The organism is Oceanobacter sp. 3_MG-2023 (assembly GCF_030688925.1).
Taxonomy (GTDB): Bacteria; Pseudomonadota; Gammaproteobacteria; order Pseudomonadales; family Oceanobacteraceae; genus Oceanobacter.
Genome location: NZ_JAUYVX010000007.1, coordinates 1 through 57,671 on the forward strand (window position 1 = coordinate 1; position 57,671 = coordinate 57,671).

The following is a 57,671-nucleotide window of genomic DNA, read 5'->3' on the forward strand; positions in this document are numbered from 1 at the left end:
ATGATCTCGACTCGGTGTCGCCGACGTTTGACTTGACCCGTCAGGCCTGCAAGTCGGCTTCGTGATTCGAAACCATCTGGTAGCCCAGAGTGAGCACCGGATTAAATAGATGCCCCCTATAGACTTTCTGCTCTATAGCTTGCTGTTCCTGGACGCCAGGAATCACATGTTTGTGACAAAAAATCACGATTACGATGACATTGAGCATTCTTGCCTTTGTTCCCTACACCACAAAAAGTCCCTTGGATGTGCTGTACGGAATACGACAAATAATCAGGTTGGAATATAAAAAACCAATAAAAACAAAGCGTTATATTTAGGCATTGGCATTGCAACGACTTGTTAGCAACCGGCCCACCCGGGTTATCAGAGATTCACCTGCCGCAGGCAGGTCATAATGAAGGAGCTGAGACCATGCAACTGACAGTGCTTGGACAAGACGAAAGCAAAGAGGAAACCGCAGCCACCAGTAGCTGTGCCTCTGGTTCGTGCGGCAGTGATAACGACCAGATGTCGGCGCTGCCGGATTCAATTCGTGACAAGGTCAAGAACCATCCTTGTTATTCCGAAGAAGCGCATCATTATTTTGCTCGTATGCACGTAGCGGTCGCCCCCGCTTGCAATATCCAGTGCCATTACTGTAATCGCAAGTACGACTGCTCCAACGAATCTCGCCCTGGTGTGGTATCTGAAGTATTAACGCCAGAAGAAGCGGTGATGAAAACCAAAGCCGTTGCGGCCAATATCCCGCAAATGACGGTACTGGGGATTGCCGGCCCGGGCGACCCGTTGGCCAACCCCGAACGCACGTTCGAAACCTTCCGTATGCTGAGTGAGCAAGCGCCGGATATCAAGCTCTGTGTATCGACCAATGGCTTGTCTTTACCAGACTCAGTGGAAGAGCTGGCCAAGCACAACATTGATCACGTCACCATCACCATCAACTGTGTCGATCCGGCGGTGGGGGCCAAAATCTATCCCTGGATTTACTGGAATAACAAACGTATCTACGGTGAAAAAGCCGCCAAGATCCTTATTGCCCAACAGCAAAAAGGCCTCGAGATGCTGGTTGAACGCGGCATTCTGGTGAAAGTCAATTCGGTGATGATTCCTGGGGTGAATGATGAGCACCTGAAAGAAGTCTCGCGCACCGTCAAATCCAAAGGCGCTTTCCTGCACAACGTGATGCCGCTGATCTCTGAAGCAGAACACGGCACCTTCTTCGGCATTATGGGGCAGCGCGGGCCTGAGCCGGAAGAGCTGCAAGATCTGCAGGATGCCTGCTCCGGTGATATGAACATGATGCGTCACTGCCGTCAGTGCCGTGCCGATGCCGTTGGCCTGTTGGGTGAAGATCGGGGCGAAGAATTCACCCTCGATAAAATTGCTGCCATGGATATCGATTACAACGCCGCCATGAAGACCCGTGCTGTGGTACACGCCGGTATTCTCGAAGAACTGGACGAAAAAGAAGCCAAGCGCAGCCGTCTGGCCGCGGTTTCTGTTCCGACTGTGGAAAATACCATCGCCAGCGATCTGCGCCCGGCACTGATGGCAGTTGCCACCAGTGGCGGCGGTCTGATCAACCAGCACTTTGGTCATGCGACCGAATTCCTGATCTACGAAGCCTCTCCAAAAGGCGTGCGTTTTATCAGCCATCGCAAGGTCGACCAGTTCTGTGTGGGTGACGACAGCTGTGGCGAAAAGGAAAGTGCCCTGGCCGGATCGATTCGTGCCCTGAGTGGTTGCGAAGCCGTGCTGTGCTCAAAGATTGGCTACGAGCCATGGTCGTTATTGGAAGAGGCCGGCATTGTGCCTAACGGCGAACACGCGATGGAACCCATCGAAGAAGCCGTGATGGAGGTTTATCAGGAAATGGCTGCCAGCGGCGTGCTTGATGAAGCGGCCGCAGAGACATCTTCCGCACAACGGGCTTCTGTCTGAGTCATCACCAGGCCGGGCATAACCCGGCCATTCACTGCACCTTCGGAGGTTAGCATGGCGTTATCTATTGTTGATTCTTGCGTGAACTGCTGGGCCTGTTACGACGTATGCCCGAGCGAAGCTATTTATGACAGCAAACCGCATTTCAAAATCAATGCGCGCAAATGTACAGAGTGTGAAGGGGATTATGCCCAGCCTCAATGCGCCAGTATTTGTCCGATTGAAGAGGCAATTCTGGATGCGTCTGGTGTGGCAATCAATCCACCGGGTTCCCTGACCGGTATTCCACCAGAAAAAATGGCTGAAGCCTTACAAGAAATCCAGGCTCGCTAACGCTGGTTAGTCATCGTTGCAAGAACCGTTTTATGGTCGAAACAGGAGGTTTTATCGTGCTGCATTTTTATGAAAAACCCGGTTGTATCAACAACACCCGACAGAAAAAAATTCTACGTGAAGCGGGTGTTGATGTGATCGAACATAACCTGCTCGATACGCCATGGCAGGCACAGCAGTTACGACGGTTTTTTGGCTCCTTGCCGGTCAACAAATGGTTCAACCGTTCGGCTCCGGCAGTCAAGGCTGGCCATATTGATCCTGACAACTGCACTCCGGAACAAGCGATGGTTGCCATGATTGCTGAACCCTTGCTGATTCGCCGGCCACTCATTCAGCTTGAGGGCTGGTATCACTGCGGCTTCGATTGGCCGCGTCTGCAGCAGCAACTGGGCCTGAGCACCCGTAGCCGGGAAGAACTGGATGTACCGGACGATATAGAAGGCTGTGCCAGCAAGCATACCCAGGGCAATGGTTGCCCAACACCGCTGGCAGGAGAAACGGTATGACTTTGGCTGTAACGGTAAAACCCACACTCTGGCGCCAGATTATGACCCAGCTATTACCCGCATCGACCAGCGAACGCGAATCCCTGCGTACCAACACCAGCCGTTGGTTGGGGCAGATACTGCGCAGCCAGCGGCAAGGACGGACGTGCCTGCCGTATTACCTGGGGCTGAAACCGGTTGATTATCGCTGGTTCTTGCACCGCTATCTGTATGGCCAGAATCGTTATCAGAGTTTGCCCTTTCCGCAGCAGCAAGACCGTGACAATCAACGTCATGGTGCCGACCTGCGTCAGCAACTGCTGGAAATGCGTGAAGATGAGTGGCTGGAAATCCGGCAGTTATTACTACAACACCGGGCTGGCAAGGATGATAGCGAGTTGTTGATGGCCGATATGGTTGCGGCCGGTTGCCTGGGCAAAGAGCATCTCTGGCGTGACCTCGGTTTGCTTAACCGCGGTGAACTCAGTGCCTTGTTGTCGCAGAATTTTCCTGCGCTGGTGGCCGCCAACGATCGCGACATGAAATGGAAACGCTTTTTTTACAAACAGCTGTGTGAAGCCGGTGGCGGTTATGTCTGTCGTGCTCCCAGCTGTGATGACTGTACGGCTTATGCTGAGTGCTTTGGCCCTGAAGACTGATTGCAAGTGCTGCAAGTACTGCAAATGACCCGTTAACAACCCACTTTTCTGGAAGAGGATCTCACCATGACCCAATGGCAAACCCTGTCTGTAACTGAAGCAGAAGCCATGCTGTATGACAGCCCTATGTTGCTGCTTGATATGCGTGATTTCCGTTCTTATCTGTCCGGGCATCATCCCGCGGCATTGCATCTGAACGACACCAATCTGCGCGCCTTGCTACGACATACCGCGCGTTCGGTCCCGGTGTTGATCTACTGCTATCACGGCCATGCCAGTCAGGATATGGCCCAGTTGTTCAGTGATTTTGGCTTTACCAGCTGTTATAGCCTGGATGGCGGTTACGAAGCCTGGTACCCGAGTATCAGCCGTCCGCTGGATGCCTTGAGTCATCCGCTGCGTGGCTGGCTGGTTGAGCACGGCTTTGATCCTTACAACCTGGATCAGCGGGGTGACAATCAGGACACCGCCCTGATGCAGGCCTGCCGTGATGGCAATCTGGATATTGCCCGTGAGTTGGTGATGGCAGGGGCAGGGATTGATCTGGTCAACAAGGATGGCAATAACGCCCTCTGGATGGCCTGTCTCAGTGAAAACAGCCGTGTCGTGCAATTACTGCTCGATAACGATATCGATATGGATCAGCAAAATGATCATGGTGCGACGGCACTGATCTATGCCGCATCCATTGGTCATGACGCGCTGGTGGCACAACTGCTGGAAGCCGGTGCCGACGCCTCCCCAACCACGAAAGATGATTTCTCGGTGCTTGACGTCGCTGCCAGAGCCAGCACCTTACGCTTGTTGCAACATCACATTCTGCCGGATACCCATCCGGTTCATCGCTTTGTCGCCTGAGGAAAACACCATGAGCACGACCGATATTATCCAGACCATCAATAAGCAAATCAGCAGCAATCCGGTTCTGATTTATATGAAAGGCACCCCGGAAGCACCGGAGTGCGGTTTTTCTGCTGCAGCAATCAAGTCACTGCAGGTAACCGGTGTTGATTTTGCCTACGTCAATATTCTGCAAGCTCCATCAATCCGGGAACGTTTGCCAATGGTTTCCAATTGGCCAACCTTTCCGCAGTTGTTCGTGAACGGAGAACTGGTCGGTGGCAGTGATATTGTCTGCAGCATGGCGGCGGATGGCTCGCTGAAAACACTGCTGCAAGAAGCCACTGCCAGCGCTGAATAACAGGACGACGTTATGGAAACCAGCGAAGTGCATCAGCGTATCCAGCAAGCACTGGACGACTCGGCAGCCAAGATCGAGATCCATGGTGCCGACTGCAATTTTACCGCCCGGGTTATCAGTAATGTCTTTGAGGGATTGCGACCGGTGCAGCGGCAGCAACGTATCCTGGCCGCTTTCAGTGAGCCATTGGCCAGTGGTGAATTACACGCCCTGACCGTGGAAGCCTTTACGGCAGCGGAATGGCAAGCCAAAGCCCAGGGTGGCCTGACTCAATTGATGTAATCGGAACCGGGTCTGACAACCGCAGACCTGGCAAGACACCTGCTCAGACTGCCCTGGTGGCCAGCGAGGAAAGGTGCCCAATAATGAGATGGAGATTAGCGATGAGTGAACTACCGCCTATCAGCCGTGAAGCGGCGCTTCGAATAGCCATGGCTGCCCGTATTTTGCCGGATACCAGTGTGGGCCAATTACTGGATATTCTGACTCGCCGGATCGAGGGTGAGTTATCAGAAGAATCCCTGGCGACCATTACGGTTACGGATTTGAAAACCGGCTTCGGCAGTGCCGACGGTGAAGAAGATGGTGAAGACATCAGCCTTGGCTTACCCGCCATCAAGGAAGCTGTGCGGATTCTCTGGGGTGAAAGCGAAGCAGAAGATCTGCCACAAGCAGTCGCCGATGCGGAGGCTCTGCCCAATTCCATTCGTGTGGCGGTGGCTTCCAACAGTGGGGAGTTACTGAATGGCCATTTTGGTTCTTGTTTGCGATTTCTGGTGTATGAACTGAGTGCCGAGAAGTACCAACTGGTTGATGTTCGCTCGGCACTGGAAGCTGATCTGTCAGATGATCGTAATGCGTTCCGTGCCCGACTGATTAATGATTGTCAGGTCGCCTATGTGCAATCCATTGGCGGTCCGGCGGCGGCCAAGGTGGTTCGTGCCGGTGTGTACCCGATCAAGCAAAAAGACGTCTGTGAAGCCAGCGAAGTCCTGTCGCGCTTACAAGGCGTGATGGAAAACTCACCACCACCCTGGTTGGCCAAGATTCTGGGTGTGGCTGCCGAAGACCGGGTGCGGTTTGCCAAAGAAGCCTGAGTTGTACACCTGCTCTGGACATCAGCGACTTCCGGTCGCTGATGTTTTTTTGTTTGCGGATACTGTTGCTTGTGCCCGATGGGGCAAGCCCAGCACAGATCTCGTGTCTGCTTTGTCGGATAGCGTCGGTAATGTTGTGTTGTAAATCCGACATTATCGCTCTGATGTGTTTTTAGTCCCTTGTAACATTTTGATATTAAAAGATTTTTTGTTAATGGCTGGAGAATTTTGACGGCAAGATTCTTGAAAGCAAAGAGCAGGCATTCATCACTATTAACAGGAAATTACCATATGCTGCTTACTACCTATAAAGAAACCGGGCGTCTGTTCTATTCCAACTTTCTGGAATCCACCCAAGAATCCGGTATGCAGGCCTATCGTGGCGATCTGGTGATTGTGGCCGGAGAAGTGGGCGACGATAAAGGCCATACCTTGCCACCTAAAGAACTGATGCGGGAAGCTGTTATTCTGGCGGATGACAAGATCCATATGTTGGTGGGAGCACTCGATAAAATGTCATCGATCACTGGCCTGGTCGATTATTACAAAGATGATTTTGCGGATGATATGAAAGCGGTCTTGTTTGTCGTGAACCTGACCAGTCCGGCCCAGGTCGATATCAATGGTATCAACTTCGTCCTGATTCCTATGGTGCAGGGGGTACCATGGAACGAATTGATGGAAGAACTGGCGCTGGAAAAAAGCGATTTCAAAGGCCAGAAACCTGCCGCCAAGCTGGAAACCATGTACTCCGAGCTGAAAGGCTACAAACCCAAACGTTACCCGCTGGTGTCGTTGGACGATGTAATGGCAATGACCAATACAGCAGTTCGTGAGATACACGGCGCGCTGTAATGTCTGTTTGATCGACCGGCGCATGATGGTTTCATGCGCCGGTCGAGCGTCTGGCTGCCTGATTGCTCAGGCAGCTTTCCTGCCTTAACGCCGCTTCTCTTCTTTTTTCTTTTTCTTCTTGCTGCTTGTTGATGTAGCCACGGTTGCTGTTGGTTGTTCTCCAATCGGTGTCAGTTTCCAGATTTCCTCGTTGTACTGACTGATGGTGCGATCAGTGGAAAACATGCCACTGCGAGCCGCGTTGATAATGCTCATGTCGGTCCAGTGCTCGACGTTACGGAAGGCATTGGCGGCATGTTGCTGGGCATCGACAAAGCTGCGGAAGTCGGCCAGTGTCACCCAAGGGTCATTGGCGGATTTCATGCCATTGATCAGGTCGTCGAACAGCCCTGGCTCAAAGTGATTGAAGTGACCGGATTCCAGCAACTCGAAGACAGTTTGCAGATCAGGGTCCTGATCGATATAGGTCTGTGGATGATAGTGGTGGCGCAGTTCGGCAACCTCGCTGGTCTTCAAGCCAAAGAGGAAGAAGTTGTCTTCACCAGCGGCCTCCAGAATCTCAACATTGGCTCCATCCAGAGTACCAATGGTGACAGCACCGTTCATCATGAACTTCATATTGCCGGTGCCCGATGCTTCCTTGCCTGCGGTGGAAATCTGTTCCGACAGGTCGGTGCCTGGTGCGATGATTTCCATCACCGATACCCGGTAGTTGGGGATAAAGGCCAGTTTCAGCTTGTCGCCGATTTCCGGGTCGTTGTTGATAATTTCGGCAACGTTGTTGATCAGCTTGATAATGGTCTTGGCCATAAAGTAGCCCGGTGCCGCTTTACCTCCGATCAGTACACAACGATTGGTCCAGTTGTGGGTATCGCCGCGCTTGATACGGGCATACAGATGGATCACATGTAATACGTTGAGCAGTTGGCGCTTGTACTCGTGAATCCGCTTGACCTGCACATCGAACATGGCATCCGGGTTGAACACCACGCCGGTATCCTGTTGTACCAGCTGTGCCAGACGTTTTTTGTTATCACGTTTGACGTCCCGCCAGGACTGACGGAAAGCCCGATCGTCAATATATTGCTCAATGGCGGCCAGTTCGTCGAGATGGGTGATCCAGTTGTCGCCAATGGTTTCTCCCAGCAGTTGGCGCAAGCCGGGGTTGGAGCTGGCAATCCAGCGCCGTTGGGTCACGCCATTGGTTTTGTTGTTGAATTTCTCTGGCCAGAGCTGGTAGAAATCGTTGAACAGTCCATCTTTTAATAACTGGGAATGCAGGGCGGCTACGCCATTGACGGAAAAACTGCCAACAATGGCGAGGTAGGCCATCCGCACATTGTCGTGTTCATCAATCAGGGACATCTGCCGTAAACGGTTGTTGTCACCAGGCCATTTCATCGCTACCTGCTTCAGGAAGCGGGTGTTGATTTCATAAATAATATCGAGCAGGCGCGGCAGCAGTTTCTGGAACAGTGATACCTGCCAGCGTTCCAGGGCTTCTGGCAGCAAGGTGTGGTTGGTATAGGCCATACAGCGGCTGGTGATGGCCCAGGCCTTGTCCCAGTCGAATTCCATATCATCGAGCAGAATACGCATCAGCTCTGCGACCGCCAGGCTGGGGTGGGTATCGTTCAGCTGGAAAACATTATGGTCGTCGAAATCGTCCATATTATGGCCGTGTTGTTCGATCCACTGGCTGACCACATCCTGCAGTGATGCCGAGACAAGGAAGTACTGCTGCTTCAGGCGCAGCTCCTTGCCGTTTTCGCTGGTGTCATTGGGGTACAACACCATGGTGATGTTTTCTGCTTCGGCTTTGGAAGATACGGCTTCGAAATAAGACCCCCGGTTGAATTCAGAAAAATCAAAGATTTCGGTGGCCTGGGCAGACCACAGGCGCAAGGTGTTGACGATGCCATTCTTGTAGCCCGGAATGGGGACGTCATACGGCACGGCCAGTACTTCTTCGGTATCTTCCCAGCGCACTTCCAGGCGATTGGTCTGGTGGTCGCGGTAAGGGCGCGAGACGCCACCAAAGCGGACCACGCGGGTATATTCCCGCCGCGGGAACTCCCAGGGGTAGTTGTCGTAACCGAGCCAATGGTCAGGGGCTTCGATCTGATGGCCATTCTGGATCAGCTGTTTGAACATGCCGTATTCATAACGCAGGCCGTAGCCCATCACCGGCAGGCTCAAGGTAGCGCAGGAGTCCATGAAGCAGGCGGCCAGACGGCCCAGGCCCCCGTTACCAAGACCGGCATCGGCTTCGGCATCTTCAACGTGTTCCAACAACAGGCCCAGTTTGTACAGGGCCTGATCAACCTTGTTCTCAATGCCGAGGTTGAGCATGTTGTTGCTTAACGAGCGGCCGATCAAAAACTCCATCGACAGGTAATAGGCTTTTTTGCTTTTTTCCTGATGGTAGCCAGCCCAGGTCTGCTTCCACAGTTTCATCAGGCGATCGCGCACGGCGTAGGCCAGCGCCTTGTAGTGATAATCCGGCTCCGAGGCCAGGTTGCGCCCCAGTGTGTTGTAGAGGTAGTCAACAAAGTCTTCTTCGATGTCGGTCACGTTCATGCCGACCTTCTTGAGCAAGTCTTCTATTAACTGGCGCTGTTCTTGCGGAGACAGGGCATTCGGGGTTGTCGCGGGAATGTGTGCCGACATAATAAAGCTCTCCTGCTGAATTACTGAATCAGGTTCAGATAGTGTTGGGCGCTGTTCTGCCAGCCAAAATGCTGTTGCATGCCTTGTTTTTGCAGCTTTTGCCAAGTCCGTTTTTTGCCAAACAGGTGCAGGGCATGCTGTAGGGTTGATTTCAGGGCATGCAGGCTGGGGTCGTAAAAAACAAAGCCGGTGGCGGTGCCGTCATCGAGGTGTTCCTTGGTGGCATTCACCACGGTATCGGCGAGGCCGCCGGTGCTGTGCACGATAGGTGGAGTACCGTACATCAGGCTGTAAATCTGGTTGAGGCCACACGGCTCAAAACGGGAGGGCATCAGGAACATATCGGACCCGGCTTCGACCAGGTGAGCCAGTGCTTCTGAATAGCCCAGATAAACCAGCACCCGGCGCGGATAATTGATGGCCAGTCGCTGCAGGGCTTCGTGGTGCTGGCGATCACCGCTGCCCAGTACCAGAAAGATGGCATTGTGCTGCTCAAGCATTTGTGGAATCAGATCCAGTACCAGATCCACGCCTTTCTGCCAGACCAGACGGCCGACCATTCCAATCACCGGGACCTTGAGATCGATTTCGGATTCATGCCAGCCAAAATGGTTAAGCAAGGCCTTCTTGTTATCGGCCTTGGCCGCTACCCGGCCTTTTTTGGCGCTGTAGGTACGGCTGATCAGACGGTCGGTCTCAGGGTTCCAGACATCCTCGTCAATGCCGTTAATAATGCCAACCAAACGGCCTTCGCGCTGTTTGCGGGCCATCACACCTTCCAGCCCGTAAGCAAATTCCGGCAGAGTGATTTCCTGGGCGTAGGTGGGGCTGACGGTAGTGACCCAGTCAGCCATCTCGATACCGGCTTTGAGCATCGACATCTGGCCATGGAATTCGATACCACCTTCGGCGTTCCACCAGTGCCAGGGCAGGTTGAGATAATTAAACAGGCTGTTGGGGAAATTGCCCTGATAAGCCATGTTGTGGATGGTAAAAATAGTGGCCGGAGGCTGGCTTTCTTCGGCGAGGTAAGCCGGCACCAGGCCGGTTTGCCAGTCGTTGGCCTGAACCAGGTCGGCGCGCCAGCCGATGCCGTGTTTGTCCATGGCCAGCTCGGCAACAATGCGGGAGAACACCCCGAAACGTTCGCCATTGTCCCACCAGTCCCGGCCATCATCGGCCAGGTAAGGATTCCCTGGACGGTCGAACAGTTCAGGAATATCGACAATCCATAGCGGAACATCGATGCCTTTGCAGCAGGCCTCTTTGATAATCACGGAGTGACTGTAAAAACTGGTGTGAATCTGGAACGCGGCAATTTTGCGAACCTGGGTCAGCTTTTCCCATACCGCGAGGTAACCCGGCAGTACAACACGTACCTGGTTGTCGAGACGGGAGTAAGCATTCGGCAAACCTCCCGATACATCCGCCAGACCGCCGGTCTTGATCACCGGATGAATTTCAGAGGTGGCAAACAATATATTCATGAAGGATGAGGACCCTTGTAATCCTGGTATGTCAGTACCACTGCGCCAAGTGGTGGTAATGTCACCAGCGCGGAACAGGGTTGACCCATAAGCGGTTGCTCTTGTGTATAAACGATGCCCTGATTACCGGCATTACTGCCGCCGTACAGTCCGGCATCGGTATTCAGGGTTTCTTGCCAGCTGCCGGCGTGTGGCATGCCAACCGGATAATGCTGGCGTGGTAGCGGTAAAAAGTTGAACAGACAGACCATGCATTCGTGGTCGCCTTTGCGGATAAAACTCAGCAGTGAGTGCTGGGAATCATTGCAGTCGATCCATTCGAATCCCTGTTGTTCAAACTCGTACTGATGCAACGCCGGTGCCTGGCGGTACAGGTGGTTGAGGTCACACACCAGCTGCTGGATCCCTTGATGATCCGGGTAGTTGAGCAGATGCCAATCGAGGGAAACGGCTTCGTTCCATTCAGTCCACTGGCCCAGTTCGCCCCCCATAAACAGCAGTTTTTTGCCGGGGTTCAGCCATTGCCAGGCCAGTAATAGCCGCAGGTTGGCCATTTTCTGCCAGTTATCCCCAGGCATTTTACCTGCCAGTGAATTTTTCAGATGCACTACTTCATCGTGGGACAACGGCAAGACGAAGTTTTCTGTGTAGGCGTACATCTGGCTAAACGTCAGCTGGTTATGGTGATGGCTGCGGTAAATAGGATCTTGTTTGAAATAGCTCAGCGTGTCGTTCATCCAGCCCATATTCCACTTCATGGAGAAGCCCAGCCCACCCATCCAGGTCGGGCGCGAAACCATCGGCCAGGAGGTGGACTCTTCTGCCATCATCAGGGCACCGGGGCATTGGGCGTGTACTTCGTGGTTGAGGGTCTTGATGAATTCAATCGCTTCCAGATTTTCGTTGCCGCCATAGCGATTGGGTAACCATTGGCCTTCTTCCCGGGCGTAGTCAAGGCACAGCATGGAGGCCACGGCATCAACCCGCAGGCCATCGAGGTGGAACTCCTGCAACCAGTAAAGGGCATTGGCAATGAGGAAATTACGTACCTCGTTACGGCCGTAGTTAAAAATATAGGTGCCCCATTCCAGATGCTCACCCTGACGCGGATCAGCGTGTTCGTACAGCGCGGTGCCATCGAAGCGGGCGAGAGCAAAGTCATCCCGTGGGAAGTGGGCTGGTACCCAGTCGAGGAAGACACCTATCTGGTGTTGGTGCAACAGGTCGATCAGAAAGCGCAGATCATCGGGATGACCAAAGCGACTGGTCGGAGCGTAATACCCGGAGGTCTGATAGCCCCAGGACTGGTCGAGAGGGTGTTCGGCAATGGGCAGTAGCTCAACATGGGTAAAGCCCGTGTGTTGCAAATAGCCCACCAGCCGCTGGGCCAGTTCACGGTAATTGAGAAAGTGGCCCTGATTATCCCGCGCCCAGGAACCAAGGTGCAGCTCATAAATACTGATGGGCTGGTGTTGCCAGTCGGCCGCAGCCCGCTGCGTCAGCCATTGCTTGTCTTGCCAGGCATATTGACTGCGACAAACGACGGAAGCGGTTTCCGGGCGCAGTTCCATCTGCCGGGCGTAAGGATCGGTCTTGATGCGCAGGGTATTGGTATGGCCACTGAGAATTTCAAATTTATAGAGATCACCGGGGTGCAGGCCGGGGATAAACAGTTCCCAGATGCCGGAACCATCACAAGGGCGCATCGGGTGGCGCAGGCCATGCCAGTTATTAAAGCTGCCAATCACCGAGACCCGTTTGGCTGCGGGTGCCCAAACAGCAAAATACACGCCGTCGATGCCATCAATACAGCGTGGGTGAGCACCTAACAGATTATAGATTTGCCAGTGGCGACCTTCGGCAAACAGATGCAGATCGAGGTCTCCCGCTTGGCGGGAAAAAGACCAGGGAGAAGTGATTTCATGGCGAATGGCGTCGTCTTCTTGCCAGGCAACGCGGTAATGTTCTGGTAGCTGCTGGTATTGGGCCTTATTGAGACGGGCAACAAAACAACCGCTATCCGACAGCGGTTGCAGTGGTTGCTGTTCCAGCCAGGCGTAACGGGCACCGGGCAACCAGACCCGGACAAGCCAGCCCTGGTCATCCTGATGCAAACCCAGAAAACGGAAAGGGTCCGGATGTTCGCCGTTTTCCAGCCATTGCAGGTGTTGTGACACGGCGGTTGTTTCAGTCATGAGGTTTCTGTTTCTCTTGCTCGGCAGGGTAACGTTCACAGCGATCGACCAGGGTGGCAATCCGTTGTGCCAGCGCCTCAGTCAGTTGTTGTGGTTGATAACGCCAGTGCCAATTATCGACGATGGTGCCGGGAGTGTTCATTCTGGACTGGTTATCCAGTCCGAGAAAGTCCTGTAGCGGCATAATGGCCATATAGGCAGGTGATTGAAGTGCGGCATCGATCAGTGGCCAGGGCATCTCACCGACATGGAGGTCGAGCTGTGACAGAATCCAGTGTTTCTGGCCGTCATCCTGTAGGGCTTGCCACCAGCCAAGGGTGGTTTCGTTATCGTGGGTACCCGTATAAACCACCGAATTTTCGACCTGTTCGGTCAGTGCGTGAGGGTTGTCGGGCAAGCCATTAAAACCGAATTGCAGTACCGACATACCGGGCAAACCAAAGGCCTCTTTCAGCGCCACCACTTCCGGGGTAATGATTCCGAGATCTTCGGCGATTACTGGCAGTGGGTCATGGGTGGCTTGTAGTGCCGAGAGCAGAGCGTGTCCGGGGGCTTTAACCCAGTTGCCTGTCATGGCGGTTGGCTCGCTGACGGCAATTTCCCAGCTGGCTTCCAGACCGCGGAAATGGTCAATACGCACCAGGTCAAACAGCTCCAGACTCCAGGCCATACGTTGTCGCCACCAATAAAAGCCGTTGGCTTCCATATGAGGCCAGTGGTAATGAGGGTTGCCCCAACGCTGGCCCGTGGCAGAAAAATAATCCGGTGGCACACCAGTGACAACGGTAGGGTTGAGGTTGTCGTCGAGCTTGAATTCGTCCGGATTGCTCCAGACATCGACGCTGTCGTAGGCAACAAAAATCGGCATATCCCCAAACAGTTGGATGCCTCGGGTATTGGCTGCGTGTTTCAGCTGCTGCCAGCACTGGATCAAGGCGAACTGTTGGCTGACAATGGCGTGCAGTTCGTCAGCATAGTGTTGATCCAGATCGGCCAGAGCCTGTGGGTCGCGGAATTTGTAGACATCGGGCCACTGGTTCCAGGCGCTGCCGTCATGCAGCTGTTTCAGTAATGTGAAACGGGCGTAAGGTTGCAGCCAGTGTGGTGGATTGGCGATAAATGCCGCCAGCGCCTGAGGGTCGATCTGGTTTTGCCAATGATCCGGCAACAGGGCAGGATTGAGGGCGAAGGCCGAGACACCCTGATAGGGTGACAGGCCGTCCAGAGGTTCCATCAAGGGCAACATTTGCCACACCGTCAAATGAGCGGCCTGCATCCAGTCGAGAAACAACCAGGCCGATTCATCCAGTTTGCCGGATGGCAACGAGGTTGGGTGCAGCAGCACTCCGGCACAGCGTGAGCGTGGATCCGGTTGTATCTTGGGCGCAGTGCTTGCGGTTGTATTAGCCATCATCATCCCTGTTCAGTTGCGAATCATGGTGCCTGAATGGTTGGAGTGACTGCCACCACCAGCCTGTAAGCGGTCAAGGTTGTCGGGTATCGGCTGCTTCAGCAGCTGATACAGTTTTTCCAGGTGGCGCTGATAAAGCAGGGTAAAGTCACGAACCGAGTCGGCCGGGTTGTAGTCACCAAACCACCAGAACCAGTCGGAGCCTTCACAGACCGCCAGCTGGTGGGTGGCAATGGTTTGTTCATCGTCACTGAGTTGCTGGCTGGCAACGACCTGATCAAACACCTGCTTGGCTTCTACCAGCAAGTCCCAGCCGATGTTTTTGTCCTTGTCGCCAATCCAGGTTGAGAAACTGCCATACACCCAGCTGCCAGCCTTGAGCACTGGTAAATCACGCACGCAGGCATTCTGGTCAAGGGCATCGGAGAAGGTTGTCATGGCGATACGCGGATGCTCGGTCAGGGTCTGGTAGAGGGTTTCGAGGAAGGTGTAGCCGTTGTCCGGGTAATATTCCCAGGGGTTCTCGCCATCCAGAATCACCGCAACCACATGCTGGTCGACCTGGTCACCAAGGTGGTTGGCGATGTTGTCGAGATTGTGGGCAAAGTTGTTGGCGGCGTCTTGCGGGTCCCAGCTTTTGTATTCAAAACCAATCAGGTCCGACATGCCGTCATCGCGGAAAAACAATGCACATTGTTGATCGTTGTGACGCATCGGTTGATAGAGTGCCCGTTTGGAGGAGATATCGTGGATATCCAGCTGGGAGGCTTCACAGGAATGCCGCCAGACGCCTTCACCGGAAGCGGTCCAGCGAATATCAAATTCATCGAGCAAGCCGACCGCGGCACTGGATACCGCCCCTTCGGACAACCAGACCCCGGAAGGTGCGCGCCCAAAGAAATGCCGGAATTGCTCAATACCGTGTTGCATATGCCAGCGGGCACGCTCGTAACCGCCGGGATAACCCGGATGCTCTGGCAAGGCGGCGTCCGGCATGGCATCACGGGTGGTATTAAAATCAATCAGCAGCGGCACAATCGGATGGCCGTATGGCGTCATGGATATTTCAATCTGGCCGCTATCCTGTAACTGGCGGTAACGGGGCACAATGTCTTCAAGGATGTCCGCCATGATGGACACCAGAGTGCGCTGGTCGTCGTGATTAAAGTGCTCTTCTGCCAGGCCCTTGTTGATCAGTTGTCCAACCCGTTCATCTCGCAGGCGCAGGGAATGTCCCATCCAGGCAAGGTGATACCAGACCAGCAGGTCGGTAAAAAAATCACGATTGAAATACGACAGGCTGTGCGCATCGTCGATCGTGGTGATTTGATCACCCTGGGCCATATCCAGCAGTTTGCGGAACGGTGGAAAGCGATCAATCATGGTTGGGGCAAAGGCCTTGCTGCACGATTGCAGAATATCCAGCCGGGCCGCGAGGTCATCGGTGACAGGGCTGGCGCCAGCGACCAGGTTCAGCAACAGGTCGCCGGTGGGTTGGGCACCGGCCAGCCATTGGCGCATCTGGATGGCATAGTCATCCAGCTGTTCCAGTAACACCGGGGCGAAGTTGACGACTACGCGGGCCGCCGGATTGTTTTCCAGATGGGCAGCCATATCGGAATAATCCTTGATGGCATGCAGGTAAACCCACGGCAGGCGATACTGGCCATCAAGCCCGTCACGATAGTGAGGCTGATGCATGTGCCAGCAAATAACCAGTTTGATCTTGTTTGGCTGCATATGAACGGTCCGTTATGGAAACAGGTTCCAGGGTGTTGTCGGTATGGGTCTGTCGTGAGGCTTTGGCCGTCAGTTTATCTACCGGATCAGCGGGTCATATGGATGCTTTGCCCCAACATATCGGGCGTGACCAGCACGATGCCGGATTCATCGACGTAAAAGCGCTGACGGTCGGCTTCGGGATCTTCACCAATAATGGTGCCTTCCGGTATTTCGCAATCCTTGTCAATCACCGCATTCTGGATGCGACAATAACGATGTACATTGACGTTTGGCAGCATGACGGTGTCTTTGACATGACAGTAGCTGTGAATCCGGCAGTCACTGGAAATGATCGAGCGCTTGATTCTGCCACCGGAAATAATGCAACCACCAGCGACCAGCGAGTCGATGGCCTCACCCCGGCGACCTTCGTCATCGAAGGTGAATTTGGCGGGAGGTAATTGTGGCTGATACGTCCAGACTGGCCAGTCGCGGTTATAGAGGTTCAGCTCCGGGGTGATGCTGCAGAGATCGATATTGGCCTTCCAGAACGCCTGCAAAGTGCCAACATCCCGCCAGTAAGCCGGTTTACCGCTGGCTTCATCCGTAAATGGGAAGGCCTGGACATTATGCCGTGATATTACGCCGGGAATAATGTCCTTGCCGAAATCGCGGGAGGAATCCGGGTTGTCGTTATCGTCAATCAGGGTGCGGTAAAGAAAATCACTGGAGAAGACATAAATGCCCATGGAGGCCAGCGCTGATTCTGGTTTGCCGGGAATACATTCCGGGTTGGCGGGCTTTTCGCTGAAACGGGTGACTTTCATGTTTTCGTCGATCGACATCACCCCGAAGTCGGAGGCTTCTTCAAGGGGAACTTCGACACAACCGACCGTGACATCGGCACCGGATTGCTGGTGGGCGGCCAACATGCGGGTGTAGTCCATGGAATAAATATGGTCACCACCAAGTATCAGCACATAGTTGGGGGTGTGATGGCGCAGGATGTCGAGATTCTGATAAATGGCATCGGCGGTACCTTTGTACCAGCCTTTATCGATACGTTGCTGGGCGGGCATCAGTTCAACAAACTCACCCACTTCATAACGCATGAAAGACCAGGCCCGCTGGACGTGACGAATCAGCGAGTGGGATTTGTACTGGGTAACCACACTGATTTTGCGAATACCTGAGTTAACACAGTTCGACAATACAAAATCGATAATGCGGTATTTGCCACCAAAAGGAACCGCCGGTTTGGCCCGCCAGCGAGTGAGCTGTTTTAATCGGCTGCCTTCACCACCGGCCAGAACCAGGGCCAGGGTTTTACGAGAGAGGTCGGTTGTTAATGGTGCATCATCGTAGCTCTTGAGCATATGGTTATCCTTTTGCCGAGGTGCTGGCACCGGCCGGTAAGGCGTCCGGGCCTTGATTCCTTGTCCCTGAGCCCTGATGGAAGACAGGTGCTCCAAGGGATGTCGGGTTACTTACAATGATCGCGCAAAGAGGCTGGTTTGATGAGCTGGACACCCGCTGCCAGCGTTTGCCTTGTTATTAGCATCCGCTTTCCTGATGACCGCTTCAAGTGTTTGCTTATGTAGTTATACCTGTCAACGGCAAGGCTCCAAGCTGTTTTTGAACAGGATTACCCACTATGTCAAGGTATAGTCTTTTTGTATGACAAAACAAGGCAAGTTGGATAAGGCAAGAGGGGCGTGCTGAAAGGTCTTATGGTGTGTTATCTATGGTAGAAGCACGGAAGACTATATGGGGGAGAAGGCCCGGGGCCGGGTCAGTAATACGACAACAGAGAGGATGGTGAGAACAGAAATGAGGAGTCAATATCAGCCCTCTCACCCACCACGATTAGGCTGAGAGGGCTGAAGCCCATTGGTACGGGTCCAATAAGGGCAACAGGTATCAAGCTATCAACAAGGTATCAAGCCGTCAGTGCTTGTGCTTCAGCCATCAGTTCACTGAAATCGGCTTCAACAATCACCAGGTTCTTTTTGTCGCAGAAGCGACGTTCTTTATCATTGGGTTCGGGCATCAAGACCCAGCCCGCCGGTTCGCCAGCGCTGTACATAATGTCGCTCAACACCATGCGTTCGGTGTCCCGTTGCATCCGCATACCAGCAAACAGGTATTGTTTGCCCTGACGGTATTGTTTGAGGAAACCAGGAATGGCGAAACCTCCCATCAGTTCAGTGATGTAGTCAACATAGTCGGCGTCAGAAGCGATATAACAAGGCTCGGGGACCGGAGTACCCATGGGCTTGAACAGGATCGGCAATTGGCTGTCGACGCTGTCTTGGTCTATTTCGCTGTAGTCACTGCCATCGGACTGGAAAATCCGGAAACGATAGTCGGTGCCAGCGATACGAGAGATACCTACGATCAGGGTATGGGGGCGGCCCTGATAGGCATTCTGCAGCTGGGTGTCGCGATTGATATCAACAATGTAAGGCAGTTCCATATCCGCCAGCCACTGGTGGAAGGGGGACTGGGTCCATTGGCGTTCGCCATACTGGGTGGTCAGAAAGCGCTCGATAAATTTGCGGCCCTTTTTGTTTTCCAGGTTCATCGCCGCACGGGGGAATTCATACATCAGTCGCGGGGCCATGGGTTTACCGCCATTCATTGCCAGTATCAGACTGTCACTGTCGGCAGGAATCGCTTCGCCAGTGGTGGTTTCTACGACACCGTTTAATGTTTCCGCACCCAGGTACGGAATGATCTGCCCTGTACGCAGACCGTTGGTCAGTGTTTGCAGAAGCTCCGAGCTTGCCATGTGGGATTCCTCTCTGTCGTCATATTGGATAAATCGCTTGAGCGTTACCGTGACTGCTTCAATATTCAGGCCAGATTGATGGCGGGCCAGTCTGCTCCGCCAGATCGGCTGTCTGAGCCCTGTGGCCGCTGAATTTCTCTCCTCCCGGCCTTGTTTTTTTGTGTAGCAAAGCAACCGTACGGCTGTTTTTTGGCGTAAAGACGACATTCAGATATAGCTACTTATATAGACTTTTTATCCCCGGATATGGCGATCGATATATGACAATAATCTGACATCAATAGAATCGTCAAAACCCGACAAATTGTTTGTTGGGTGTAGTACATCGTCACTGTTGTTGTCGTGATACATACTGATAATAAATCCTTAACAAAAATAAAAATAACTTAAAAAACAATGACTTATATATTTTATTCGGAATGGCATGAGGTCTGCAGTATTGGACTGGTGAACAGGCAGCACAGGCTTTCGGTAAATGCCGGAAGCGACTGATTTGTTATCAGTAGTGCCAACGAAGCACGGTTGCCTGCCTCCCCGAACCCTTAAGGGTAAAGGTCCTCGCTCGGAAATTTACAGGAGATACAGACTATGGCTATGCGTCAATGCGCCATTTATGGCAAAGGCGGTATCGGTAAGTCCACTACCACTCAGAATCTGGTGGCTGCTCTGGCAGAAGCTGGCAAAAAAGTAATGATTGTTGGCTGCGATCCAAAAGCAGACTCCACTCGTTTGATCCTTCACTCCAAAGCTCAGAACACCATTATGGAAATGGCTGCTGAAGCAGGCACCGTGGAAGATCTGGAACTGGAAGACGTACTGAAAGCCGGCTACGGCGATATCCGTTGCGTTGAATCCGGTGGTCCAGAGCCAGGTGTTGGTTGTGCCGGTCGCGGTGTTATCACGGCCATTAACTTCCTGGAAGAAGAAGGCGCTTACGAAGACGATCTGGATTTCGTTTTCTATGACGTACTGGGTGACGTGGTGTGTGGTGGTTTCGCCATGCCAATTCGTGAAAACAAAGCGCAAGAAATCTACATCGTATGCTCTGGCGAGATGATGGCTATGTATGCAGCCAACAACATCTCCAAAGGCATCGTGAAATATGCCAACTCCGGCGGTGTTCGTCTGGCTGGCCTGATCTGTAACTCTCGTAACACTGACCGTGAAGATGAGCTGATCGAAGCACTGGCTGCCAAAATCGGCACTCAGATGATCCACTTCATCCCACGTGACAACGTAGTACAGCGTGCAGAAATCCGTCGTATGACTGTGATTGAGTACGATCCAACCGCTAAACAAGCGGATGAATATCGTGCCCTGGCCAACAAAATCATCGACAACAAAAAACTGGTTATTCCACAGCCTGTGACTATGGATGAGCTGGAAGAGTTGTTGATGGAATTCGGCATCATGGAAGAAGAAGACGCTTCTGTCGTCGGTAAAACTGCTGCTGAGCTCGCTGCCGAAGCTTAAGCGGTCGGGCTGAGCTGACTCTCCTGAGTTGGCTGCCCATGCTCGGGATAGGACAGATTGGTCCTATCGGAACCCGTGTTGCGCAGGTACCCCCTCACTTGCGCAACCCGGTCTGTTACCCGTTATTAACTTGAAGGAGGCTCACCATGGCCATGTCCCGCGATGAAGTAGAATCGTTGATTCAGGAAGTGCTTGAGGTCTATCCAGAAAAAGCCAAAAAAGACCGCGCCAAGCACTTGACTCCAAACGACCCTGAACTCGAACAATCCAAGAAATGTATTACGTCCAACAAAAAATCCTTGCCCGGTGTAATGACCATTCGTGGTTGTGCCTATGCTGGTTCCAAGGGTGTGGTATGGGGTCCTATCAAGGACATGATCCATATCTCTCACGGCCCGGTTGGTTGTGGTCAATACAGCCGTGCAGGACGTCGTAACTACTACATCGGTACCACAGGGGTGAACACCTTTGTGACCATGAACTTTACCTCGGATTTTCAGGAAAAAGACATCGTCTTCGGTGGTGACAAAAAACTGTCCAAGCTGATCGATGAAATCGAAACCCTGTTCCCGCTGAACAAAGGGATTTCCATTCAATCCGAGTGCCCGATCGGTCTGATCGGTGACGATATTGAAGCGGTCTCCAAAAAGAAAACCGCCGAGCACGGCAAGACAGTTGTACCGGTTCGTTGTGAAGGATTCCGTGGCGTTTCCCAGTCCCTGGGTCACCACATTGCCAACGATGCCGTCCGTGACTGGGCACTGGGTGCCCGTGACGAAGACAACAGTTTTGAAACCACACCATACGACGTTGCCATTATCGGCGATTACAACATCGGTGGTGATGCCTGGTCTTCCCGTATCCTGTTGGAAGAAATGGGCTTGCGAGTTGTGGCGCAATGGTCTGGTGATGGCACCATCTCTGAGATCGAATTGACGCCAAAAGTGAAACTGAACCTGGTTCACTGCTATCGCTCAATGAACTACATCTCCCGTCACATGGAAGAGAAGTACAAGATTCCGTGGATGGAATACAACTTCTTCGGTCCTACCAAAACCTGTGAGTCACTGCGCAAGATTGCTGCCCAGTTTGACGAAAGCATCCAGGCCAAGTGTGAAGAAGTGATTGCCAAGTACCAACCAGAATGGGAAGCCGTGATCGCCAAGTACCGTCCACGCCTGGAAGGCAAGCGCGTCATGCTGTACATCGGTGGCTTGCGTCCTCGTCACGTGATTGGTGCCTATGAAGATCTGGGTATGGAAGTGGTTGGTACCGGTTATGAATTCGGTCACAACGATGATTACGACCGTACTCTGAAAGAAATGGGTGACTCCACCCTGCTGTACGATGATGTGACTGGTTACGAATTTGAAGAGTTCGTGAAAAAGGTCCAACCAGACCTGATCGGTTCCGGCATCAAGGAAAAATACATCTTCCAGAAAATGGGCGTGCCTTTCCGTCAAATGCACTCCTGGGATTATTCCGGCCCGTATCACGGCTTTGATGGTTTCGCCATCTTCGCCCGCGACATGGATATGACCCTGAATAACCCTTGCTGGAAAATGCTGGCTGCGCCATGGAAGAAAACCGAAGCGGAAGACTCCGCTGTGGCAGCAAGCGCCTGATTTCCCGATGCACGAACGGGTGAGGGCGTGGTTGCCCTCATCTGAATCATCCCATTTACCCGCCAGACCACAGATTAGTGGCGCGGGAGAGGAGGACTCTTATGAGCCAGTCAGTAGACAACATTAAACCAAGCTATCCGCTGTTCCGTGATGATGATTACAAAGAGTCACTGAGCAACAAGAAAGCCAGTTTCGAAGAAGCCCACAGTCAGGAAAAAATTGACGAAACCTTCATGTGGACCACCTCTGAAGAGTACAAGGAGCTGAACTTCCAGCGTGAAGCCCTGACCGTCAACCCGGCCAAGGCTTGTCAGCCACTGGGAGCTGTTCTGTGTGCCCTGGGTTTTGAAAAAACCATGCCTTACGTACACGGTTCCCAGGGTTGTGTGGCGTACTTCCGTACCTACTTCAACCGTCACTTCAAAGAGCCAGTGGCTTGTGTTTCTGACTCAATGACAGAAGACGCCGCAGTATTTGGTGGCCAGCAAAACATGAAAGACGGTCTGGAAAACTGTAAGGCAACTTACAAGCCAGACATGATTGCCGTGTCAACCACCTGCATGGCAGAAGTTATTGGTGATGACCTTAACGCCTTTATCAATAACTCCAAAAAAGAAGGACACGTGCCGCAGGAGTACCCAACACCATTCGCACATACGCCATCGTTTGTGGGTTCGCATGTGACTGGTTGGGACAATATGTTTGAAGGTATTGCCCGCTACTTCACCCTGAACTACATGGAAGACAAGGTAGTGGGTAGCAACGGCAAGTTGAACCTGGTACCAGGCTTTGAAACCTATCTGGGTAACTACCGCGTTATCAAACGCATGATGAAAGAGATGGATGTCGATTTCACCCTGCTGTCTGATCCGGATGAAGTACTGGATACCCCGGCTGATGGCCAGTTCCGCATGTACGCTGGTGGCACCACTCAGGATGAAGTGAAAGATGCGCCTAACGCGCTGAACACCATCATGTTGCAGCCTAACCAGCTGACCAAAACCACCAAGTACGTCAAGAACACCTGGAAGCATGCCGTACCTGCGCTGAAGATCCCGATGGGTCTGGGCTGGACCGACGAATTCCTGATGAAAGTCAGCGAAATCACCGGCAAGCCGATTGCCGCCTCTCTGGAAAAAGAACGGGGTCGTCTGGTCGATATGATGACGGATTCACACACCTGGTTGCACGGCAAGAAATTTGCCTTGTGGGGTGATCCGGATTATGTCGAAGGCATGACTCACTTCCTGTTGGAACTGGGCTGTGAACCAACTCATATTCTTGCCAACAACGGTAACAAGCGTTGGAAAAAAATGATGGACGCCATGCTGGCCAATTACCCACAAGGTGCTGACTGTGAAGTTCATGTCGGTAAGGATTTGTGGCATATGCGCTCACTGGTATTCACCAACAAGCCAGATTTCATGATTGGTAACAGCTACGGCAAGTTCATCCAGCGTGACACGCTTTACAAAGGCAAAGAGTTCGAAGTACCGCTGATCCGTATCGGCTTCCCGATCTTCGACCGTCACCACCTGCATCGCCAAACTACCCTCGGCTATGAAGGTGCCATGCAGATTCTGACCACACTGGTTAACTCTGTGCTGGAACGTCTGGATGACGACACTCGTGGCATGCAAACAACTGATTATAACTACGACCTGGTCAGATAATCGCCAGTCGGTTGCGGTAACACCTGTTAGTGGGGTGTTACCGCTGGACCTGCGCGGGGTTGCCCTGTCGCTGGTCGCTGATGGTCAGTTGTTGAAACCGCGAGTTGCCTCTGGCACTCGTGGTTTTCTGGTTTCCGCCAGCTGGATCTCCAGTTGTAACGGATGCCTCAATATACCTTCTGGTCACACTGAATCGCGCATGGCGTGCTCTGTAAGGAGATTTATCAGCGCATGCAGATCGTAAACAGTGGCTGAACTCATGAATGACAATACCTAGGATGACTCCCATGCCCAATATCATGCTGCGCGAAAACGACAAGGGTGAACTGACCCTGTATGTCCCGAAGAAAGACCAGGAAGATATTATTACCACTATCGAATTTGATTCCGCCGATGCCTGGGGAGGGGAACTGACCCTGGGCGATGGCTCCAGCTACATCATAGCTACCTTGCCAGGTAAACCGGACTTGCCTCTGACCGTCCGGGCAAAACGCGGCGCGGAGGCTTGAGGTGGCCGCGGCGTCAGGGTTAACCGACCACGTCGCGCTGCGGATTGGGATGGCATCGCGGTTGTTGCCCGATATCGCTTTGGCTGAATGGATGGATATCCTGATCCGGGCGGTAGGGTTGCCGCTGACGCCACAACGGCTTGGACGCTTGCGTCTGAATCGCCTGCGCCAGGCTGGTCGAGGCGCATTAAAACCGGTCGACGATGACACCCTGCGCCAAGTGATTGCGCTGTTACGTGGTCAAGGTGTGGATATGCGCCAGTCGGTGCCCTCACCACAGCCTTATCAGGAAGGTGATATGCCAGGATCTGTGCGTATTGCCTGTGCCTCCAATCGTGGTGATCGTGTCGATGGCCCGTTTGGCACCTGTGAACGTTTTCTGGTTTATCAGGTATCGGCACTGGAAGTTCGTCTGATTGATGTTCGTGAAGTACCAGCCCCGAGAGTGCTGGTTGAGCAATACAAGGGTGACAAGCACAGCGCCAGAGCCAATCTGATCCGTGATTGCCATGTGTTATGTGCACTGACCATTGGCGGCCTTGCCAGCGCCAAGGTTGTGAATGCTGGTTTGCACCCGGTCAAATCCGGTACACCTCGGGCTGCCACAGCCATGATGGCTGAGTTTCAACGGGTGCTGGATCAAACGCCACCACCCTGGTTGTTAAAAATTATGGAAGCGTCCGCACGGGCGACCTGGGCCAGACAGCAGGAGAGTTCATCATGAGTAACCGCCATCAACTGCAAGCGATTTTTGACTATGTCGAACAGCAGGGTTTGAGTGAAAAAACGCTGCTCGAGCTGCGTGAACAGTACAAGGGCATGCACTTTACCTGGTGCTTCGATGACGATATCAACTACCCGTTTCCCTACCTGGAAAGGCCGGGATTCAACGTGTTTCTGGTCGATTCCCGTGATCATTGCTCGACCCTGACGCGGGATGTTGAAGTCGCTTCCGGGATCGTATTTGCCGAAATTATTGACGACTAGCGGAGCCAGCATGAATTCCGATACCGAGAATCTCACTCCCATTGGTGACTGTCGCCGTTGTCGCTATCGCGCCAATCTGCTACTGGCAGGGCGCTGCATCCCGGGAGATGCCTGTATTGCGGTAGATAGCGGTCGGCAAATGGATCGTTTCTTACGTTTTAACCCAGAGCTGGCACGGCATTACCTCGCCGATGCCTTTTGGGAGCGGCGCGCCATCGCGGTTCGATATGCGCCGCTGGACGACCTGAACCAACTGGTGACGGATTCTGACGAAGCGGTGCGCCGAGCCGTTGCCTATCGTCTGCCGCGAGAGCAACTGCACGCCCTGATGAACGACGAAGACCGGGAAGTGCGTATTACCGTGGCCGATCGCTTGCCGCTGGAACAGCTGGAAAAAATGGCGGTTGATCGTGATTACCTGGTGCGAGCCTATGTCGTTCAACGCCTGCCGGAAGGACGACTGTTCCGCTTTATGCGAGATGAAGACCGCCAGGTGCGCAAGATGGTGGCGAAACGCCTGCCGGAAGAAAGTCTGGTCATGATGGCTTACGACCCGGAACCGGAAGTACGCCGTATTGTTGCGTCCCGGCTACAGGGGCCGGACGTCGTGGTGCTGCTTGATGACCCGGACTGGACCGTGCGACTGGAAGCGGTGGCCAATGCTCCGCTGGATGCCCTGACCCCGGTTCTGGATGACGACGACAGCGAAGTCCGGGAAGCGGCTGCGGCGCGGTTAAACGTTCGTGTCTGAGTCGATATCTGTGCCTGGGACTGGGCCGGTAGCATCATCCAGCTGGCGCGTAGCGGTTGCCAGCAAGGATGATATCTCGATCAATCAGCACTTTGGTCACGCCCGTCACTTTATTATCTATCAATTGAGCCAGGCAGGGATTGAGCGGCAGGAGCAGCGAGACGTTGGACTGTATTGCCACGGCCATAGCGCGGATCATGCCGCCATGGCCGATATCCTGACCACGATCAAGGACTGCGACGCCGTGCTGGTGGCTCGTGTGGGTGACGGCCCAGCCGACAAGCTTCGTGCTGTTGGAGTCGAGCCGGTCTCTGACTATGCGTATCTGGGGATCGAAGAATCATTGCACGAATATCGCGATCGCTGTCTGGCACAGCAGCCAACCACCGTCAAAAGGGAGCCATAGCCATGTTGACTGACCCAACCTTGTCTGCCGAGCTGACCGTCGAGGCACAGGTCCGCGTCTGGGTGATCAATCACCCCTTGACCCCAGAGCAAGTGGATTGCGCCACCACCGTGATGCTTAAGGTACTGGATGGTAAATGCAAAATGCCCCGACATGAAAAAGTGCGAATGAGCTGGCTTTACGATGCCGTCAAACACCAGCCCGGCGAGTTGCTGGGGGATGATACGCACGCGCTGATCGTACGCGCTCGCCAGTGTCTGTATCGGGCCAGAGTGCAATCCCAGGCAGCTGAATTGCCGGATGAATCGTTGGCAGAGCTGGACCCGTCACTGACTCTGGCCGTTTACGAGCGGCGCTTGTTGGCAGAAACCCGGCTGACACGACCAGTGATGAAAGCCTTCAAACGCTGGATTCGGCAGCAGGGACTGCTGCCCGAAACCCTTGCCCGCCAATCCAGTACTTCGGTAAATGCCGCCTGACTCGGGAGTCCGACTGACCATGCTGGTACGAGAACTGTTTAACGATGCCCCCTTGAGTCCTGATGGTCTGATCTCGCTGGAGGTGCAGCGGCTTTTGCGTGAACCGATTGATATTGCCCGTGACTGGCACCGGGCCGAACGACTGTTGCAACAGGTTGCCGAGCATCTGCCGGATCAGCTGGAAGTACAAATCGCACTCTACAAAATGTATGCCTATGCCAACTGTCTGGATGCTGCCCGGCAACTGATTGGACAGGTTTTACAGCGGGCCGCGCAACAAGCGGGTTTTCAGCCCGACTGGCGTTTATTAAGTCCGGACTCGCCACCGTTTGACCAGCTGCCTGGTACGGGCATTCATGGTCCGGTGCGCTTGTACCTGTACAGCCTGAAAGCCCTGGGTTTTGTGTCGTTGCGGGCGGGGCATATCGAACTGGCTGAACAGGTGCTGACAAAATTATTGCTACTGGACCCACGAGATGAAGTGGGTGGTAGCGTGGTGTATCAAATGGCTCTCAGCCTTGCGGATGATGATAGTTAATGACCACTGACCCAACTACTCCCCAGTTAATGCTTGGTCACGCTGATATTGATGCCGACCATCAGCAATTTACCGAGCGACTGGCACAACTGAAAGCCGCTTCCGGCGCTGCATTTATTCAGCAGTTTGGCCAGCTGACCGATCACTTGGCCGAGCATTTTGAGCGTGAAAACAGCCTGATGATGCAATCCGGTTATCCTGCCAGCGCCGAACATCGGGGCGAGCATAACCGGGTGCTGGGAGAGATGACCAACTTCCGTGCCCGTGTTGAAGCAGGGCGGGTGCGCTTTGGTCGCGCCTATGCGCTGGAGCAATTGCCCGGCTGGTTTGATTTGCACGTCAGCACCATGGATGCGGCACTGGTGGAGTACCTGAAAAGGAGTCCGCTATGACAAAGGATATACCGGTAAATGCTGCGGCCCTGGATAGCAGCAGCCATTATCTGCTGCAGCTGGAAGGCAAGTTACGTGCAGCGGTTGAGCTGCGACCAACCCGACTAACCGACAATTGGTTGCTTCTTGTGCACTTGTTTTACGATGGCGATACGGCCGGCACCACCAGTTTTAACCTGCATGGTTACAGCCGTGAGGAAGCAGAAGCGCTGGCGGCCAATCTGCAAGACAATGCTTACCTGATGAAAGAAATCGACGAATATCTATGGGGTGAAAGTGACTGAATCGCGGCGCAGGGACTGACGCCAGGCGGCTATCGCCAGCGTCAATCCAGCTGCCGCAAGTTACACCAGCGCTGCAGATTTTACCTGTGCCCACAGCGTTTTGCCGGGCGTCAGCGCCAGGTGCATCACCGAACGTCGTGTCATGCGTGACAGCAGCAGAGTTTCTCCCACCTTGACCCGTACCAGCGCCAGAGAATGGTGTTCATCGTCACTGATGGCTTCGACAATGCAGGGCAGGGCGTTGACGATACTGGTGTCATCATGGCGGCTCAGGGACAGGCTGACGTCACTGGCCAGAATCCGTACCCGCACTGGCTGGTCAAGATCGTCGGCATGGGAGCCGGTGTTGTCACTGGCACTGGCTGTCGATCCATCCGGGGGGAGATTGCCAACCTCCGGATCACTGATCCAGATAGAGCCGTCATCATCTCGGCTGTGTTCCGGGTGGGCAAAACCGATACGCACCAATTGCCAGTGGTGGTCACGCTCGCGGATATGACCCTGCAGTACCACGCTGGCTTCTTCCCCCTGCTGGAGCGGCGAATTGATTTGGGTGAGGGTGTCATTCAAGGTGCCACTGGCAATCACCCGTCCATCCTTGAGTGCCACCAGATAATCGGCCAGCCGGGCGACTTCTGCCGGGGAATGAGTGACGTACACAATCGGTACATCCAGATGGGTTTTCAGGCGTTCAAGCCAGGGCAAGATCTCTTGTTTGCGGCGTTCATCCAGAGATGCCAGAGGTTCATCCATCAGTAATAAACGTGGTTTGCTGAGTAAGGCGCGGGCAATGGCCACCCGCTGGCGTTCGCCGCCCGAAAGCTGGTGAGGGTAACGCTTCAGGGTGTGGTGGATACCGAGCAAATCAATCGCCTGTTCAAAATCCTCCTTGTCGACCTTGCCGCGAGCACGCTTGATCGCAAACTGCAGATTACCGGCCGCGGTGAGGTGGTCAAACAAGCTGGATTCCTGGAAGACATAGGCCAGTGCCCGTTGAAAGGTCGGTACAAAATGCTGTTCGTCTTGCCAGCATTGGTCTTTAAACAGCAAAGTGCCATTGGCTCGTTCAAGCCCGGCGATATAGCGTAACAGCGTGGTTTTGCCTGAGCCGGAATGACCAAACAGCACACTGACTCCCCGGCCCGGAAGGGTCAGGTCAACATCCAGAGTAAAATCCGGGCGCTGCAAATGACAGCGTACTCGCAGGTCATCCTGGACCCGGGTTGCTGCAGACTCTTGTTTGGTAACAGTATTCATAGCAGTGGTTTGGCTCCCTGATCGCGACGAAATCCGTATAACAGCAGTAACACTACAAAGGAAAACACCACCATACCGCCAGCCAGGGTGTGGGCGCGGCCGTACTCCAGCGCTTCGACATGATTATAAATCTGCACAGAAATAACCTGGGTGACACCGGGAATATTACCGCCGATCATCAGTACCACACCAAATTCGCCAATCGTATGCGCAAACCCCAACACGGCAGCGGTGTAAAAACCGGGACGCGCAAGAGGCAAGATCACATGGAAGAAGGTATCCCATGGCCCGGCCCCCAGAGTGGCGGCGGCTTCCCGCGGGCGCTCGCCCAGGGCTTCCAGCGCGTTTTGTATTGGCTGTACAACAAAAGGCAGGGAATAAAACACCGATGCCACCACCAGACCGGCAAAGGTAAACGGCAAGGTTCCCAGTCCCAGGCTTTGGGTCAGTTGACCAATCAGGCCGTGCGGCCCCATGGTCAATAGCAGATAAAACCCCAGCACGCTGGGCGGCAAGACCAGTGGCAACGCCACCAGCGCACTGACGGGGCCGCGTAAGGGGTGGCGGGTATGGGCCAGCCACCAGGCAATAGGGGTGGCGATCAGTAAAAGAATCGCGGTCACCAGGACGGCAAGTTTGATCGTCAGCCAAACGGCGGTGAGGTCTTCACTGGAAATATCCATTTAAAAATTACTCTCCATCGATACCAGTCAGGTTTTGTGGTTGACCGTCCGGTCAGGATTCAGGCTTCTGCTGCGCGTGTCCGGGAAGGCTTGAGCAACCGCAGGCAGTCAATATTACTGGCCAGATCGAGGGCGGTAAAACCGTCGAGTGTTGCAGCCTGGGTATCGGCCCCTTTTTCGAGCAGCCAGGCCACCCAGGAAGCTTTGCCGCTGGACGCAGCATACATCAGGACGCTGGCACCGTTGTCATTGAGGTTATCTATATCGATGCCCAGAGTGACCAATAAATCAGCGATGGCATAGTCATTGGCGACCACAGCAGCCCACAACGCGTTGGTGCCATCCATATTGCGGTGATTCAGCGCCATGGCAGGTTCGCCGACGATAGCAAGGTCGGCGACCACATCCAGACGCCCCTGGCGGCTGGCCAGAATCAGCGGCGTATCATTGTAGCGAGCTGGTCTGTCAGGACGCTGAGGATCAAAGCCGTGCTCGATCATCCAGCTGATCGTGGCAGGCTGGAGGGTAACAGGTTCCAGTGAAACAGGCATAAAGCAACTCCTCTGTGGCAAGGGCATGGCAAAGCTTTTGCTCTGCATAGGGTATTCCAGAGAAAGCAGTGACGACCCGTTGTCATGTTCACGTTGTGACAACCCGCTGTTTTCAAGGGAAAACCTTATCCGGCACCGGTTATGGCCGACGTTTGTAACCGACCGATACTGTGGTGATTGTCGTTAATACGACACGACAAAACCAACAACGACAGGAGTTGCGACATGACACAATGGCAAAAAGGCGATGCTGTTTTCGCCACCGTTACCATCATCAATGATGGCTCTGTGCCGAGTGCACCGGAAAGCCATGTCTTTGCCGAACCCGGCACCATGGGCATGCTGATCAACACCGGGCATCTGGAAGAAAACCCGGAGCAGGAGATGCTGCTGGTGTGTTTTCCTGATGAAGCAGGCAATCCATTTCATCTGGTGACCTGTTTTCCAGACGAAATCAGCGCGGAACCGCCAGTTACCCATTAACCCTATCGCCCATTAACCCTATTGAGTGAGGCCGTATGCCAATCCGGGAATACCACCAACGTACCCGACACTTGCCGGATGCTTACGCTGCCGGGCCGGAAAGCCTCGATTGGGATGCCCAGCCGAACCCGTTCCGCCGTTATGACGGTGCTCGTCTGGTTCCCTTGCCTTTGGGGGATACCGACCTGATGGCCCGGCCGGATGCACGCCGTTGGGAGCAGCTGTGGCAGCCGTCGGTCGGGCAATCGTCCGAAGCGGTTGTGATTCCGGATCTGGCACAGCTGGGGTTATTGCTGGAGCTGTCATTGGCCTTGTCGGCCTGGAAACAATTTGGCAATGCCAAGTGGTCACTACGGGTGAATCCATCCAGTGGGAACCTGCACCCGACCGAGTGTTATCTGTTGGTGCGCTCGATGGCGGGGTTGGAAGACGGGGTGTATCACTATCGGCCGGATCAACACGCACTGGAGTTGCGTTGTCCGCTGGGCCTGGAGGAGGAAAGTCCGGAACCCTTGCTGTACCTTGGCTTGAGTTCCGTACATTGGCGGGAAGCCTGGAAGTACGGCGAGCGGGCTTATCGTTATTGTCAGCTTGATGTGGGGCATGCATTGGCTGCGGTCAGTTTTGCGGCATCCACACTGGGCTGGCATCAGCACCAGATCCGGCCGGTGGCGCTGGCGGACTCAACACTGGCCAGCTTGCTGGGGCTGGATCGCCCACAGGATCTGCAGCAAGCCGATGGTTCAATGGCAGAAGCCGAGCATCCGGATTGTTTATTGAATTTACTGGCCAACAGGCATCCTGATAGCGCATCAGCAGAAGAAGCAGAACAAATCACCGCCTGGCTGGGGCAGCAGAAAGAGTGGATGGGCAGGGCCAATGTGCTCGACCCCCGGCATATGTATCAGTGGCCGGTTATTGACGAAGTGGCCGCAGCTGCTCGTATTCCAGCCACCAGCCCAGCCTCGGCAACCACACGTTTGGCCGCGGCGGACTGGCCAGCACCTGCCATCGCCAGCGGTTCTGAAGCCCGGCAACCGGCGGCCCGGCTGATTCGACAGCGTCGTTCGGCGCAGGCATTTGATGCTGCCGGAGGCATGGCGTTGGCGGATTTCTATACCTTGTTGGATCATTGCCTGCCACGATCGGATTACAGCCCGTGGCATACCTTGCCACTCAGCCATGGTATCCAGCTGATGCTGTTTGTGCACAAGGTTGAAGGCTTGCCCTCTGGCTTGTACTGCCTGCAACGTGATACCGGTCGGTCATTGACTGATATGCAGGCGTCGTTACGGGCAGAATTCCAGTGGCAGCCGGTGGAGTCAGCTCCGGAACATCTGCCGTTTTATCGGCTGCTGGCGGCTGGTACCCGACGTACTGCCATGCGCCTCAGCTGTCAGCAGGCCATTGCCGGGGAGAGTGCCTTCAGTCTGGCGATGCTGGCCGATTGTGACGGCATGGAGGCGGAGCCATGGCGCTATCGCCATCTATACTGGCAGGCCGGTGCCATAGGACAGGTGTTATATCTGGAAGCCGAAGCGGCGGGGCTGCGAGGTACCGGTATCGGTTGCTATTACGACGATATGGTGCACAACCTGTTGGGGCTGCAAAACGACCAGCAACAGGTGTTATATCATTTCACCGTAGGGGTACCGGTGATCGATCATCGTATCACCAGCTGGTCTGCTTATGGAAAAGCGTCTGTGGAACCGTCACCGCCGACCGGGGTTTAGCCCTGTCGGAGCGGTGGGTTATCCGGTTATTTGAAGTTCCAGCCCAGCGATAGATAGGACGCCGCCGCATACAGGGTATTTTCTGGCAGCGTGACTGAATCCAGGGCGTTGGACCATTCCTGCAGTTTGTCGCGATGACTGTACAGCCCGGTAAAGAGCAGCATGGTGCTCAGTTTGCGGCTGAACTGGTAGCCGATGCCCAGCTTGCCAGTGACATCCAGGCCACCACCAAAGGTGCGGTCCAGAGAGCCGCTATGGCTACTGTTAAGGATTTTTTCGTAGACCGGTGTGCCCACTTCCAGTGAGAACTGATAACGCATACCACTGGACTGGTTCATGAAGTAGCTGTCGTAAGCAATGCCCACCATGACACCAAAATTACTGGCATCCTCAAATACAACCGTCTGGTTGGCTTCCGGTTCGTTCTTGATGGCCGCAAAATACTCGTCTTCGCTGGTGATCGAATCGACCTGATCGATGTACTGTTGTACCACTTCCATCATGGCCGGATTATCGCGAATCGAGTTTTCGATCGTACTGTTGTAGGCATCGTTGGCCGAACCTGTACTCCAGTCAAAGCGCGAAAACGCTGTCTTCTGGTAGTGCATGCCGGCGGATGTATACCAGCCATTCTGGAAGTGATACGACATCATCATGTCCAGGGTCTGAAAGCTCAGCGAGGTGGTATTGTGCTGGACGTAACCATTTTGCCCTTGCATTTCCCAGTCTTCGTCATTTTCAAAGCTCAGCAGGGTTGAGGCGGAGATAATCGAAAACCCCAGTTTTTCATTAACGGCAGTGTAACCACCGGAACGCTGGACAAAATTGACGGCTTCGAAAGACGACTTCATATCAACGCCGTAATAGTCGTTCAACTCTTCGCTATAGTTGATGTATTGCATACCAGCAGCACCAAACACACTGAAAGAGCGGTTTTCATATTCTGCTATTGCTGGCGTGGATACGGCTGTTATCGCAGCAAGAATCAGAGTTCGGCACAACGGGTTGGATAATTGTCGATTCATGTAAGGCTTCCTGCGGACTGAATGTGACAGAACTATACAAAAACGAAAGAATCAAAAGAAGCTTTTGTTTAAAAAACAAGCACTCAAGCACTTGTTCAAGTACTGGAATAGCAAGGGAAGACTGAAGCGAAAGGCTCAAGCGAAAGGCGGTGAGATCGGTAAAACAACCGCTAATAACCATCATGACGTAACGGTTTGCGCAGTGATTGTCCCAGATATGATGAATAGCTATTCATTAGCAATTTGGGCTGATCAGGCCAAGAATAAAAGAGTGCTGCCAGTATCGGATTATACGTGCGGATATCATAAGGGCAGCGACAAACAACCCGACATAACGTCGGGTTGTTTGTCGATCGAAAGGATAAATCAGAAGGCGTATTTGGCAGTAAACTGCGCACGCGTCATATCACCATCAACACCGCTTTCTTTTTCCAGTGTGGCTTTACTCAGCTCAACACCGTAAGTCATTTTCTCAGCTGGGCTCCACATCACGTTGGCACGCATGCTCTTGGAAGACTTGTTCACACTGTCTCCCGCATCGGCATGATTGTCAGCAGAGACCATGCTGTAACCAACGGTGCTGCGAAAGCTGTCATTCCAGTGGTGGCGATAACCAACAAATGCGGCTGTTACGTCATTACCAACCAGATCACCTTTATTGGTCAGAGTTGCATCGCTGGACATGGCCAGGCCAACGTAGCGGGCAACGTGACCCTTGGTGATGCTGAACTTCAGATCATCCTTGCCAACCATCAGTTTACCGGAAACGTTCATACCGAAGCGCATGATGGATTCATCAATGTTATTGGCTTCGTCCTTGTATGACAGGTTACGGGCGATACCCGCCACCGACAGATCGGCATTACCCGCTTTGAAGTTATAGCGAGCCACCAGGTCTGGCAGAGCGGAATCATCTGTATTACCAACACCGTTTACAGTGGTTGCCGGATTTTCCAGTGCCAGTTGCAGGCCGCCATTGGTATAGCGGATCTGGGCCTGACGGGCAAAAACAGTACCATCACTGACGCCGAGGAAGTCGACGGTTTCCAGCAATGCTCCGGTGTTCATGAAGGTTGTCCAGGTCTGACCAAAGGTGTAGTTGCCGTGCTTGAAGAAAGCATGACGCAGACGTGGTGAGTTGGAGTTGGATACCACCTCGTTGCCTGTTCCGGTCAGAAAGTCCATTTCAACAAAGGTAGTGACTTTTTCGCCAGAGTTGAGGGTAGTAACGGTTTTGAAGTTAATGCGAGATGTTTGCGCACCCATATCAAAGGCGCTGCTGTCGTTGCCAGCAGTACCGGTTGGGATTGATGAAGGAACATAAAAATCGCGACCACTGCTGGTCGAAGTGATTTCACCTTCAGAGTAGTTGGACATCATGGCATCTACTTTGATGTAGCCGCCGTAGCTGAATTCTGTGTTTGCAGCTTGTACCGCCATCGGCAGGGTTGCCGTAGCCAACAAGATCAGTGAGATTTTGCGCATGTGCTCGCTCTCCTTTTGTAATTATCATTGTTCTGCGCAGCCACTATGGTTAGTCCCCTATGAGGATAAAATTAGCCAAAAGTCGTACCGCTAAAGCGACACTGGTATAACTACCTATAGCCGACTAAATCGGCTAAATGGCTGATGTAACTTATGTTTTTAGTGGTGTTATGCTCAGGATCATATTTTCTAAACCGTTATTGATACGCGGTTTCGTGATGTTCAGGCTGGTACAAATCCACACACTGCAAGGGTTTGAGTGTGTATGGTGTGTTGTTGGGAACGGGGCAAGAGCGAGTGGTTGTGGTATGCAATTCCGCTACCGGACAGAAGACAATGTATGGTCGGAAAGTGTACCCAGCTCACTTATTACGGGGAAATACGTGGTTTGAGGATGGCTCATAATGTTCAATCCTGATTGAGAAATAATCCGGATTAGCTCGAATAGACCATTGTCTAATTTTTTGCCTACCCACCTATGACCAATATGGGTCAGCAGTTTGTATCGCCGCCTCGGCTACACGGAATTCGCGATCATATAAAATAAATAAAATAGGGGAGTACGCCATGAGCGACCAGAAAGTTTATCCGGTCAAGCCGGAGTTTGCTGATTCAGCCTGGATCGATAACGACAAATACCTGCAAATGTATCAGCAATCCGTCATCAACCCGGAAGGGTTCTGGCGTGAGCAAGCAATGGAACGTATCGACTGGATGCGCCCATTTACCAAGGTCCGCAATGTATCTTTCGACGATCACAACGTCGACATCCGCTGGTTTGAAGACGGTGCCACCAACATGGCCTACAACTGTCTTGACCGCCATCTGGAAACCCGTGGCGATCAGACCGCCATTATCTGGGAAGGCGACAACCCGGATGAAAGCAAAACCATCACCTATAAAGAGTTACACGAAGAAGTGTCTCGCTTTGCCAATGCCTTGCGTGGCCAGGGCATTCATCGTGGTGATGTGGTCTGCATATATATGCCGATGATTCCTGAAGCTGCGGTTGCCATGCTGGCGTGTACCCGGATCGGTGCCATTCACTCCGTGGTCTTTGGTGGTTTCTCTCCGGAAGCTCTGGCAGGCCGGATCGAGGATTCCAACACCAAGCTGGTTATTACCTCTGACGAAGGCGTACGGGCGGGTCGTACCGTTGCCCTGAAAGCCAACGTGGATGAAGCATTGACCAACCCAGCGATCAAATCGCTGGAAAAAGTGATTGTCGTCAAGCGTACCGGTGCTGATGTTGAATGGCATCCACATCGCGATGTCTGGTATCACGACCTGGTGGCACTGGCGTCTCCCAACTGCCCGGCAGAAGCAATGGATTCTGAAGATCCACTGTTTATCCTGTATACCTCCGGTTCTACTGGCAAGCCCAAAGGGGTGGTGCACTCAACCGGTGGTTATATGGTGTGGGCATCGATTACCCACCAATATGTATTTGATTATCATGATGGTGACGTTTACTGGTGTACCGCCGATGTTGGCTGGATTACTGGTCACACCTACCTGATTTACGGCCCGTTGCTGAATGGTGGCATCACCCTGATTTCAGAAGGGGTGCCGAATTACCCGGCGATCAATCGCTGGAGCCAGATTGTCGACAAGCATCAGGTCAATATCCTTTACACCGCACCAACGGCCATTCGCTCGCTGATGGCTGAAGGCACGGCTGCTGTTGAAGGCACCTCACGTAGCTCGTTGCGTTTGCTGGGGTCTGTGGGTGAGCCAATCAACCCGGAAGCCTGGGACTGGTACAACAAAACTGTCGGCGAAGACAAATGCCCGATCGTTGATACCTGGTGGCAAACCGAAACGGGCGGCATCATGATCACCCCGCTGCCAGGTGCCACAGCATTAAAACCGGGTTCGGCTACTCGTCCGTTCTTTGGTGTCCAGCCAGCGCTGGTGGATAACTCCGGCATGATTCTGGATGGTGCTACAGAAGGTAATCTGGTGATGGTGGACAGCTGGCCGGGTCAATCACGTTCCGTCTTTGGTGATCACGATCGTTTTGTGCAAACCTACTTCTCCACCTTCCGTGGCATGTACTTCACCGGTGACGGTGCCCGTCGTGACGAAGATGGTTACTACTGGATTACCGGTCGGGTTGATGACGTTATCAACGTGTCTGGCCACCGCATGGGTACAGCAGAAGTGGAAAGCTCACTGGTTGCTCACCCGAAAGTGGCGGAAGCCGCAGTGGTTGGCTACCCACACGACATCAAGGGTCAGGGTATCTATGTTTATGTCACCCTGAATGCAGGGGAAGAAGGCAGCGAAGAGCTGGTACAGGAGCTGCGTAAATGGGTTCGTACCGAGATTGGGCCGGTAGCAACACCGGATCTGATCCAGATTACCCCAGGACTGCCAAAAACCCGTTCCGGCAAAATCATGCGTCGTATCTTGCGCAAGATTGCAGCCAATGAGCACGATGCTCTGGGAGATGTATCTACTCTGGCGGATCCGACCGTGGTCGATAGTCTGATTGAAGAGCGTAAAAATCGCTGATTAGATTAACAGGCGTTGATTTGAATATATTGATTCGAAGACGCTGATCGATCAGACTCAAACACGCCGATTACAGTTAATTCTGTAATCGGCGTTGTTTTTTGTTGGCTTTCCAGCCCGTTTAAGATGATCCGGCCTGACCGTCCCGCCGGAGGCATCACCGAACAGCAAGCGCTGTTCGCTCAGGAGGATCCATGCAGCTTGCCCAAAAAATCATTATTGCCGATGACCATCCTTTATTCCGCACCGCGATGCACCAGGCTGTCAAACAGCTGGTACCCGATGCCACCATCCCCCAGGCCGACTCATTACCGGAGCTGCAGCGTGTTGTTGAGCAGAACTCGGATGCTGATCTGATTTTGCTCGATCTGCAAATGCCCGGTGCCCATGGCTATTCCGGATTAGTGTTTTTGCGTTCCCATTACCCTGAAATTCCCGTCATTGTGGTGTCGGCTTGTGAAGATCCCGCCATTATGTGTCAGGCGCTGGATCATCAGGCATCCGGATACATTGCCAAATCCTCACCGCTGGAAGATATTGCCGTGGCGATTCGTAAAGTGCTGGAAGGGGAATTGTATTTGCCCGATATTGCCCGCCGTCACCAACACCACCCGAACCAGAATGCACTGGATATTGCCGAGCGTCTGGCCAGCCTGACACCGCAGCAATTCCGGGTACTGACCATGATGGCCGAAGGGATGCTGAACAAGCAGATTGCCTACGACCTTGAAGTCAGCGAAGCCACCATCAAGGCCCACGTTACGGCTATTTTCCGCAAGCTGGGTGTCCGCACCCGAACCCAGGCCGTTATTGCCGTGCAAAGCCTGGATATAGAAAAACCGGATACCCAAATGGCGAATGCGCAAGCAGAAAGCTGAGCCGGATAGCGTGTGCGGGCAGGCCCCGATGCCATCAGGGCAGCCCCGTACCAACCCGCCCGGTTAAACCAGTCGTCGGATCAGGGCTCTCAGTGCCGCTGGACGTATCGGTTTACGCAAGAAGTAATAACCCAGCGCCTTGGCTTCTTCTGCAACGGATTGGCGAGGGTCAGCGGAAATCAGAATCCCTGGAATGGATGGGTCGCCAAACCGTTCACGCAGATCAGACATTGCCTGCAGGCCGGTTTCATCGTTATCCAGCTGGTAATCAGCCAGCATAATGGCTGGCTTGAACGGGATTTGCTGGGCCGTTGCCAGATCCTTGCACGCGTATACCTGACAGTGCCAGCTACCCAGCAACGCCTGCATACCAGCCAGTACTTCATCATCATTATCGATACAAAAGGTCGGGATACCCTCAAAGCTGGCGGTAGCGATGACTGCCTGGTCATGATTGTCCTGACGACTGACATCTGCCTGGGCAACCGGTAGTACCAGATCGAAGCAGGTACCCTTGCCCGGTGTGGAGCGCACGCTGACCTGATGGTCCATACGTTTGGTCATGCGATCAACAATGGCCAGTCCAAGGCCGAGTCCCTTGACGTCTTGCTTGCCTTCGTTCAGCCGTTTGAACTCACCAAAAATTTCTTGCATCTTGTTGGCCGGTATCCCCTGACCGGTATCCCATACCTGTACCACAATATGGCCCTGGCGACGGCGATAGCCCAGCAGCACACTGCCATGATGGGTGTAACGGACCGCGTTACTGAGCAGGTTTTGCAGAATACGGCGCAACCAATGGGCATCACTGGTGACCCAGATATCATCACAGGCCCGTACCCGCAACTTCAGTCCCTTATCGGCCGCCAGAGCGGTAAACTCATCCCGCAGCGGTTTCAGCACAGTACTGAGTTGTACCGGATGTAATACCGGCTCCATGGCACCGGCATCCAGCTTGGCAATTTCCACCAGCACCGACAGCACATCTTCGGACGATTGCAGTGCCCCTTCGAGGTGATTCAGCAGCTTTTGTTGTTCGTCGTTGAGGTTCTTCTGACTCAGTGTCGAGGCAAACAGCTTGGCGGCATTCAGCGGCTGCATCAGGTCGTGGCTGGTAGCGGCCAGGAAGCGGGTTTTGGAATTGTTGGCTTCAATCAGCTGGGAGGTCAAATCATCCAGCTTCTGCGAGCTTTTTTCGACCCGGCGTTCCAGAGAGACATTAGCCTCCTTTAACGCCTGTTCGGCCCGGCGATGCACCGTAATATCGGTAAAGCTGGTGACAAAACCGCCGTCGGGCATGGGATGGCCCTGCATATAAATCACGACGCCATTAGGTAACAGCCGTTCGAACTGGTGCGCCGATCCGGTACTGAGGAAACTCATGCGCCGGTTCACCTGATCGGCAATATCCCCGGTGCCGCAGAAGCCACGACCGGCGTTAAAGGCAATCACTTCCTGAATCGGTTTGCCGGTATAAATAAAGCTGGAGGGGTAATTGAATATTTCCAGATAACGCCGGTTCCAGGCGACCAGTTTTAAATCCTTGTCAACAACACTGACCCCCTGCTGCAGATTTTCCAGAGCGGCTTGCAGTTGTTCCCGGCTCATTGAAAACGCCTGACTGGCTTCACTGGCGAGGAAGGCCAGATCACGAATCTGGATGCGTTCGCCGCCCAGCAAGGTAGAGAAAATGACTCGGGCAGAGGAAGACCCAACCACCGATGCCAGTAATTTCTCTGCCTCCTGAATCAGGGCGCTGGAGGCGATGGCATTGTCGTATTGAATGCCGTGGCGGGACTGATAATCGCTGAAAAAATCATCGGTTTTGCGAAAACCCAGAATACGTTCCAGCACTACCTGGACATCATCCACCTTGCAATCAAACGCAGGCACCAGACGATCGTTCTGGCTCATGACATGGGCACTGGTGAAGTCACCGGCCAGCATACGTTCACGCACAGAGGCGTTCGTGACAACGGAAAACAACACATAGAAAAACAGATTGGCCAGCAAACTGAGCATAACGCCAATACTGAAGTTATCGAGGTTCAGGCCACTGACCATATGCACCAGTTGACTGCCCTGCACCCCCGGCAGGTTCTGGGTGATAAATGGCCACATCAAGCCATAGAACCAGACGCTGGTACCGGCAATCAGACCGGCGATTGCCCCCTGGCGATTGCCTCCTTGCCACATCAGGCCACCAATCAGGGGAGGTGCAAACTGCGCTGCTGCAGCAAACGACAGCATACCAATCGCCGCCAGGGAATCGAACTCACCTACCAGGCGATAGAACAGATAGGAAGCCAGAATCATCACCAGAATGACCAGACGCCGTACGGTTAGCACCAGGGTTCGTACTTTACTGGAATGCTGCAAATCCTCGTTGTCTTGCTGGCGGAAAAAGGCCGGTAGCACCAGTTCATTGGAGACCATGGTACTGACGGCAATGGTCGCCACAATGATCATGCCGGTCGCGGCACTGCCACCACCAATAAAAGCCATCACTGCCAGGGTTTCCTGCCCCAGAGCCACGGGCAAGCTGAGTACGTAGGTGTCTGGTGCAAAGCCGATATCCTGCAAAAACAGATGGCCTGTCAGCGCAATTGGTACCACAAACAGCATCATTAAAAACAGATAGAGCGGAAACAGAAAACGGGCAGTACGCAGATGACGGGACGATTCGTTTTCAATCACGGAGACCTGGAATTGCCGTGGCAGGCTCAGTACGGCAAAGCCAGCCAGTAGAGTCTGCAACAAAAAGGACAGACTGATGACGTCGTTGTTCAGTAGCGGGTGGTCGGGCAATACCTGCGTGGTCAGCTCCAGCAGCTCGGACGGGTAGTCGTACAGGAATGTCATCACCCAGATGCCAACCGCAACAAAAGCGATCAGCTTGATCATCGACTCAAAGGCAATGGCGAGAATCATGCCCGGGTGCTGCTCGCTGGCATCGATATCCCGGGTACCAAAGATAATCACAAACGATGCCATCGCCAGGCTGATATAAAATGCCGTGTCTTCCCAGAAGTGATTTACCCCCACCATACTGCGGCCCAGAGGCAAGGTCAGTAGTTCAAACGTGGTCGAAATGGCTTTCAGCTGCAAGGCGATATAAGGCACAACACAGAGAATGGCAACCAGTGTCACCAGTACCGCCAGAGTATGATCACGGCCATAGCGGGTGGCGATAAAATCGGCAATGGAAGTGATACGTTTTTCTTTGGCGATACGGGTAATCTTGCCCAGCAAGCGCCAATAAAACATCAGGAACAGCATCGGGCCGATGTAAATCGACAAGAAACTCCAGCCACTGGAAGCAGCCTGGCCGACGGCACCATAAAACGTCCAGGAGGTGCAATATACTGCGAGTGACAGACTGTAAATCACCCCGGTGTTATGAATGGGCCGTCCTTCATGGGCGCGCCGGTCGCCGTACCAGGCAATCCAGAACAAGGTTGCAATATACAGAACAGAAATGGACACCAGTTGCCATACCTGGATCATAGGTACCCTTATTGTTAGAGGTTATTGGTGTAAGAGGCTGCGCCACAAGGCGAACGGGGAAGCATACCATGTGTGCTGTACACACTGGTCCGCCCGGCTGTCTTGGTATTATTAAAATACCACAGTGCAGGACTTGCTGAATCCGCCAGCCCTGCAAGATGTCTGCTTTGGTCACATGGCTTGACCCGTGACAATCCGCCAAGATAAGACCAATGGGAACATCCACATCATCTCGTAGCCCCCACCGGGCAAATCGATGCGCCCGAATAATAATAACGTTAAACAACCGCCGGAGGCCCGGTATGACCATTCAGATCAACCTCAACCAACCGCCTTTTTCCTTTCTGAAGGATGAGCAACTCGACTGGTTGACCAGTCGCCTCGACCTGGTCTTTTTTAATGCCGGAGCACTGATTCTGCAACAGGGTGTCCCGGCACCCGGCATTTATATTATTTACAAAGGATTGGTCGAAGAGCGTGATGGCGAGACCGGGCAGGTGTTTTCCCAATATGGCAAGGAAGACTTGTTCGACGTCCGGGCGGTACTGGAGAACGGCTGCAAGCATACCTTTGCCGCGGTGGAAGAAACCCTGTGTTATCTGCTGCGGGCCGACGACTTTATCCAGCTGCTTGATCAGTCCGGTGATTTTTCGATTTACTTTAATACCGACCTGGGTACCCAGCAGTCGATGGTGGAGCGCCAGGATTCCAGCGTGTCGGAATTTATCCTGTCGCGGGTTGATGAGGATGTGATTCGCCCTCCTGTGTACGTGTCGGCCCAGACCAGTCTGGCCCGTGTCGCGGCGCTGATGTACGAGAAAAAACACGATGCCTTGCTGGTACGTGACGGCGAGGAAATCGGCATTCTGACCGGCACCGATCTGGTCAAGGCCACCTTGCTGGGGGACAAGACCAAACAAACCCGTGCCGCCGATGTGGCCCAGTTCAACCTGATTGGCGTTGAGTACGGCGAATTCTTGTTCAGCGCCTTGCTGAAAATGACCCAGCACAATATCGAACGTGTGGTTGTTCGCAAGGAAGGCCAGATTGTTGGCCTGCTGGAACTGATGGATATGCTCAGTACCTTTTCGACCCATTCGCATATTATTGCCATGCGGATTGACCAGGCCAAATCGTTAAAAGAACTGGTGGTAGCGGCCAAACGACTGGAAACCCTGATCGAAACCCTGAATGGCCAGGGGGTTAAAATCACCGCCCTGATGGAACTGGTGACAACGCTGAACCGGCGTTTGATCTTCAAGGCGTTTGAGCTGATTTTCCCGCCTCGCTTGCGGCAGTCCGTCTGTATTCTGGTACTGGGCAGCGAAGGCCGGGGGGAACAAATCCTCAAGACCGACCAGGACAACGCCATCATTCTGAACAACGAACACGACCGCGAAGCCGTCTTGCCACTGCTGCAACAGCTACACCAGGCCCTGCTGGATTTTGGTTATCCGCCTTGTCCGGGAGGCGTCATGTTTATTAACGACAGCTGGATTCATACCGTCGAAGGCTGGCAGGAGCGGGTCGCCCGCTGGCTGGATTCCGGCAATCCGGATGCGATGATGAACATGGCCATTTTTATGGATGGCGAACCCGTATGTGGTAATCCGGAACTGTTTTGGCCGATCAAGGCCAGCTGGCAGCTGGAAACCCTGCGCTCCAGTATTGTATCTGCTCGTTTTGCCAAACCCGCGCTGCAGTTCGAAACCCCTCTGACCTTTCTGGGCAATATCCGGGAAGATCACGGCAATATCGATATCAAGAAAGGCGCTATTTTCCCTCTGGTGCATGGCGTTCGGGCCATGGCATTCGAACATGCGATCGATGAATGCAACACCCTCGAACGGCTGACGATACTGATGGAAAAAGGCGTGCTGGATAGCGAGACCGCTCAAGGGTTGCGGGATGCGCTGGTGTTCTTTTTAAGAATACGACTGCGCCAGCAACTGGAACATGATGCCCCCAACCGTGGCCTGAGTCAGCAACTGGACATCAACCAGCTGCGCAGTGTCGACCGCAATCTGCTGCGTCATGCCTTGCACCGGGTGAAAAAATTCAAGCAGCAGCTATCACTGCATTTTCATCTGGAGAACTTCTGATGTTACGTCGCTGGATTGAAGAACGCTTGCCCCGGCGAATGCTGCCAGAAGGCCGCTGGGCTCACCTGGCCGAGCCGTACGAGGGTGACGAAGTGGTGGTGCTGGATTGCGAAACCAGTGTGTTTGATAAAAAAAAGGGCGAGTTGCTGAGTGTGGCAGCAGTGCGGGTACGGGGTAATCAGATCCGTCTGGCCGAATCGCTGGACCTGACCATCCGCTCCGACGCCGTAACCGACCCGAACGCGGTGCGGATTCATTATTTACGTCGCGAAGACCGGCTCGAAGGTGTGGCCCTGGCAGAAGCCATCGAAAAGCTGCTGGATTTTATTGGCAACCGGCCAATTTGCGGGTTTTATATTGAATACGACCGCGCCATTCTGAACCGTTATATTCGCGAGTTGTATAACTTCAGGTTGCCCAACCGCTTTATCGAAGTGTCGGAAATCTACGTCAAAAGCAAACGCCGGCACCATATTCACGAAGTGCATCTGGATCTGACCTTTGAAGGGCTGGCGCGCGACCTGCAAGTGCCTATCGTCGAGCGCCATACCGCCATGGGAGATGTTATCTCCACGGCGCTGATGTACATCAAGCTGACGGGGTTTGGTCAGTCGCGTTGAGCTGGCGAATATTGGTGGCGGTCAGATTGATAATATTCTGCCGCGCTTCCGGGCTGATCCAGGCGTTATGAGGCGTCACCATCAGATTCAGGCCAGTATTGAGCGCCTCCAGGAGTGGGTGGCCATCGACGGGTGGCTCGGTTGGCAGCACATCCACTGCCAGTCCACCCAGCTGTCCTTGCTGCAAGGCATTCAAGGCGGCGACTTCATCAATAATGCCACCTCTGGCGCAGTTCACGACCAGGCAGTCGGGCTTGATGCGGGTGAGGTTATCGGCATTGAGCAGATGGCGGGTATGTTCGGTGAGTGGGCAGTGAAAACTTAATACATCGGCCGTGGGTAACAGGCTGTCCAGTGACGGACGGGTATCATTGGCCTTGCCCGGCCGGGCAGCAAACTCAACCTGCATACCGAAGGCTTCTGCCAGCCGTGCCACGGCACTGCCCAGCGTACCTTCGCCGACCAGTACCAGCCGTTTATTGGTTAACTCCCGGGTCGGGTGGTTCATCAAACAAAAGAAAGGACTTTGTTGCCAGGCACCCTGAGCGACATCTTGCTGATAACGTGGCAGTTGGCCAGCCAGTGACAGCATCAGCATCATGGTGTGCTGGGCTACCGAGGCGGTGCCGTAATTCTGGACATTCAATACTGGTACACCCAGCTGTTGGGCGGTCTCGAGGTCGACATTGTTAAGCCCGGTTGCGACCACCAGAATGCCCCGTTTCCCGGTCATCACATCGGCGCTGATGTTGACCTTGTTGGTGATCAGCAAATCGGCACCCGCGGCTCGTTGCCCCAGCTCCTCTGGTGAAGTGGTGGGATACAAGACCAGCTCACTGACACAGTCATGAATGGGCGTCATATCGACATCATTAAATGTATCGGCATCCAGAAATACAGCTTTCATAAGGGTTACTCATCAGGATGAAAAAAGGCTAACCATCGTTAGATGTTGGGTTGACGCCAGATGTTGGCTTGACCGCTTAACATATCAGGCATCAACCCCGGTGTAATTCATACAGGCTCATATTGACGGCGCTGGCCAGGTTCAGAGACTCAATCTGGCCGCTGCCGGGAATGGTAAACGCCGTTACTGCCAGAGGTGCCAGCAAGGCATGGGGCACACCTCGGGCTTCGTTGCCAAACAGATAAGCATCAAACTGGCTGAACTGCCCGGAAGAGAGCGGTGCGCCGGTCATATCCAATGTGGCAATACGCGGGTAACGCGCCGCCAGCTGCTCGAGTGTGACTTCCAGTTCAACGGGCACATGAAATGTTGCCCCCATGCTGCTGCGTACCACCTTGGGGTTAAAAGGATCGACACTGTCGGGGCTGAGTAACAGGCGCCAGCCGCCAAACCAGGCCAGTGTCCGCAAAATGGTACCCAGGTTGCCAGGGTCCTGGATCTGATATAGATATAACACCCGTTCGGTACTGGTCGTCGCCTGACTGGCCTGTTGCACCTGGGTCCGGGTTTCCTCCATGGGCACGACAGCGACCAGTCCCTGCGGTGAGCGGGTGTCCGACAGCTGCGCCATTTGACGCTCACCAATCAGGGTTTTGCGGAACCGGGTTGGCCAGTGCTGGTGGGCTTCGGTGACAAACAGCTCGGCCTGCTGAATGCTGGATTTTTCCAGCTCCAGTAACAGGTGTTCGCCTTCCACCAGATAGCAGCCGGTCTCGGTGCGGTATTTTTTCTGGTGCAGTTTTTTGGCGAGATCGACTTTCATGCAAGTGTTTCCAACAGTGGGCACAGCGCGCCATTGTACGGGTTGGACTGGCGTCAGGGAATTTTCTCGGCCTGTTGCTGCCAACCGGAATGAATTTTCCTGTCTTGTGAATTGGCCAGATTGGGGAGTTGAGACGGGCTTCGGCTTGCATGTGCTTAACTCAACCGTCAGCCTTTGATCGGACAGCAACCGACCAGAGGTCCTTATGGCTCTTCGTAATGCCGTCCAGATGATCTGTTACCCCGACCGCCTGGGTAACAGCCTGAAAGATTTGCATACCGTTCTCAACACCCACTTTGCGGGTGCCGTGGGTGGCGTTCATATCCTGCCGTTTTACCCGTCCAATGCCGATGCCGGTTTTTCTCCCCTGACCCACAAAGAAGTGGATCCAGTGTATGGCGACTGGGGTGATATCGAAGCCATTGCAGCCGAATACGATATTTGCGCCGATGTAACGGTGAATCATATTTCTGATGAATCCGTAGAATTTATCGACTACCTGGCCAAAGGCAAGGCATCGCAATACGCCTCGCTGTTTGTTGATGTCGATGAAATGGGCGAAATCAGCCACGACGACCTGATGAAAATCCACATCCGCAAAGAGAAAGAGCCGTTCCGGGAAGTAGTATTTGCCGACGGCAGTGTTGGACGGGTGTGGTGTACCTTTACCGAACACCAGATCGACCTGAATTACGAGTCTGAGCAAACTTACGACTATATCGCCAATACGTTCCGTTTCCTGGCCGACAAGGGCGTCAAACTGTTCCGCCTGGATGCCTTTGGTTACACCACCAAACGGATTGGCACGAGCTGTTTTCTGGTTGAGCCATACGTGTATCAAACCCTCGACTGGTGCAACGAAGTGGCACAAAGCCTGGGGGCAGAAATCCTGCCTGAAGTGCACGATCATTCCAGTTATCAATACGCGATTGGCCGTCGCAATATGCATCCGTATGGTTTTGCCTTGCCGCCACTGCTGCTTTACTCCCTGCTGGATGGCAACAGCGAATACCTCAAGCACTGGTTGCGGATGTGCCCGCGCAATATGATCACCGTTCTGGATACCCACGATGGTATTTGCATTCCAGACGTTGAAGGGGTCTTGCCGGACGATAAAATCCGTATCCTGATTGATAATATCAACGACCGCTCGGCAGACCCGATCCTGCGCCGCTCAGCTGCCAATATTCATAGTGTTGGTGCGATTTATCAGCTTACCTGCACCTTTTACGATGCCCTGATGCAGAACGACGATGCCTATATCGCTGCCCGCACCGTGCAGTTCTTCACACCGGGTACGCCACAGGTGTATTACGTGGGCTTGCTGGCCGGTGAAAATGACCACGAGCTGATGGAGCAAACCGGCGAACTGCGCGATATCAACCGTCATTATTACAGCCTGGATGAAGTGGCTGAAGCGGTGCAGAAACCGGTGGTGAAGCGCTTGCTGACACTGATGCGTTTCCGTAGCAGTCACCCGGCGTTTGATGGCCACTTTGAACTGAACTTCTCCAACAGCGCCAGCGTCGATATGGCCTGGCGTCATGGCGAGCATTATTGCCGGGCGTTTGTGGATTTGCAGTTTAATACCGCGCGTTTGAGTTACACCGATGAAGCCAGTGGTGAAATGCAGGAATTTCAGGCCTGATCCAGAACTGACCTTTTCCCGGCCCCCTTATCAAGGGGAGGGCCGGGGTGGGGTTGCAGGGCCTGTTCTGAAACATGCGAATCACCATCCAGCTCAATCACCAGTTTCCACTCAGAGCGATAAAATCGACAATGTAATGGCCAATGCCATGCAGCTGCCGAAACCTGGTTCCACCTTGTTTGCCTCTGATCGCTTGCCAGAAGCGTTGCTCCGGTGTGGTAAGCGGTAGCCTGCTTGCGCAAGGCTGAGCAACAGCTTTTATATTCCGGTTTGTTTAAACACACGTTCCCTGTCAGGCATAATCCATCTGCTTTTGATCGTTCACTACGTCTGCCTCAATGCTTATTGATAGCCGGCGTAGCGGGTGAGCATTTTATCGCCGACTCAATACGGTATTCCGTTCGATCATTTTCCGGCTTCTCAACTTTCCAGTTTCTCATTTTCTGGCAGCGGCAAAACTGCTGCAAAAAATAGTATCGAATCAACAAAAGTTGTTCACCAAATTTCATACCGCTATTCTTGGCCGCCCGGCGTAACGGGTGGCTTGTGCAGCGTTGTAGCCTGGGTGTTGTTATTCCGGCCGTGATGACCTGTATACGTGGTTTTGGGGCTGGTTATCGGAGAGGGTGTATGTGGTTACAAAAAGAAATACGGTTATCTCCCCGGTCGCGGGGTTTTCATCTGATTACGGAAGAAATACGCCAACAATTGCCGGAGCTGGCGAGTATCGATATCGGGTTATTACAGCTGTTTATCCAACATACATCAGCGTCATTAACCATTAACGAAAATGCAGATCCTACCGTGCGTCAGGATATGGAAGCCTGGTTTCATCGCAATGTGCGTGAAGACGAATCCTATTACCGTCATACGCTGGAAGGCAGTGATGATTTGCCCGCCCATATCAAGGCCAGTTTATTGGGCCATAGCGTGACGATTCCCATTACGGGAGGCGAGCTGAACATGGGGATCTGGCAAGGTATTTACCTCGGCGAGCACAGACACCAGGGTGGCAGTCGCCGAGTGTTGGCGACGTTGCAGGGGCAGGGGCAGGGGCAATAACTGGAATCCGCGTGTTGTAACTGATTGTTTTTGATGGTTCGGAGAAAATGAATGATTGTTCGTGAACGTCCCCATGCACTGGCCTTGTTGTTTGTTTGGCGTGGTTCAATTTTGCCGAATATTGCCTGGCATTTACTGGGGTTGTTGGTATTCGCGGCAGCTGTGGTGGTGGTTCATACCGATCACTGGGCCAATCTGGCTCGTTATTCGGTGGCTCCGTTTACCTTGCTGGGGATAGCGTTGTCGCTGTTTCTGGGGTTTCGTAATAACGCCTGTTATGACCGCTGGTGGGAAGGGCGCCGGCAATGGGGACGAATGGTTTCTGAAGTGCGCTCGTTGGCGCGTTCAACGCATATTCTCTTGCCATCCGAGCGGCGGGCGGAGCTATTGGCCTGGTGTTCCGTGTTTTATCATGCCTTGCGCCTGCAGCTGCGTCAGCAGCCGTTGTCCGTGGCTGTTTTGCAACAGGAAGTTCCCGACTGGGTGCTGGCCCGTTTGTCGACAGAGCGGCTGGCGCAGGTTGTGGAGAAGGGTAACGTGGCCGATGGTGTGGGGCTGGCAATGGCAGAAACCTTGCGTCAGGCATATGCGGCCAATGAGCTGGATACCCAGGGTATACGGATTCTGAATGAGCATTTATCCAGTCTGGCGGCGATTCAGGCGGCGAGTGAACGGCTGGCATCCACTCCGTTGCCCTTTGCCTATTCCTTGCTGACGCATCGGACGGCGTATCTGTATTGTTACTTGTTGCCTTTCGGGCTGGTGGGCAGTCTGGGCTGGATGATGCCGGTCTTTATTGTGATTGTGGCGTATACCTTTTTTGGTCTGGATGCCTTGGCGCAACAGCTGGAAGAACCGTTTGGCCATGACGCCAATCACCTGCCGCTGGCGTCTTTGTGTCGGGTAAATGACCGCTCGCTGGCACAGGCGCAAGGCCTGCCATTGCTGGATATGTTGGCACCCAACGGCGATGTACTGGATTGACGGGGGAGTGTTAAGCCACTTTGTCAGCCAGCCCGATCCGTTCCCGGTGGTGGCAGGACAAACCACTGTGGAAGCATGGCGGCCCTTGTTATTCTTCCGGGTCAAGCTCAAAACCATACAGTGATTCCAGATGACATTAACGAGTGAAGACTTTCTGCTGGCGGCTAAACGTGCTGAGATCAGTGCTCTGAAACAATTATTGGTGAGCAGCGGGTTGGTCACCTGGGTCACGGATCTGATTCATGAGCTGCAACGTGAACGTGGCTTGTCGAATATTTATCTGGTATCCCATGGCCAACGTTTTGCCCGCCAACGGCTCGATGAACTGGAAGCCACCAAACAAGCAGAATGTGTTTTTCGGGAAGCCTTGTCGTTGCTGGAGCTGGATAGTGATTCTCCCTCGTCTGCCCGCCTGTTCCGGTCCTTGTCCTTTGTATTGCATTGTCTGGATGAATTACCCGCATTACGGCTTCAGATTAATGCGCAAAAACTCACCGCGGATGAGAATACCCGGCTCTTTAACCGTACGATTTCCGGTTTGCTGAGTGTGGTGTTCGAAGCCGCCGGCAGTGTCAGCGACCCGGATATCACCCATGCACTGGTGGCCATGTTCAATTTTGTGCAAGGCAAGGAATATTCCGGTCAGGAACGAGCCTTGGGCGTTATCGGTTTTGCCATGGGAGAATTCACCAAAAAACAACAGATACATATCAAGACGCTTCAGGATGCCCAGCAACGTTGTTTTGATATCTTTTCCAGCCAGGCCAAGGCCATGCCGGTTGATCAATGGCGGCAGGCAGAAAGCAGTGAGGCTGCCATCGAATTCAACAAGTTGCGTAATATGATTGCCCGCTTCAGTCATAACGACACCCTGCCAACCGCAATCAGCGAAGTATGGTACGAGCTGTCGACACATCGGATTGATGATATGCGGGCGATTGAAAAGGAGCTGGAAGCGGATCTGTTTCACCTTTGCCAGCAAAAAATTGCCAAGGCAGAAGAAGATCTTCGGCTGCATGACAATCATGTTCGGGAACTGACAGATATCGATGAGCCGCCCACATCGGTGTTGTCTTCCTTTCCTGATTCCATTAACGACCCTGTCAAACTGACCATGACGCCCGGATTTAATACTAACGTGGCCAGTTCAATATCCGAGTTGGTACAGCGCCAGGCTGAACACCTGGAAGCCATGAGAGATGAATTAAGACAGGCACGTCAGGCTCTGGATGAGCGCAAACTGATCGAAAAGGCCAAAGGCTTGCTGATGCAAAATCAGAATATCAACGAAGAAGAAGCGTATCGCCAGATTCGCCAGTCCGCCATGGACAACAAAAAGCGCATTATCGATATCGTCCGTAATATCATCAGCGTCTCCGACATGCTGCAACTGAACGACGGCGACAGTACTTCTCTGGAATAAACTCTTTATACCAAGACCAAGCTCAATACCGGGCCATCGACCAATACCCGGTCATGTAGCAGTACCAGCAGTACCGGGATATGCGCTGTTCCTTTCCTGACCAGACTGATAACCGATTGATGGCACGGCTACCCAGGAGTCAGACCACTGGACGCCATAACCGCCGGGCCAAACTCCATGTGGTCACGGCTGCAGCAGTTGCATATTCTGCTGGTGCACACAGATGGAGCGCCTGGGGGAAATCAAGCCCTGAAATAATCCAAAAATAGTGCTGCCAGTGGTATGTGAACGTATTATTTGTCTGATTTTTTTAAATAAGTCCAATAAAATCAATAGTTTATGATATATGGCACGCCAGATGCTTGGAGATCCCAAGACTGTGGATCAATGATGATGCACAGCACTGAAAACAACGACGTTGAGTACTTCCCTGACTTTTTGCCAGCGGATGGTGCCACGTCGTGCTCCATAGCATGTCAAAACACCTTATTCGGGTAGGTTCAAGCGTCAGCAGTTACTCAACTTCGTGATCTGAGTCTTCATGGTCGCCCTTTGGCACATGAACCAAATCATTAGGTATCGACAGTAACGCAATACCTACCGAACCAAGGAATTTGATATGTCCTATCTCGCGCCTTCCGAATTTGTGACCAAGATGGTCGATGCCGGTGAAGAGAAAATCTTCATGTCCACCAAGGACACTCTGATACGCGCCTTTATGGCCGGTGCAACCCTTGCCCTGGCGGCCATTTTTGCCATTACTGTAGCGATGAAAAGTGGTTCTCCATTCCTGGGTGCCAGCATGTTTCCTGTTGGTTTTGTCATGCTCTATCTGATGAAATTTGACTTGCTGACCGGGGTCTTCACGCTGGTTCCGCTGGCGTTGATCGACAAGCGCCCCGGCTGCAATATCAAACAATTGCTGCGTAACTGGGGTTTGGTCTTTCTGGGCAACCTGGGTGGTGCGCTGGCTGTCGCCTTTATGATTTCCTTTGTTCTGACGTATGGCTACAACACCGACGGTGGTGCTCTGGCGGCCAAGGTATCGTCCATTGGTGAGTCCCGTACACTGGGTTACGCCGCTCATGGTGTTGACGGCTGGTTTACCATTTTTATCCGCGCCATGCTGTGTAACTGGATGGTTTCCATGGGGGTTGTGGGGGCGATGATTTCGACGTCTGTCACCGGCAAAATAGCCGCCATGTGGATGCCGATCATGGTGTTTTTCTTCCTCGGTTTTGAGCACTCGATCGTCAATATGTTTTTGTTCCCGTTTTCCATGATCATGGGTGGTGATTTCACCATCGGGCAATATCTGGTCTGGAATGAACTGCCGACAGTGATGGGTAATCTGATTGGGGGCTTCCTGTTTGTTGGTTTGCCGCTGTATTACACCCACGTACGTACAAGTTCAAAACGCCCTCTGGTTTCCTGATTCACGACGGATTGTCTATTCTGATTAAAAGGGAGGTAATGGCTCTCTTTTAATCAGGTGGCAATACTCATGGGGACATATATGTCCCCATTAATATAAAAAGGACTCCATGCATGGCGCATGACCTATGCATTGCTGCTGGCCAGTATTCCGATAAAGGCCTTAAAAACAGCAACCAGGACAGCCTGGGACTGGTGACACCGGCACCTTCTCTGCTGGCATTCAAGGGCGTCAGCGCCGCTATTGCTGATGGCATCAGCAGCAGTAACGTCAGCCATATTGCCAGCCAAACAGCCATTGATACGTTTCTGAAAGACTATTACCGAACCTCGGAAGCCTGGACGGCACAACATTCGGGTGAACAGGTGATACGGGCAATCAATGGCAGCCTGTATTTAAAAAACCAGCGCAGTGATTTCCGGTTTGATATCAACCGGGGCTATGTTTGTACGCTAAGCGCACTGGTTTTGCGTGGGTGTGATGGCTATGTGTTCCATGTTGGTGACAGTCGTATCTATCGCTTGAGAGAGCAGACGCTGGAGCAGCTGACCAGCGATCACCGCCTTTGGGAGTCGTCTGAGAAAAGCTATCTGGCGCGGGCCATTGGCATGAGCGAACAGGTCGAGATTGATTACCGCCACACCAGCCTGCAAGCAAACGATGTCTTTATTCTTGCCACCGACGGGGTGTATGAATATGTCACCCCGGAATACCTGCGCGCAACCATCCACCAATATCCGGACGATTTGAATCACGCCGCCACCCTGATTGCCCGACAAGCACTGGATAACGGCAGCGATGACAACCTGAGTATCCAGCTAATCCGGGTGACGGCGCTCCCTGATCGCAAGCAGGCATCGCTGCTGCACGATATGTCTCGCCTGGCTCTGCCACCAGGGCTGGAACCCGGCATGACCTTCGACGGTTACAGGATTATTCGTAACCTGCATACCAGTAGCCGCAGTCACGTCTTTCTGGCCCGTCACCTGCAAAGCAACGACCGGGTGGTCTTGAAACTGCCATCCGGCGAGCTGCAACAGGATGCCGGTTATCTGGAGCGGCTGATGATGGAAGAGTGGATTGCCAGACGCATCCAGAATGCCCATGTTATCCAGCCATATGTGCCAGAGCAGCCGCGCCAATACCTGTATATCGCCAGCCGATACTTTGAAGGCCAGACCCTGACGCAGTGGCTGCAAGACAACCCCAGGCCAACCCTGGAACAAGTCCGCCATATTATTGATCAGATTGCCCGTGGCTTACGGGCGTTTCATCGGCTGGATATGCTGCACCAGGACATCAAGCCTGACAATGTGATGATCGATGCCGAAGGGCGGCTGATGATTATCGACTTCGGCTCCACCATTGTCCGGGGGCTGGCAGAAATCGGATTGGATAACAGCAATGAATTTCCCGGCACCGCACTGTATATGGCCCCGGAATACTTTTTGGGGCAACGGGGGCAGCTGCAATCAGACCAGTTTTCTCTCGGCGTGCTTGCCTATCATATGCTCACCGGTCAATTTCCCTACGGGGTCGAAGTGGCGCGTTGCCAGTCGGTTGCGGCTCAAAAACGGCTACGCTATCGCAGCATACTGGTCGATGAGCATACGGAAGTCCCGGCCTGGGTAGACGACGCCATCCAGAAAGCGACACGCATCGATCCATACAAACGTTATGAGGATATCTTTGAATTTGTGCACGACTTGCGTACCCCCAACCAGAATTTTTTAAACAAGACACGGCCGCCGCTGATGGCGCGTAATCCGGTGCTTTTTTGGCAAAGTGCCGCCGCGCTGGAATTGCTGTTACTGATTTTGCTTGCTCATCAACTACTGGCTGGCTAACGGCTGTTCGGGTCAGGGCAGCAGAGTCAGGGCGACCAGTAGCAAAATCACCCCGGTAATCACATCCAGCGCCTGCCAGTGATAAGGAGAGCTCAAGTGAGGCCGCAGCTTTTTGGCACCGGCAACCAGCAAGATAAACCAGCTGGCCGAGCCGCAAGCAGCCCCCACCACAAACAGCCCCGGATGACTCTGCTGTGCCCCGACACTGCCAATCAGCACCACGGTATCGAGGTAAACATGGGGATTGATCAACGACAGCGCCATCACCTGGCCGGCACTGCGCCACGGGCTGACCGGCTCTGATGCCGCCGCCGCGACCAGGCCATTGCCGCCTTGCAGCGCCCGGCCAAAGGCCTGCAACGCCAACCACAGCAGCAGGGCTATTCCCAGCCAGGTGAGCACCGGCACCAGAGAGGGGAGCAGTGACTGGATATAATCCAGCCCAAACACCCCCACAGACACCAGCAAGGCATCCAGCAGGGTACACACACTGGCAATCGTCCAGGGGTTTTCGCCACGCAGGCTTTTTTGTAACACCCAGGCATTCTGTGCGCCGATGGCCACAATCAACCCAGTGGTAATGGCAAAACCGGTGATGGCCGGTTGCAGGCTCAATAACAGATCAGACACAGGCAGGGTGCTCCAGTACTCAAAAAACGCCACACAGAGAAATTCGCTTCGCCATCGCTGTACCGCTGACGGCATTGGGCAAGCAGATGCGTGGCAGAGTAAGGAGAGAACTGATATAAGTCCAAGTCATAAATCTAATGAGATATTAGAGAAGCTTATGATTGACTATCGTGCGCTGGAAGCGCTGGTCGCAGTGATCGAAACCCGCGGCTTTGAACGCGCAGCACAACGGTTGAATATCAGCCAATCGGCGGTCAGCCAACGTATTCGCCAGCTGGAATTCAAACTCGGCCAGCCAGTCTTGCTGCGCACCACACCGCCCAAACCTACCGAACTGGGACAGCGCCTCGCCAACCATCGGCAACAGGTGCAGCAGCTGGAACAAGGCCTGTTGTTGGACGAAGGCGACCAAGGCCAGTCGGTGCGGATTCGGCTGGCGGTTAATGCCGACTCGCTGGATACCTGGCTGGTTCCGGCGCTGGCTGCCGCACCAGACAGTCACAGCATGGATTTTGAACTGCTGGTCGACGATCAGGATGTTGGCTTGCGACGGATGAAAAATGGCGAAGTCATGGCCTGTATCTGCGCCGCCGATACTCCGGTGAATGGCGGGTTATTACAGCCACTTGGCATCCTCCGCTACCGCGCCTTTGCCAGCCCCGACTTTGTGGCGCGGCATGGGGCCGGGCAGCCGCTGTTAATGCCGCAGCCGCCACTGGCACAATTGCCTTGTCTGATCTTCAACCAGGACGACCGTCTGCAACACCGGTTTTTGCAGGCGCTGTGCCCGCAACAACCGGAGCCGCAGCGTTACCATATTTCACCGACCTCCGAAGGCTTTGTGCGTATGGCGCTGGAAGGCCTTGGCTACGGCATGATGCCGCAACTGCAAGTTACCCAATATCTTGAAGATGGCACGCTGGTGGACATGGTGCCCGGCTACTATCTGGATGTGGTGCTGTACTGGCACTACTGGCAAACCGAAAGCCCGGTGATGCGTGGATTAAGAGAAGCCGTGGTCGCTGCGGCGCGGGATTGCCTGATCCCCCTCAGCCCTCCCCTTGGCAAGGGGAGGGAGTAATAAATTTCTTCCTCCTGAAAAGGGGGAGGCCGGGAGGGGCGGTTAAACGGGGTAAAAACGGCCAACTCCAGGGTTGTTCAGGAAATTACCGTGACTTAACTGCCAGGAACGAGCCTAAACAAATTTACCCGAATTGCCGAATCTGTTAACCTGCCCTCCCATCTCAAGTGAAGGTTCTGCACCTTCCGTTTTGATTTATCACCTCTATTTCGCGGACCTTCTATGACACGATTTATCTTTGTCACAGGTGGTGTTGTTTCTTCGTTGGGGAAAGGCATCGCTTCTGCATCTTTGGCTGCCATTCTGGAAGCCCGTGGCCTTAAGGTCACTATGCTCAAGCTGGACCCTTATATCAACGTCGATCCTGGCACTATGAGCCCTTTCCAACACGGAGAGGTGTTTGTAACCGAGGACGGTGCTGAGACCGACCTCGACCTTGGCCATTACGAACGTTTTATTCGCACGACGATGTCGCGCCGGAACAATTTTACCACTGGCCGTATTTATACCGATGTATTGGCGAAGGAACGCCGTGGCGATTACCTGGGCGGAACCGTGCAGGTGATCCCGCACATTACCGATGAAATCAAGCGCCGGGTTCTGGAAGGCGCTGAAGGTGCGGATATTGCGCTGGTTGAAATCGGTGGCACGGTGGGCGATATCGAATCGCAGCCGTTCCTGGAAGCGGTACGGCAGATGAAGGTTGAAATGGGCTCGCGCCGGGCGCTGTCCATTCATCTGACGCTGGTGCCTTATATCGCCACTGCCGGTGAAACCAAGACCAAGCCGACCCAACACTCGGTAAAGGAAATGCGCACCATTGGCTTGCAGCCGGATGTGCTGATTTGCCGTTCCGATCACAAGATCGAAGCCTCTGCTCTGCGCAAGATTGCGCTGTTTACCAACGTTGAAGAGCGGGCGGTGATTCCTCTGGAAGATGCCGACACCATCTACAAAATTCCACGACACCTGCACGAAGCCGGGCTGGATGATCTGATCGTTGAGAAATTCGACCTGTCA

At 53.5% G+C, this 57,671-nt stretch carries 52 protein-coding genes (1 of these 52 running past the window's edge); 35 read left to right on the plus strand and 17 right to left on the minus strand.

Features of this window, described 5'->3' with window-relative positions:
- The first annotated feature begins 414 nt into the window (after positions 1-414).
- The 9 genes from nifB (at position 415) to Q8W32_RS08050 (ending at position 6,577) form a co-directional block, all read left to right on the plus strand.
- On the plus strand, positions 415-1,944 hold the full coding sequence (gene nifB / locus Q8W32_RS08010) for a nitrogenase cofactor biosynthesis protein NifB (protein ID WP_305414464.1): 1,530 nt from the start codon (positions 415-417) through the stop codon (positions 1,942-1,944).
- 54 nt (positions 1,945-1,998) lie between these two features.
- A complete protein-coding gene (locus Q8W32_RS08015) occupies positions 1,999-2,277 on the plus strand; it encodes a 4Fe-4S dicluster domain-containing protein (protein WP_303432289.1) in 279 nt (92 codons plus the stop codon).
- 32 nt (positions 2,278-2,309) lie between these two features.
- Positions 2,310-2,786 carry an ArsC/Spx/MgsR family protein gene (locus Q8W32_RS08020; protein ID WP_303432288.1) on the plus strand — a complete coding sequence of 159 codons (477 nt, stop codon included), beginning with the start codon at positions 2,310-2,312 and terminating at the stop codon, positions 2,784-2,786.
- On the plus strand, positions 2,783-3,424 hold the full coding sequence (locus Q8W32_RS08025; RefSeq protein ID WP_305414465.1) for a nitrogen fixation protein NifQ: 642 nt from the start codon (positions 2,783-2,785) through the stop codon (positions 3,422-3,424). Before Q8W32_RS08020 ends, Q8W32_RS08025 begins: the two co-directional genes overlap by 4 nt.
- A gap of 66 nt (positions 3,425-3,490) precedes the next feature.
- The gene (locus tag Q8W32_RS08030) at positions 3,491-4,282 is read left to right on the plus strand and encodes an ankyrin repeat domain-containing protein (RefSeq protein ID WP_305414466.1); all 792 of its coding nucleotides are present in this window, start codon (positions 3,491-3,493) and stop codon (positions 4,280-4,282) included.
- A 10-nt stretch (positions 4,283-4,292) separates the two neighbouring features.
- Complete coding sequence (gene grxD / locus Q8W32_RS08035) at positions 4,293-4,625, plus strand: Grx4 family monothiol glutaredoxin (protein WP_305414467.1); 333 nt, start codon at positions 4,293-4,295, stop codon at positions 4,623-4,625.
- A gap of 12 nt (positions 4,626-4,637) precedes the next feature.
- Positions 4,638-4,907 carry a BolA family protein gene (locus tag Q8W32_RS08040; RefSeq protein ID WP_303432282.1) on the plus strand — a complete coding sequence of 90 codons (270 nt, stop codon included), beginning with the start codon at positions 4,638-4,640 and terminating at the stop codon, positions 4,905-4,907.
- A gap of 101 nt (positions 4,908-5,008) precedes the next feature.
- On the plus strand, positions 5,009-5,722 hold the full coding sequence (locus Q8W32_RS08045; RefSeq protein ID WP_303432281.1) for a dinitrogenase iron-molybdenum cofactor biosynthesis protein: 714 nt from the start codon (positions 5,009-5,011) through the stop codon (positions 5,720-5,722).
- Between the two features lie 291 nt (positions 5,723-6,013).
- A complete protein-coding gene (locus Q8W32_RS08050; protein ID WP_303432280.1) occupies positions 6,014-6,577 on the plus strand; it encodes a hypothetical protein in 564 nt (187 codons plus the stop codon).
- An 84-nt stretch (positions 6,578-6,661) separates the two neighbouring features.
- On the opposite strand, the gene Q8W32_RS08055 is transcribed toward Q8W32_RS08050, so the two are convergent.
- The 7 genes from Q8W32_RS08055 to Q8W32_RS08085 all read right to left on the minus strand — a co-directional run bounded on the left by Q8W32_RS08055 (position 6,662) and on the right by Q8W32_RS08085 (position 18,853).
- A complete protein-coding gene (locus Q8W32_RS08055) occupies positions 6,662-9,247 on the minus strand; it encodes a glycogen/starch/alpha-glucan phosphorylase (protein WP_305414468.1) in 2,586 nt (861 codons plus the stop codon).
- Between the two features lie 20 nt (positions 9,248-9,267).
- Positions 9,268-10,734 (minus strand): glycogen synthase GlgA, encoded by a 1,467-nt coding sequence (gene glgA / locus Q8W32_RS08060; RefSeq protein ID WP_303432277.1) that lies wholly within the window; start codon positions 10,732-10,734, stop codon positions 9,268-9,270.
- Entirely contained in the window at positions 10,731-12,929 is a 2,199-nt protein-coding gene (gene glgB, locus Q8W32_RS08065; protein WP_303432276.1) for a 1,4-alpha-glucan branching protein GlgB, read from the minus strand. The genes glgA and glgB overlap by 4 nt, the downstream gene beginning before the upstream one ends.
- On the minus strand, positions 12,922-14,340 hold the full coding sequence (gene malQ / locus Q8W32_RS08070) for a 4-alpha-glucanotransferase (protein ID WP_303432274.1): 1,419 nt from the start codon (positions 14,338-14,340) through the stop codon (positions 12,922-12,924). The genes glgB and malQ overlap by 8 nt, the downstream gene beginning before the upstream one ends.
- Positions 14,341-14,352: 12 nt before the next feature.
- Positions 14,353-16,080, minus strand: coding sequence for a glycoside hydrolase family 57 protein (locus Q8W32_RS08075; protein WP_305414469.1), 1,728 nt, complete (start codon positions 16,078-16,080; stop codon positions 14,353-14,355).
- Positions 16,081-16,166: 86 nt separating this feature from the next.
- Positions 16,167-17,438: a glucose-1-phosphate adenylyltransferase gene (glgC, locus tag Q8W32_RS08080; protein WP_303432271.1), complete on the minus strand. Its 1,272-nt coding sequence runs from the start codon at positions 17,436-17,438 to the stop codon at positions 16,167-16,169.
- A gap of 563 nt (positions 17,439-18,001) precedes the next feature.
- Complete coding sequence (locus Q8W32_RS08085; RefSeq protein WP_303432269.1) at positions 18,002-18,853, minus strand: SIR2 family protein; 852 nt, start codon at positions 18,851-18,853, stop codon at positions 18,002-18,004.
- Positions 18,854-19,441: 588 nt separating this feature from the next.
- Here Q8W32_RS08085 and nifH point away from each other — a divergent pair.
- From nifH to Q8W32_RS08145, 12 genes are all read left to right on the plus strand, one after another.
- Positions 19,442-20,326: a nitrogenase iron protein gene (gene nifH / locus Q8W32_RS08090; protein WP_303432267.1), complete on the plus strand. Its 885-nt coding sequence runs from the start codon at positions 19,442-19,444 to the stop codon at positions 20,324-20,326.
- A gap of 146 nt (positions 20,327-20,472) precedes the next feature.
- Positions 20,473-21,951: a nitrogenase molybdenum-iron protein alpha chain gene (nifD, locus tag Q8W32_RS08095; RefSeq protein WP_303432265.1), complete on the plus strand. Its 1,479-nt coding sequence runs from the start codon at positions 20,473-20,475 to the stop codon at positions 21,949-21,951.
- Between the two features lie 101 nt (positions 21,952-22,052).
- On the plus strand, positions 22,053-23,624 hold the full coding sequence (gene nifK, locus Q8W32_RS08100; RefSeq protein ID WP_303432264.1) for a nitrogenase molybdenum-iron protein subunit beta: 1,572 nt from the start codon (positions 22,053-22,055) through the stop codon (positions 23,622-23,624).
- Between the two features lie 287 nt (positions 23,625-23,911).
- Positions 23,912-24,133 carry a putative nitrogen fixation protein NifT gene (nifT, locus tag Q8W32_RS08105; protein ID WP_303432262.1) on the plus strand — a complete coding sequence of 74 codons (222 nt, stop codon included), beginning with the start codon at positions 23,912-23,914 and terminating at the stop codon, positions 24,131-24,133.
- Between the two features lies 1 nt (position 24,134).
- Positions 24,135-24,857 (plus strand): dinitrogenase iron-molybdenum cofactor N-terminal domain-containing protein, encoded by a 723-nt coding sequence (locus tag Q8W32_RS08110; RefSeq protein WP_303432260.1) that lies wholly within the window; start codon positions 24,135-24,137, stop codon positions 24,855-24,857.
- Positions 24,854-25,120 (plus strand): hypothetical protein, encoded by a 267-nt coding sequence (locus Q8W32_RS08115; RefSeq protein WP_303432259.1) that lies wholly within the window; start codon positions 24,854-24,856, stop codon positions 25,118-25,120. The genes Q8W32_RS08110 and Q8W32_RS08115 overlap by 4 nt, the downstream gene beginning before the upstream one ends.
- 10 nt (positions 25,121-25,130) lie before the next feature.
- Positions 25,131-25,871, plus strand: a complete 741-nt coding sequence (locus Q8W32_RS08120) for a 4Fe4S-binding leucine-rich repeat protein (protein WP_303432258.1) — start codon at positions 25,131-25,133, stop codon at positions 25,869-25,871.
- On the plus strand, positions 25,864-26,277 hold the full coding sequence (locus tag Q8W32_RS08125; protein ID WP_303432256.1) for a NifB/NifX family molybdenum-iron cluster-binding protein: 414 nt from the start codon (positions 25,864-25,866) through the stop codon (positions 26,275-26,277). Before Q8W32_RS08120 ends, Q8W32_RS08125 begins: the two co-directional genes overlap by 8 nt.
- Positions 26,278-26,279: 2 nt before the next feature.
- Positions 26,280-26,756: a hypothetical protein gene (locus Q8W32_RS08130; protein ID WP_303432254.1), complete on the plus strand. Its 477-nt coding sequence runs from the start codon at positions 26,280-26,282 to the stop codon at positions 26,754-26,756.
- Between the two features lie 19 nt (positions 26,757-26,775).
- Positions 26,776-27,294, plus strand: a complete 519-nt coding sequence (locus Q8W32_RS08135; RefSeq protein ID WP_303432253.1) for a hypothetical protein — start codon at positions 26,776-26,778, stop codon at positions 27,292-27,294.
- Positions 27,294-27,686 carry a bacteriohemerythrin gene (locus Q8W32_RS08140; RefSeq protein WP_303432252.1) on the plus strand — a complete coding sequence of 131 codons (393 nt, stop codon included), beginning with the start codon at positions 27,294-27,296 and terminating at the stop codon, positions 27,684-27,686. The genes Q8W32_RS08135 and Q8W32_RS08140 overlap by 1 nt, the downstream gene beginning before the upstream one ends.
- A complete protein-coding gene (locus Q8W32_RS08145) occupies positions 27,683-27,970 on the plus strand; it encodes a hypothetical protein (protein ID WP_303432250.1) in 288 nt (95 codons plus the stop codon). Before Q8W32_RS08140 ends, Q8W32_RS08145 begins: the two co-directional genes overlap by 4 nt.
- Before the next feature lie 60 nt (positions 27,971-28,030).
- Here Q8W32_RS08145 and modC read toward each other — a convergent pair whose 3' ends face one another.
- From modC to Q8W32_RS08160, 3 genes are read right to left on the minus strand one after another with little or no spacing between them, the layout of a single operon-like run.
- Positions 28,031-29,227, minus strand: a complete 1,197-nt coding sequence (gene modC / locus Q8W32_RS08150) for a molybdenum ABC transporter ATP-binding protein (RefSeq protein ID WP_305414470.1) — start codon at positions 29,225-29,227, stop codon at positions 28,031-28,033.
- Complete coding sequence (gene modB, locus Q8W32_RS08155; RefSeq protein ID WP_305414471.1) at positions 29,224-29,910, minus strand: molybdate ABC transporter permease subunit; 687 nt, start codon at positions 29,908-29,910, stop codon at positions 29,224-29,226. The genes modC and modB overlap by 4 nt, the downstream gene beginning before the upstream one ends.
- Positions 29,911-29,969: 59 nt before the next feature.
- Positions 29,970-30,461: an ankyrin repeat domain-containing protein gene (locus Q8W32_RS08160; RefSeq protein WP_303432245.1), complete on the minus strand. Its 492-nt coding sequence runs from the start codon at positions 30,459-30,461 to the stop codon at positions 29,970-29,972.
- A 225-nt stretch (positions 30,462-30,686) separates the two neighbouring features.
- On the opposite strand from Q8W32_RS08160, the gene Q8W32_RS08165 reads away from it, so the two are divergent.
- Positions 30,687-30,944, plus strand: coding sequence for a nitrogen fixation protein NifZ (locus Q8W32_RS08165; protein WP_303432244.1), 258 nt, complete (start codon positions 30,687-30,689; stop codon positions 30,942-30,944).
- Between the two features lie 35 nt (positions 30,945-30,979).
- Positions 30,980-32,677: a SagB/ThcOx family dehydrogenase gene (locus Q8W32_RS08170; protein ID WP_305414472.1), complete on the plus strand. Its 1,698-nt coding sequence runs from the start codon at positions 30,980-30,982 to the stop codon at positions 32,675-32,677.
- 26 nt (positions 32,678-32,703) lie between these two features.
- Here Q8W32_RS08170 and Q8W32_RS08175 read toward each other — a convergent pair whose 3' ends face one another.
- Positions 32,704-33,702 (minus strand): hypothetical protein, encoded by a 999-nt coding sequence (locus tag Q8W32_RS08175; RefSeq protein WP_303432241.1) that lies wholly within the window; start codon positions 33,700-33,702, stop codon positions 32,704-32,706.
- Between the two features lie 366 nt (positions 33,703-34,068).
- A complete protein-coding gene (locus Q8W32_RS08180) occupies positions 34,069-35,187 on the minus strand; it encodes a DcaP family trimeric outer membrane transporter (RefSeq protein WP_303432239.1) in 1,119 nt (372 codons plus the stop codon).
- Between the two features lie 567 nt (positions 35,188-35,754).
- Between Q8W32_RS08180 and acs the strand changes: the two genes are divergently transcribed.
- Together acs and Q8W32_RS08190 are read left to right on the plus strand one after the other, a co-directional pair.
- Entirely contained in the window at positions 35,755-37,704 is a 1,950-nt protein-coding gene (gene acs / locus Q8W32_RS08185; protein WP_303432238.1) for an acetate--CoA ligase, read from the plus strand.
- Positions 37,705-37,898: 194 nt separating this feature from the next.
- A complete protein-coding gene (locus Q8W32_RS08190) occupies positions 37,899-38,582 on the plus strand; it encodes a response regulator transcription factor (protein ID WP_303432236.1) in 684 nt (227 codons plus the stop codon).
- 63 nt (positions 38,583-38,645) lie between these two features.
- Here the strand turns inward: Q8W32_RS08190 and Q8W32_RS08195 are convergent, their stop codons facing one another.
- The gene (locus Q8W32_RS08195) at positions 38,646-42,068 is read right to left on the minus strand and encodes a NahK/ErcS family hybrid sensor histidine kinase/response regulator (protein WP_303432233.1); all 3,423 of its coding nucleotides are present in this window, start codon (positions 42,066-42,068) and stop codon (positions 38,646-38,648) included.
- A gap of 323 nt (positions 42,069-42,391) precedes the next feature.
- On the opposite strand from Q8W32_RS08195, the gene Q8W32_RS08200 reads away from it, so the two are divergent.
- Both Q8W32_RS08200 and Q8W32_RS08205 read left to right on the plus strand, forming a co-directional pair.
- Positions 42,392-44,191, plus strand: coding sequence for a DUF294 nucleotidyltransferase-like domain-containing protein (locus tag Q8W32_RS08200; protein ID WP_305414473.1), 1,800 nt, complete (start codon positions 42,392-42,394; stop codon positions 44,189-44,191).
- The gene (locus Q8W32_RS08205) at positions 44,191-44,811 is read left to right on the plus strand and encodes a 3'-5' exonuclease (RefSeq protein ID WP_303432230.1); all 621 of its coding nucleotides are present in this window, start codon (positions 44,191-44,193) and stop codon (positions 44,809-44,811) included. Before Q8W32_RS08200 ends, Q8W32_RS08205 begins: the two co-directional genes overlap by 1 nt.
- On the opposite strand, the gene Q8W32_RS08210 is transcribed toward Q8W32_RS08205, so the two are convergent.
- Both Q8W32_RS08210 and Q8W32_RS08215 read right to left on the minus strand, forming a co-directional pair.
- Complete coding sequence (locus Q8W32_RS08210) at positions 44,780-45,718, minus strand: D-2-hydroxyacid dehydrogenase (RefSeq protein WP_305414474.1); 939 nt, start codon at positions 45,716-45,718, stop codon at positions 44,780-44,782. The two genes, Q8W32_RS08205 and Q8W32_RS08210, sit on opposite strands and share 32 nt — an antisense overlap.
- A gap of 91 nt (positions 45,719-45,809) precedes the next feature.
- On the minus strand, positions 45,810-46,541 hold the full coding sequence (locus Q8W32_RS08215; RefSeq protein WP_303432224.1) for an RNA methyltransferase: 732 nt from the start codon (positions 46,539-46,541) through the stop codon (positions 45,810-45,812).
- 205 nt (positions 46,542-46,746) lie between these two features.
- On the opposite strand from Q8W32_RS08215, the gene gtfA reads away from it, so the two are divergent.
- The gene (gtfA, locus tag Q8W32_RS08220; protein WP_303432223.1) at positions 46,747-48,189 is read left to right on the plus strand and encodes a sucrose phosphorylase; all 1,443 of its coding nucleotides are present in this window, start codon (positions 46,747-46,749) and stop codon (positions 48,187-48,189) included.
- A 97-nt stretch (positions 48,190-48,286) separates the two neighbouring features.
- On the opposite strand, the gene Q8W32_RS16600 is transcribed toward gtfA, so the two are convergent.
- Positions 48,287-48,451, minus strand: coding sequence for a DUF559 domain-containing protein (locus Q8W32_RS16600; protein ID WP_370693675.1), 165 nt, complete (start codon positions 48,449-48,451; stop codon positions 48,287-48,289).
- Positions 48,452-48,819: 368 nt separating this feature from the next.
- Between Q8W32_RS16600 and Q8W32_RS08225 the strand changes: the two genes are divergently transcribed.
- From Q8W32_RS08225 to Q8W32_RS08245, 5 genes are all read left to right on the plus strand, one after another.
- Complete coding sequence (locus tag Q8W32_RS08225) at positions 48,820-49,251, plus strand: secondary thiamine-phosphate synthase enzyme YjbQ (protein ID WP_305414475.1); 432 nt, start codon at positions 48,820-48,822, stop codon at positions 49,249-49,251.
- A gap of 51 nt (positions 49,252-49,302) precedes the next feature.
- Positions 49,303-50,235 (plus strand): bestrophin family protein, encoded by a 933-nt coding sequence (locus Q8W32_RS08230; protein ID WP_303432219.1) that lies wholly within the window; start codon positions 49,303-49,305, stop codon positions 50,233-50,235.
- A gap of 130 nt (positions 50,236-50,365) precedes the next feature.
- Complete coding sequence (locus tag Q8W32_RS08235) at positions 50,366-51,658, plus strand: nitrate regulatory protein (RefSeq protein WP_305414476.1); 1,293 nt, start codon at positions 50,366-50,368, stop codon at positions 51,656-51,658.
- 619 nt (positions 51,659-52,277) lie between these two features.
- Positions 52,278-53,093: a formate/nitrite transporter family protein gene (locus Q8W32_RS08240; RefSeq protein ID WP_305414477.1), complete on the plus strand. Its 816-nt coding sequence runs from the start codon at positions 52,278-52,280 to the stop codon at positions 53,091-53,093.
- A gap of 113 nt (positions 53,094-53,206) precedes the next feature.
- On the plus strand, positions 53,207-54,940 hold the full coding sequence (locus Q8W32_RS08245; RefSeq protein ID WP_305414478.1) for a bifunctional protein-serine/threonine kinase/phosphatase: 1,734 nt from the start codon (positions 53,207-53,209) through the stop codon (positions 54,938-54,940).
- A 12-nt stretch (positions 54,941-54,952) separates the two neighbouring features.
- On the opposite strand, the gene Q8W32_RS08250 is transcribed toward Q8W32_RS08245, so the two are convergent.
- Positions 54,953-55,570, minus strand: coding sequence for a LysE/ArgO family amino acid transporter (locus Q8W32_RS08250; RefSeq protein WP_305414479.1), 618 nt, complete (start codon positions 55,568-55,570; stop codon positions 54,953-54,955).
- Between the two features lie 157 nt (positions 55,571-55,727).
- Here Q8W32_RS08250 and Q8W32_RS08255 point away from each other — a divergent pair, with 157 nt between their 5' ends.
- Both Q8W32_RS08255 and Q8W32_RS08260 read left to right on the plus strand, forming a co-directional pair.
- Positions 55,728-56,651 (plus strand): LysR family transcriptional regulator ArgP, encoded by a 924-nt coding sequence (locus Q8W32_RS08255; protein WP_305414480.1) that lies wholly within the window; start codon positions 55,728-55,730, stop codon positions 56,649-56,651.
- 222 nt (positions 56,652-56,873) lie between these two features.
- Positions 56,874-57,671 carry the 5' end (the start) of a CTP synthase gene (locus Q8W32_RS08260; protein WP_303432211.1) on the plus strand. Its footprint extends 831 nt past the window's final position, so 798 of the gene's 1,629 nt are visible here — the first part of the coding sequence; the start codon lies at positions 56,874-56,876; the stop codon falls past the right edge of the window.

Bases quoted from the DNA above. Each gene is read 5' to 3' on its own strand.
- modB (WP_305414471.1), bottom strand. From the start codon at position 29,910: ATGGATATTTCCAGTGAAGACCTCACCGCCGTTTGGCTGACGATCAAA.
- Q8W32_RS08040 (WP_303432282.1), top strand. From the start codon at position 4,638: ATGGAAACCAGCGAAGTGCATCAGCGTATCCAGCAAGCACTGGACGAC.
- Q8W32_RS08160 (WP_303432245.1), bottom strand. From the start codon at position 30,461: ATGCCTGTTTCACTGGAACCTGTTACCCTCCAGCCTGCCACGATCAGC.
- Q8W32_RS08255 (WP_305414480.1), top strand. From the start codon at position 55,728: ATGATTGACTATCGTGCGCTGGAAGCGCTGGTCGCAGTGATCGAAACC.
- Q8W32_RS08210 (WP_305414474.1), bottom strand. From the start codon at position 45,718: ATGAAAGCTGTATTTCTGGATGCCGATACATTTAATGATGTCGATATG.
- Q8W32_RS08200 (WP_305414473.1), top strand. From the start codon at position 42,392: ATGACCATTCAGATCAACCTCAACCAACCGCCTTTTTCCTTTCTGAAG.
- Q8W32_RS08030 (WP_305414466.1), top strand. From the start codon at position 3,491: ATGACCCAATGGCAAACCCTGTCTGTAACTGAAGCAGAAGCCATGCTG.
- Q8W32_RS08215 (WP_303432224.1), bottom strand. From the start codon at position 46,541: ATGAAAGTCGATCTCGCCAAAAAACTGCACCAGAAAAAATACCGCACC.
- nifH (WP_303432267.1), top strand. From the start codon at position 19,442: ATGGCTATGCGTCAATGCGCCATTTATGGCAAAGGCGGTATCGGTAAG.
- Q8W32_RS08085 (WP_303432269.1), bottom strand. From the start codon at position 18,853: ATGGCAAGCTCGGAGCTTCTGCAAACACTGACCAACGGTCTGCGTACA.
- Q8W32_RS08225 (WP_305414475.1), top strand. From the start codon at position 48,820: ATGTGGTTACAAAAAGAAATACGGTTATCTCCCCGGTCGCGGGGTTTT.
- Q8W32_RS08235 (WP_305414476.1), top strand. From the start codon at position 50,366: ATGACATTAACGAGTGAAGACTTTCTGCTGGCGGCTAAACGTGCTGAG.
- nifD (WP_303432265.1), top strand. From the start codon at position 20,473: ATGGCCATGTCCCGCGATGAAGTAGAATCGTTGATTCAGGAAGTGCTT.
- Q8W32_RS08140 (WP_303432252.1), top strand. From the start codon at position 27,294: ATGACCACTGACCCAACTACTCCCCAGTTAATGCTTGGTCACGCTGAT.
- nifB (WP_305414464.1), top strand. From the start codon at position 415: ATGCAACTGACAGTGCTTGGACAAGACGAAAGCAAAGAGGAAACCGCA.
- malQ (WP_303432274.1), bottom strand. From the start codon at position 14,340: ATGGCTAATACAACCGCAAGCACTGCGCCCAAGATACAACCGGATCCA.
- Q8W32_RS08045 (WP_303432281.1), top strand. From the start codon at position 5,009: ATGAGTGAACTACCGCCTATCAGCCGTGAAGCGGCGCTTCGAATAGCC.
- modC (WP_305414470.1), bottom strand. From the start codon at position 29,227: ATGAATACTGTTACCAAACAAGAGTCTGCAGCAACCCGGGTCCAGGAT.
- Q8W32_RS08120 (WP_303432258.1), top strand. From the start codon at position 25,131: ATGAATTCCGATACCGAGAATCTCACTCCCATTGGTGACTGTCGCCGT.
- Q8W32_RS08075 (WP_305414469.1), bottom strand. From the start codon at position 16,080: ATGCAGCCAAACAAGATCAAACTGGTTATTTGCTGGCACATGCATCAG.
- Q8W32_RS08245 (WP_305414478.1), top strand. From the start codon at position 53,207: ATGGCGCATGACCTATGCATTGCTGCTGGCCAGTATTCCGATAAAGGC.
- glgC (WP_303432271.1), bottom strand. From the start codon at position 17,438: ATGCTCAAGAGCTACGATGATGCACCATTAACAACCGACCTCTCTCGT.
- Q8W32_RS08135 (WP_303432253.1), top strand. From the start codon at position 26,776: ATGCTGGTACGAGAACTGTTTAACGATGCCCCCTTGAGTCCTGATGGT.
- Q8W32_RS08230 (WP_303432219.1), top strand. From the start codon at position 49,303: ATGATTGTTCGTGAACGTCCCCATGCACTGGCCTTGTTGTTTGTTTGG.
- grxD (WP_305414467.1), top strand. From the start codon at position 4,293: ATGAGCACGACCGATATTATCCAGACCATCAATAAGCAAATCAGCAGC.
- nifT (WP_303432262.1), top strand. From the start codon at position 23,912: ATGCCCAATATCATGCTGCGCGAAAACGACAAGGGTGAACTGACCCTG.
- glgB (WP_303432276.1), bottom strand. From the start codon at position 12,929: ATGACTGAAACAACCGCCGTGTCACAACACCTGCAATGGCTGGAAAAC.
- Q8W32_RS08025 (WP_305414465.1), top strand. From the start codon at position 2,783: ATGACTTTGGCTGTAACGGTAAAACCCACACTCTGGCGCCAGATTATG.
- gtfA (WP_303432223.1), top strand. From the start codon at position 46,747: ATGGCTCTTCGTAATGCCGTCCAGATGATCTGTTACCCCGACCGCCTG.
- Q8W32_RS08115 (WP_303432259.1), top strand. From the start codon at position 24,854: ATGAGTAACCGCCATCAACTGCAAGCGATTTTTGACTATGTCGAACAG.
- Q8W32_RS08190 (WP_303432236.1), top strand. From the start codon at position 37,899: ATGCAGCTTGCCCAAAAAATCATTATTGCCGATGACCATCCTTTATTC.
- Q8W32_RS08205 (WP_303432230.1), top strand. From the start codon at position 44,191: ATGTTACGTCGCTGGATTGAAGAACGCTTGCCCCGGCGAATGCTGCCA.
- Q8W32_RS08050 (WP_303432280.1), top strand. From the start codon at position 6,014: ATGCTGCTTACTACCTATAAAGAAACCGGGCGTCTGTTCTATTCCAAC.
- Q8W32_RS08175 (WP_303432241.1), bottom strand. From the start codon at position 33,702: ATGAATCGACAATTATCCAACCCGTTGTGCCGAACTCTGATTCTTGCT.
- Q8W32_RS08145 (WP_303432250.1), top strand. From the start codon at position 27,683: ATGACAAAGGATATACCGGTAAATGCTGCGGCCCTGGATAGCAGCAGC.
- Q8W32_RS08170 (WP_305414472.1), top strand. From the start codon at position 30,980: ATGCCAATCCGGGAATACCACCAACGTACCCGACACTTGCCGGATGCT.
- Q8W32_RS08130 (WP_303432254.1), top strand. From the start codon at position 26,280: ATGTTGACTGACCCAACCTTGTCTGCCGAGCTGACCGTCGAGGCACAG.
- acs (WP_303432238.1), top strand. From the start codon at position 35,755: ATGAGCGACCAGAAAGTTTATCCGGTCAAGCCGGAGTTTGCTGATTCA.
- Q8W32_RS08055 (WP_305414468.1), bottom strand. From the start codon at position 9,247: ATGTCGGCACACATTCCCGCGACAACCCCGAATGCCCTGTCTCCGCAA.
- nifK (WP_303432264.1), top strand. From the start codon at position 22,053: ATGAGCCAGTCAGTAGACAACATTAAACCAAGCTATCCGCTGTTCCGT.
- Q8W32_RS08180 (WP_303432239.1), bottom strand. From the start codon at position 35,187: ATGCGCAAAATCTCACTGATCTTGTTGGCTACGGCAACCCTGCCGATG.
- Q8W32_RS08165 (WP_303432244.1), top strand. From the start codon at position 30,687: ATGACACAATGGCAAAAAGGCGATGCTGTTTTCGCCACCGTTACCATC.
- glgA (WP_303432277.1), bottom strand. From the start codon at position 10,734: ATGAATATATTGTTTGCCACCTCTGAAATTCATCCGGTGATCAAGACC.
- Q8W32_RS08240 (WP_305414477.1), top strand. From the start codon at position 52,278: ATGTCCTATCTCGCGCCTTCCGAATTTGTGACCAAGATGGTCGATGCC.
- Q8W32_RS08015 (WP_303432289.1), top strand. From the start codon at position 1,999: ATGGCGTTATCTATTGTTGATTCTTGCGTGAACTGCTGGGCCTGTTAC.
- Q8W32_RS08020 (WP_303432288.1), top strand. From the start codon at position 2,310: ATGGTCGAAACAGGAGGTTTTATCGTGCTGCATTTTTATGAAAAACCC.